The sequence below is a fragment of the Asticcacaulis sp. AC402 genome, from assembly GCF_000495835.1.
Taxonomy (GTDB): domain Bacteria; phylum Pseudomonadota; class Alphaproteobacteria; order Caulobacterales; family Caulobacteraceae; genus Asticcacaulis.
The window spans coordinates 227417-283055 of sequence record NZ_AWGC01000012.1; the positions used below are offsets into that span (position 1 = coordinate 227417).

A 55639-nucleotide genomic window follows, 5' to 3' on the forward strand; every position below is an offset into this window, starting at 1 on the left:
AGGACGGCGCCGGACCCGAAAGCCTGCGCCACGAAATCATGGCCGTCGCGCACACCTTGCAGCGCCAGGAAGATGTCGCCTGGCTCCAAGCCGCGGCTGTCGAAATTGATACCACGGGCTTCGGTGATGTTACCGACTCCGGTCAGGGTACCGCCCGTGGCCCTGGCCAGTTCATCAAAGGTCCACAGCGGGCGAGTCATGCGCGTCACTCCTGAAAAGAAGTTCGCCATTAAGCCCGCGCCTTGTTCGAAGGCAAGCGGCTTTACGCCATGTAGAAGACGGATTTCAGCGGAGTTACGACCGGCGAGTTGTCCGGATTGGTGTCCATGATGTCGGCCATATAGGCCCACCATGTCTTCATCAGCGGCGTACCGGGCAGTTCGTCCATGGTGTGGTTTTCGGTGCGTTTGAGCACGCCAAACAGGGTCAAGCTCTTTTCGTCGAGGAAGATCGAATAGTCGAAAACACCCGCCTGATGCAACAGGTCCGACAGCTCCGGCCAGATCTCATCGTGGCGCTTTTGGTACTCGGCTTCGAAGCCGGGCTTGAGTTGCATGGTGAAGGCGATGGTTTCCATGGGGTTCTCCTGAAAGGGTCTGAATGCGGCTAAGGGGCCCCCTCCGTCTCGACGCGTTTCGGCCCTTAAGGGCCTCACTTGCTCGCCACCTCCCCATCAAGATGGGGAGGAGAAGTAATTGAAAATCTGCTTTTTTCTTCCTTCTCCTCCCTACCGAAGGTGGGGAGGTGGCGAGCAAGCAAGCCAGGCCGCAGGCCATTGGCGAAGCGCGTCGAGACGGAGGGGTCCTCTTACTTAATTGATACAGGCTCTGCGGCCTGTTTCGGTTGCTCGGGGGTACGCATCAAAGGCCAGTCGGTAGCGCTGATTTCGAAACCTTCCGGGTGAGGCGCACAGTCCGGCGCATCGATCGCCAGGCCCAGATCCAGTGTCTTCAACTTACCCGCCGCGAGACAGGCCATCGCCCAGGCACCATAGGCATTGTGGTGTGTCTTGTCCTGGCCGCGGTTGCCAAAGGCCAAAGCCGACCGCTCCGGTCCCAACTTTTCGTAAAACTGCGTCGACAGCGCCGTCAGGTCGATCAACGGCACGCCCAGCGTTTGCCCTGTATCGCGCACAGCGGCATCATAACCTTCATGCGTATTCCTGATCTTGCCGTTTTCAAAGAACCGCCGCGCCACTGGCGTGACCAGAACCGGATTCGCGCCGCGCTGGCGCACCTCCGCGACAAAGGCCGCCAGGTACGCGCCATAGGCGCCGTCGGGGCCGAGATAGGTCCGCGGCCACTGCTTTTTTTCGTCGTTGTGGCCGAACTGGATGATGACGATATCGCCTGCGCGGGTCTCGCTCAGCAGCTTGTCCCAGCGCAGTGAGGTGACGAACGACTTCAGGGTCTCCCCGCCGCGGGCGTGGTTCGCCACAACCACATCGCCACCGACAAAGCGCGGCAGCATCTGGCCCCACGAGGCAAAGTCGGAACCCGCCTGATCCGACACTGTGCTGTCACCGGCCAAAAGCAAACGCCGGACCTGCTCAGGCTCGACCTTCAGCGCCAACAGCGCCTTGTCCGGGCCCGACGCCGAAATCGTCAGCATGTCGTCCCAGTTGCGGCCGCCGGGTTCATCGCCGCGCAGACCAACCCGCGGCGCTCGTGTCGCATCCTGCTCGGCATTGGCCATGATCGCGTTGCGGACATTGACGATAAAGCTGACCTCGCGTGTCTGCCCCGCCGGCACCACGATTGGCCCGGCAACCAGGCGGCGGTCCTCAGCCCAAACAGTCGTCCGCCCGGCACCGACGGTCGCCGTTACCCGATAATCGCCGGGTGTTGCGGCGACGGCAAAGGCGACTTCGTTGCCGGTCTCGATCGAGACATAACCCTGCCCTTTTGCCGCGTCATAGGCTGGGCGTTCGTTCGGCGATAGCGTAAAGCTTTGCGTCATGGGAGCAGCTTGGGCAAGTGCGGTTGACGCCGCAAGGGTGAAAACACACGCCGCCAGCGAAATCCCAAAAGTCTGATTGTTTTTGATCACGGAGGCCTGAATTTGAGCTCGATTATGACGTATAATGATATTTTTTCATTGATCTTCCGGGCTGTCAATGCCAAGTTGCCGGCAAGACCAGCCTCGCAAAAGGCTGGCACGTCCGTTCAGGTGAGGTGTATGCGATCCCGTCCCGTCCGTCCGATGCGCAAAGTTCTTCTGCTGGGCGCGGCCGTTGGCGGTTTGCTGGCTGTACCCGCCTTTGCCCAGGAGACGCCCGCCAATGGCGACGCGGTCATGGACAGCTTCGGACTTACCTCGCAGAACGAGCGTAAGACGCAAGGCGCAGACAACGCGCAAGCGGCCGCGCCTGTCGTCAGCCGGCGCAGCGACACCACCTTTTTGATGTCGGCTTTCGATGCGACATCGCAGGACCGGATGAGCCTCTATTCGTCCTATGACGGCGTTGAATTCACCACGCTTAACATGGACGCCTACAGGCCGCCCAAGGGTTTGCTGCGCGATCCCTCCCTGCTGCACGCTGCCGACGGCTACTACTATATCGTCTACACCACCGCCTGGGACGGTAATCGTATCGGTGTCGCCCGCAGCCGCGACCTGAAGACCTGGGATCATGTCGGCGACGCTGAGATCAATCTCCCCGGCGTCACCAATACCTGGGCCCCGGAATGGTTCCGCGACAAGGACGGCAGCGTCTATGTCGTGGTCTCGCTGTCGAAAGGCGGCACCAAGGGCCCGTTCGGCGCTCACCTGATCAAGGCCGTCGACCTGGCCACGGCCAAGTTCGATGCGCCCGTGCCGATGGACGGTCTGCAGGGCAACTATATCGACACCTTCACCATTGCGTGGGGCAAGACCTATGTCGCCATCACCAAGAACGAGACGACAAAACAGTTGGAGCTGGCCACCGCCGACAAATTGATGGGACCGTGGAAGATCGTCCGGCGCGGCAACTGGGCCGGTTGGGGCGACTGGATCGAAGGCCCCGCCCTGGTGCCTGTCAAGGACAAGGACGGCAAGCCGGGCTGGCGGATTTATTTCGACGACTACCTGACTAAACGCTACTGGTATTCCGATAGCTTCGACTGGATGAAGACGTGGACACCGCGCAAGGAACTGGGCGGCGTTTCCGGCGCTGTGCGCCATTTCACAGTCCTGTCTGAGCCAACCGCTACGGTTGAGGCCGCCACCGCACCTACGATCAAGGGCAAGCAGGTCACCTGGGACAAGCACTCGCTGATGATCGATGGTGAGCGCGTCATGATCTGGGCTGGCGAATTCCACCCCTTCCGCCTGCCCTCGCCGTCCCTGTGGCGCGACGTCCTGCAAAAGATGAAGGCGACCGGCTATAACGGCGTCGCCGTCTATATGGATTGGGGCTACCACTCCTCCATGCCGGGTCAGTACGACTTTTCCGGTATCCGCGACGTCGAGCGCGCCATTGAGATGGCCGAAGAGCTCGACATGTACGTCATCATCCGGCCCGGCCCCTATGTGAATGCCGAACTGACGATGGGCGGCTTTCCGGGCTACCTGGCACGGCAAAAGGCCCTGGCCCGCACCGACGATCCGGAATACCTCAAGGACGTCGATCAGTGGATGACCCAGATCAACGCCATCGTCGAGCGCCATCAAATTACCGACGGCGGCGGTAAGGTAATTTTGTACCAGATCGAAAACGAGCTGGGCCTTACCACCCCGACGCACCAGCGCTACATGCAGCACCTGTATGACAAGGCCAAGGCGGACGGCATCACCGTGCCGATCTTCCACAATGCCCAATCGCGCCTGCCCAACTGGACGCCAAAGACGTCATCGACGCCGTGGTCGGTGCCGGGTCCGGTCGATATCTACGCTTTCGACGGTTATCCCGGCGGGGGCTGCACCAATACCCGCGATATCGGCAAGCCCAACAAGGTGCCCAACTGGGGTATGTATGCCGAGATTCCCGTTGGAGTCACCGCGCCGGACCCCAAGAACCCGGTCAAGATCGGCGCCCTGACCTCACCCAACACACCTGGCTTCGCGGCCGAAATCGGCGGCGGCTGGTTCGACTTCTGGGGCAGTATCGGCACCTATGACTGCACCGCCAAGCGTATCGGTTCGGAATATGTCAAGACCTTCTTCGGCTCCAGCCTGATCAACGGCCTGTCGATCCACTCGATCTACATGGCGTTTGGCGGTACCTCATGGGGCTGGACGCCCGCGAGCGTGGTCTACACGTCTTACGACTACGGTGCCGGCATCGATGAGGCCCGCGGCCTGCGAGACAAGCAATATACCCTGAAGCAGATGGGCCAGTTCGTCGAAGCCGCCAAACCGCTGCTGGCCGCCATGGACAAGGCGCCTGTCCTAGCTTCGTCCTCGCCAAAAGTGAAACTGTACCACAATCGTTCCCCCAAGGGACATGGTGACCTGATCTTCGCCATCCATGAGCCGACGGACGAATTCGGCGACAATCCCTTCAGCTTCGACCTGACCACCCGTGACGGCACCTTCCGCGTGCCGCAGCAGGGCACACTGCGCCTGAAGGGTCAGGACGCCAAGCTGCTGGTCGCCGACTATGCCCTGGAACGCCACCACCTGGTCTATTCGACCTCGCAACTGCAGACCCACCTGCGCCAGGCCCAGGAAAATGGAGGATGGCGCGATATCGCGCTCTTCTACGGCCCGCGCGGCGAGGACGGCGAGACCGTCCTGCGGTTCAAGAAACAGCCCAAGATCACGGTCTTGAGTGGCAATGTCGCCGTCGTCTGGGACGGCAAGACCAAGACCCTGCGCCTCAACTACGTCCATTCAGCGATGAACCGGGTGCGTATCGAAACCAGTCGTACCGAACGTCTGGAACTCTTGCTGGCAGAGGACGAGGTCGCCAAGACCTTCTGGCGCCAGGACACGCCCGAAGGCCCGGTTCTGGAACGCAGCAATGCCCTGATCCGCACAGCCAGGTTCGACAACGGCACCCTGCATTTGACGGGTGATACGGCCGAAGAGAGCACGCTCGAGATCTGGGCGCCGAAACCTGTCGAGGGCCTGACCTTCAATGGCCAGCCCGCCGCATTTGCGATGATGGAAGGGGCCCTGTGGACCACAGGCCTGGCCGGACCTGACTCGGTTACACTGCCCGACCTAACCCGGGCCCAGTGGCTGCGCCGCAAGGACTCGCCCGAAGCCGATCCCAGGTTTGACGACAGTAAGTGGCGCGCCGCCGACCTGAAAGAGTCGGCTGCCACCATGGACACCCAGCCGCCGGCGGGCCAGCCGGTTCTCAGCATGAGCGACTATGGTTTCCACCACGGCGACGTCTGGTATCGCGGCAAGTTCCGCATCAAGGGTCAGTCGCCGGAAACGCTGAACTTTACCTGGAATGGCGGCCCGGCCGGCGTCGCCCAGGTGTGGATCGACGGCCGCTTCATTGGCGAGCGCGACGGCAATGCCGGCGAGGCGCGGCCGAAGACGACGATGAAGTCGCACCTCTACCTCCCCAAGCTGAAAGCGGGCGAACATTCGATTTCGGTAATGGTCCGCAACAATGCGCACAACTGGGATTTGGGTGCCGACGACGAGCACAAAGAGGCCCGCGGCCTTATTTCGGTCGAACTGGGCAAACTTCCGATTTTATGGAAGATCCAGGGCAATAAAGGCGGCGAGTTCATTTCCGACCTAGTGCGCGGGCCGATGAACAATGGCGGGCTCTATGGCGAGCGCGAGGGCTGGTATCTGCCGACGGGTCCCTATCCCGATACCACCGGATGGGAAATCACGTCGGTCGACGACGATCCGCCGGCCCCGGGCACCTACTGGCTGCGCACCAATTTCAATCTCGACCTGCCAAAGGATCACGATACCCAAATCGGCCTGGTCATGGGCGACCCGAGCGTGCAGCGCACTACCAACCGCACGCGCATCCTGATCTTCGTCAACGGCTGGCACGTCGGCAACTTCATTGCCCACGTCGGCCCGCAAAAGACCTTCATTCTGCCGCCCGGCATCCTCAATGGCAATGGCAGCAACACCCTGACGTTCGCGGTCACCACCGACGGCAAGCCACAAAACGCCCCTGAACCCGTGAAACTGGTCGTGCTGCGCAATGTCCGCGGCGGCGTGCCCGTGGAACCCGTCCCTCAACCCAGCAGAAACCAGAGATAGGCGCACTCCATGTCCTTGCTTGCCCACCATGTTGCTTCGCTCGGCGCCACCCGCGCCGACTATGATGACGCCATTCGCCGGCTGATCCACAACCTGGTCAACATCAAGGACGAAACCGGCCAGTTCCTGCTGCATCTGGAAGACGGGCGTGTCATCGACACCAAGGGCTGGGCCGGTTGGGAATGGACCCACGGGGTGGGCCTCTACGGCATCTACAAGCATTGGGAGGTTTCGGGCGACGAATCCGCCTGGGACATCATGGTCGACTGGTTTGAGGCCCGCTTCAAGGAAGGTACGCCGTCGAAGAACATCAACACCATGGCGCCCTTCCTGACCCTGGCCTACCTCTATGAGCGCACGGGCAACACCACCTACCTGCCCTATCTCGACATCTGGGCGGAGTGGCTTATGGACGGCCTGCCGCGCACCGAGGAAAACGGCTTCCAGCACATTGTCTTCAACTCGGTCAATAACCAGCAGATGTGGGACGACACCCTGATGATGTCGGTCCTGCCGCTGGCCAAGATCGGCCTGCTGCTGGACCGACCGCACTATGTCGAGGAAGCCAAGCGGCAATTCATGCTGCACATCAAGTACCTTACCGACCGCAAGTCCGGCCTGTGGTTCCACGGCTGGACGTTCGACGGCCGGCATAACTTCGCCAATGCCCTGTGGGCGCGCGGCAATTCCTGGGTGACGATCGCGATTCCGGAGTTCATTGAACTGCTGGACCTGGACAAGGACGACGGCCTGCGCCTGTTTCTGGTCGAGACCCTGGAGGCCCAGATCAAGGGCCTGGCGCAATATCAGGCGCCATCGGGCCTGTGGCGGACCATTCTGGACGACGAGACCTCCTACGAAGAGGCGTCTGCCACGGCCGGCTTTGCCTTCGGCATCCTGAAGGCGGTCCGCAAGGGCTATATCCACAAGTCGTATGAGGCCATGGGCATCAAGGCGGTCAAGGCCGTGCGCGGCCATATCTCGGACGACGGTGAACTGCAGCAGGTATCGTTCGGGACGCCGGTATTCAACACCATCCAGGACTACAAGGACATCCCGCTGACCAGCATGCCGTATGGCCAGTCGATGGCGTTGCTGGCGCTGGGCGAGTTTACGCATAGGTTTATCTAAAGTTTTTTCCCCCTCCCCGTTTACAGGGAGAGGACGAGAGCCGAGCAAAGCGAAGGCGATCGGGTGAGGGGCTATTCTGACGGTTCCGTAACGGCGGGACGTTCAGCAAAGAGCCCCTCACCCTAACCTCTCCCCGTGAAGAACGGGGAGAGGGGTTTTAACAGCAGGGAGTACAGTTATGCAGGCGCGGAAGACGACATGGGTGCACCATTGGGCCTGGGGCTCCGGCGATATGCTGGGTGCCGGGGCGCAGGCGGTCATTACCGGCTGGCTGGTGTATTTCTTCATCACCTTCTGCGATTTGTCGATCGAGCAGGCGACCCTGATCGTCGGCCTGCCGCGGCTGATCGAAGCCATCACCTGTCCGCTGATCGGTTACGTGTCCGACAATCTGCGCCACACCTGGATCGGGCGGAAGATTGGCCGGCGCAAGATCTTCCTGATGCTGACCATTCCGCTGCTGCCCAGCTTCGCCCTGATCTTCATCACCGGCCAGACCTTCTGGTACTATCTGGTGACCTTCATCTTCTTCGAGTTCCTTTACACCATGTTCCTCATTCCATGGGAAACCCTGGCCGCGGAAATGACCAAGGATTACAAAGAGAAGGCCAAGTTCGCCGGGGCGCGGATGATCGTCGCCCAGTCGTCCGCCATACTGGCGTCCTACCTTCCGACCCTGATTATCGGCCAGTTGGGCAAGGATTCGCCCAACACCTTCCTGATCATGGCCGCCATCTTCGGCATCATCTTCTCGCTGGTCGTGCTGCTGGTGGTGCTGTTCACCTGGGAGCGTCCCTACACCGAAGACGAAAAGCTGATCCAGCCCGAGCCGCTGAATTTGAGTACGGTTCTGCTGATCCCGTTCAAGATGTTCGGTGACCTGTTCTCGACCCTGCGCATCCGCGCCTTCCGCCAGCACCTGTCGGTCTATCTCGGTGGCTACCTGTCTCAGGACATCTTCAACACGGCCTTCCCGATCTTCGTCGCTACGGTGATGATGGGCGCCACCCTGATCATCTCGCAGCTAATGACCACCATGTATGTCGCCCAACTCCTATCGGTGATGATCGCCATTTCCATTGTCATCAAGATCGGACCAACGGTTGCCTACCGCCTGGCCGCAGGGGCGTTCTGCGCCGCGCTGATCCTGTATTACGTCTTCTACCTGGTCCGGCCGGAAGGCTTCGACGCCGGCCTAGCCGCCTTGAACGGCGATCTGTTCAGTGCTTTCACCGGCGGCAACCTGTCGCTCATCTTCTGGCTGTTCGTGCCGATCATCCTGGCCGGCCTGGGGCGTGGCACGCTGAACTTCGTGCCGTGGTCGGTCTACAACTACCTGCCCGACGTTGATGAAGCCGTTACCGCACAACGCCGCGAAGGCATCTTCGCCGGCGTCATGACCTTTACGCGCAAGATCGCCCAGTCGGGCGCCATTGTCGCTACTGGCTGGTTGATCGGTTTGGGCGGCTATGTCAGCCCGCCGAAGGGCACCCCTGCGGGCGCCATTGTGCAGACACCGGAAGCCGTCCAGGCCATCGTCCTTGTCATGGTCGGCGGCCCGATCCTGATGATGGCGCTTGGCGCCTGGATCTCGTGGACCTTCCGCCTGAACGCCAGGACACATGCCATCCTGATGCATGAAGTCGAACGTCTGCGCGCCGGTGAGACTGAGCCCGAGTCGGAGGAGAGCAAAAAGGTGGTCGAGGATTTGACAGGCTTCCGTTTCGATCAGCTTTGGGGCCGCTCGAAAGCGTGAGTACTGGGGCATGATCTGCAACGTCCGCGACTTCGGCGCCTCCGGCGACGGCGTCACCCTGGACACCGACGCCATCAACGCCGCGGTCCAGGCTGCGGCCGCCGGCGGCACCGTACTGTTTCCGCCCGGACGCTACCTCAGCCATTCGATCCGCCTGGTCAACGGGGTGACTTTGTACCTGAGCGCCGGTGCGGTGCTGGAGGCGGCGCCCGGCAAGGGTTACGACCTGCCCGAAGACAATCCGTTCGACCTGTATCAGGACTTCGGCCATTCGCACTGGCGCAACAGTTTGATCTGGGGCGAAGGCCTGAGCGATATCGTCATCGAAGGTGAAGGGTTGATCGACGGCGCCGGATTGACCCGCGAAGGACCGGGCTCGCAGTGGAAAAAGCAGGCCGGCGAATTTCCTCTGTCGATGCGCGGCCTGTCCGCCGAGATCATGGCCGAACTGTCACCCGAGGTCTCCGCGATGCAGGGATTGGGTAATAAGGCAATCGCCCTGAAACGCTGCCGCAATGTCACTCTGAAAGGCATTACCATCGTCCGGGGCGGTCATTTTGCGCTTCTGGCGTCGGGCTGCGACGATCTGTGCTGCCAGGATCTGACCATCGACACCAACCGCGACGGTCTGGATATCGATGGCTGCAAGCGCGTGGTGGTGCGCGGCTGCCGCGTCAATACGCCTAACGATGATGCGATTGTGCTGAAGTCGTCCTTTGCCTTGGGCGAGCGCCGGGCGGTCGAGGATGTGCTGATCGAAGGCTGTGTCGTGTCGGGCTATGATCCGGGGACGATGTTGGACGGTACCTTCGGCCGGACCCAGGAACTCTCGCCGGACCGCGACCGGGTGACCGGGCGGATCAAGATCGGCACGGAGTCGAGTGGTGATTTCCGCCGCATCACCCTTCGCAACTGCCGCTTCGAGCGCTCGCGCGGACTGGCGCTGGAGACGGTCGACGGCGGGGTGATCGAGGATGTCACGGTCGAGGATGTGACACTTCAAGAGGTGACGACGGCGCCCTTGTTTTTGCGTATCGGCGCCCGGTTGCGCGCGCCGGAAGGGGCTAGGCCTGGGGGAATCCGGCGGGTAACGGTACGGCGATTTACGGCAGAGGATGTGCTGGCGGATTATTGCGCCATGATCGTGGGTTTGCCCGGGCATCCGGTCGAGGATGTCGTGCTGCAGGATATCCGTCTGAGCTATCGTGGCGGGGGTGTCGCTCCGGCGGTTGTGCCGGGGGAACTGGCCGATGCCTATCCGGAACCATCCATGTTCGGGGTCACGCCGGCCTGGGGGCTGTGGGCGCGGCACGTGCGTGGGTTGGTGCTAGATGGGGTTGAATTGAGCACCGCCGGTGATGAGAGACCGGAACGGATCCTGGATGACGTAAGCTCAGGATAAGGTATTATGTTACCCCTCCCCGCCCGCGGGGAGAGTACGAGAGCGGAACGAAGTGACCGCGATCGGCGCGGGGCGGCGAGCCTGAGGGGCCTTCCAAAGACGATTGTGCAGCGACGCCTACCAGGCCCCTCACCCTAACCTCTCCCCGTAAACGGGGAGAGGGGATTCTACAGCGTTACTTCTGTACGATCTGGGCCGTCTGCTGCGCTTCATAATTGCCGTAGCCGATCACGACTGTCGAACCGACCAGCAACCCGATTCCCAGCCAGACGAGGGCCTGGGTCTTGAACGAGGTCCCCTTCCACTCCTGCAGGGCGAACCCCCAAAGGGTCGAGAACAGGATGATCGACGCCATGTGCAGGGTCCAGCTCGAAAAGCCGAACGCACCCATCTGGCTTTCGCCCATCGAGTAGAAGAAGAACTGGAAGTACCACAGGGTCCCGCCAAGCGCCGCCAGCAGGTAATTGGGCAGCAGAGGCACCTTTTCACCGGTCGGCGTCTTGCCGATCCAATTGCCGGCCGACTTGTTTTTCAGGATCAGATAGCCCGACCAGATGAAGTTGGTCAGGAAGCCGCCGATCAGCACCACACACAGCACCGGCAAGCCTACCCACAACGGACCGGTTCCGGCCGCCGCCGACAGGGCCTTGATCTGGTCGCCTTCCTGCAGCCCGAAGGCAAAAAAGCTCGACATCACGCCGCACAGGATGGCGATCAGCAGGCCCTTGACCAGGTGGAACTCCTCCAGGCCTTCCTTTTCGCCGGGGATTTCCTTTTCCTTGGCATGGCCAGCGCGTGCGACCACTAAAATCCCGATCAAGACCAGGCCGACGCCGATAAAGGTATAGAGGCTGCCGGGCTTGGCGGCCAGTTCACCCAGTTCGCCGGTGACGATGGGCGGGCCCAGGGTACCGATGGCGGTACACAGGCCCAGCGCCACCGCCATGCCCAGCGACAGGCCGAGATAGCGCATAGTCAGGCCAAAGGTCAGCCCACCGACACCCCAGGCCGCGCCATAGGCGATACAGGCCATGATTTCGTCGCGGGGCGTACGGCCCAGAACACCGAGCAGATCCTGGGTTTGCAGGAAGGCAAAAAACCACGGCGCGAGCACCCACGAAAAGATGCCACCGGTCAGCCAGAAAATCTCCCACGACCACAGTTTGATGCGTTTATAGGGCACGTAAAAGCTGGCCGAGGCGAGGCCGCCCAGCCAGTGAAAAATCACGCCCACCAAGGGGTTTGGAGTCATTAGAGGTTATATCCTGTAAAGGCGTTCCGCATTCGCCGCGAACATCGCGTCCCGTTCTTGTCGGCTGAACTTGGTTGTCAGCTCGTCGTAGGTTTGAAGTTGCCGCGCATAACCGTTGAACAGCTTATCCGTCGGGAAGTCGCTGGCGAACATGACGCGCGCCGGCGTGAAGATATCGATGGTCTCATGGATCAGCGGCGCAATGCTGTCAGCCGTCCAGTTCCGGTCGACAAAACCGAGGCCGGAAATCTTTACCGCCACATGCGGCAGTTCCGCCAGCTTGCGCATACCAAAGCGCCACGCCTCAACCCCGTCGACCGGCATGCCCATATGGTTGATCATCACCTGGATGTCGGGATGGTTCTTCGCCACCTCATAGGCCTGCGCCATCTGGACCGGATAGATCTGCAGGTCGAAGCTTAGGCTGTATTTTGCCAGCAGGGCATAGCCCTTGGCTAACTGCGGATCATCGAACAAATTGTCGGGCCCATAGGTCAGGCGCGGATCGGGATGCCAGTTCAGGATATGGCGGATACCGCGCACCTTGGAACTCTCGACATGCGCAGCTAACAAGCCTTCGACATCAGTATTGTTCAGCGCCGCAAAGGCGACGATGGCATCAGGGCCGGCCGGCAGGTCTTGCAGCCAACGCGTCTCGGCCAGGGCGTCTTCCGGGTGGGCACCGGCATCGATATGGACGATCTTGGTGACATTGAAACCGGCGGCGTCGCCGCGATAGTCCGCGGGCAGATAATCGTGGGCGATGGGCTCGACCGAACCATTGGGGCCATCGTCCGAAAACGGTGGGGTCAGCCACGGATAACGAATGTGGGAAAGGTGCCGAATCTGCCAAAGATGGATGTGGGCGTCGACAAAACGCTCTATGGTCATCTGGACGGTTCCTGATGTTTGTCCCATTTATTATGACAAAACCATACTATGTGGGAACAGTGAGTCAAGGCAATTGAAGGCTGGAAAACAGTTTCATTTGATACTATGCTGCACGCAACGGAGGACATCATGGCGGCCTATCTGAGTGGTTTCGGCAATCATTTCGCCACCGAAGCGGAGTCAGGCGCCCTGCCTGTCGGCCGCAATTCGCCGCAGCATGTGCCCTTCGGGCTCTATGCCGAGCAGTTTTCCGGCACCGCGTTTACGGCACCGCGCAGCGACAACCGCCGCACCTGGTTTTACCGGTTGCGCCCCAGTGCCCAGCACCCGCCGTTTCAGCCGCTGGATGGCGCCGGTCGGTGGCTGAGTGCGCCGTTCGGCGGAAAGGTGACGCCCAACCGCCTGCGCTGGTCGCCGGTCACGGTCGACGGGGAACATGACTTTATCGACGGGCTGGTGACCTATGCCGGCAACGGCGATGTCGCAACCCAGTCGGGTGTGGCATTAAGCCTTTACACCGCCGCTTGCAGCATGGACCGCGTCCTGTTCAATGCCGATGCCGAAATGGTCATCGTACCGCAGGAGGGCGCTTTGCAGGTCATGACCGAATGCGGCGTGCTGGAGGTCGAACCGCTCCAGATCGCCGTCATTCCTCGCGGTCTGAAATTCCGGGTCGCGATCGATGGTCCTTCGCGGGGCTATGTTTGTGAGAACTACGGCGCACCGTTCCGGCTGCCGGATCTTGGGCCGATCGGCGCCAACGGCCTTGCCAATCCGCGCGATTTCGAGACTCCGATGGCAGCCTTCGAAGACCGCGATGGGCCGCACACCCTTGTCCAGAAGTTCATGGGTCATCTTTGGACCACAAGGCTTGACCATTCGCCGCTCGATGTCGTCGCCTGGCATGGCAACCATGCCCCCTATCGCTATGACCTGCGCCGGTTCAATACGATCAATACGGTCAGCTTCGACCACCCCGACCCATCGATCTTCACCGTCCTGACCTCGCCGTCCGAGATTGCCGGCACGGCCAATTGCGACTTCGTCATCTTCCCGCCGCGCTGGATGGTCGCCGAAGACACCTTCCGCCCGCCCTGGTTCCATCGCAACGTCATGAGCGAGTTCATGGGGCTGATCGAAGGCCAGTACGACGCCAAGGCGGATGGTTTTGCGCCGGGTGGTGCCTCGCTTCACAACTGCATGAATGCCCACGGCCCCGACCGCGACAGCTACGCCAAGGCCGTCGCCGCCGAGTTGAAACCGCACCGCATCGCCGACACTATGGCCTTCATGTTCGAAACCCGCTGGGTGCTGACGCCCACGGCCCTTGCCACCGAGATGGCGCAAAAGGACTACGACGCCTGCTGGGGCGGATTTGAGAAAGCCAGGTTGCCATGATCGACGATACGCATAATCCGAACCTGACCAGTTGGGTCGCCGATGCCAACGGCCATGGCGACTTCCCGATCCAGAACCTGCCGTTCGGCCTGTTCAGCCCGGTGGATGAAGCGCCGCGGCCCGGCGTGGCCATCGGTGACCATATCATCGAACTGGAGGCCCTGGCCGAGGCCGCGCTGATCGGCGAGGCCCCTCGCGATCTCGCCGATGTGCTTGGCATGCCGGCACTGCGCAAGACCCTGCGCTGCCAGATGTCAAAACTGCTGAGCGATCCGCAGTATCGTCAGGTGACGCAAGCCTATCTTCATCGGGCGGCGGACTGCACCATGCATCTGCCGATGCGGATCGGCGACTATACCGACTTCTATGTCGGCATCCATCACGCCAGGGCCGTTGGCGCCTTGTTCCGGCCAGACAATCCTCTGTTGCCCAACTACAAACACGTGCCGATCGGCTACCACGGCCGGGCCTCCAGTATCCGGCCGTCCGGCGTGCCCGTGGTACGCCCGCACGGCCAGACCAAGCCGGCTGACAGCGACGTGCCGGTGTATGGTCCGTGCAAGCGGCTGGATTTCGAACTCGAACTGGGGCTGTGGATCGGCGGCGGCAATCATCTTGGCCGAGCCATCCCCCTCGATGAGGCCGAGCAACATATCGCCGGCATATGCCTGCTCAATGACTGGTCGGCGCGCGACATTCAGGCTTGGGAATACCAGCCGCTGGGGCCTTTTTTGGCCAAGAATTTCCACTCCACGGTTTCGCCCTGGGTGGTCACCGCGGAAGCACTGGAACCGTTCCGGGTAGGGGCCTTGCCGCGGCCTGACGGCGATCCGCAACCCCTGCCCTATCTGCGCGGTGAGAGCACGGTCTACAACGTCGAACTCGAGGTCCAGATCCAGACCGCCGCCATGCGCGACCAGGGCCTGGCGCCACACGTGTTGAGCCGCAGTTCGGCGCGCGACGCCATGTACTGGACCCCGGCCCAGATCGTCACCCACCACGCCAGCAATGGCTGCAACCTGACCACCGGCGATCTGCTGGGTACAGGAACGCTTTCCGGACCGCAGCCGGAACAGGCTGGCAGCCTGCTGGAACTGAGCCAAGGCGGCAAGGTGCCTGTGGAACTGGCATCGGGCGAAATGCGGCGCTTCCTGGAGGACGGCGACGAGGTCTGGCTGGTCGGGCGTTGCACCGCCGACGGATATGTGTCCATAGGATTCGGGGCATGCCGCGCCAGGGTGACGGGCTGATGTGCGAATTTGATGATTTTCCACAATCCGGGCGCAAACGCATCATCGTGCCGGCGGCCGTGGGCCAGTTGGGCACTGACCTGCCCGATTTCGAGACAGAAGCCCTGAAGCAGCTCGCGTCCGGCGCGGTCCTGATGATGGGCGACAACCCGGCCCTGCCAAAGCTGCCGGCAGCCCCGACCTTGCAGGATTTCTTCCGCCACCGCCTGCTCCTGCTGGGCGCCACTGGCCGGCACCTGCTGATCTCGGCGCAAAAGGCGCTGGAAGGCGGTATGGACGAAGAGGTGGTGCTGGCGGTCTTGCTCCACGACATCGCCCTGCCCTGCCTGATCCGTTCGGACCACGGCTACTGGAGTGCCCAGATGATCGCCCCCTATGTCAGCGACAAGGTTGCCTGGGCGGTGCAGTATCACCAGGCCCTGCGCTATTTCGCCGACGAGCCCAACGGTTATCCGTACCCTGACAATTACAACCGGTTTTTCGGAGAAGACTATGTGCCTCCGGACTATATTCGCCGCGATGCCGAATTCGCGCGTAGCCACCGCTGGTACATGGCGTCGCGCCAGGTGACGATTTTCGATACCTATCTGTTCGACAAGGGTCCGCTGCCGCAACTGGAGCTGTTCGACGACATCATCGGCCGCCATTTCAAAACGCCCAAAGACGGTTTGGGTTTCGACGGTTCGCCGGTCGCGCACATGTGGCGGACCATGATCTGGCCGAATAACTTTTTGTAAGTCATACGGAAATACGTTTGGCTACAAGAATCGCTTTAAAGCGCAATCCTATAAAGTGTGCAGCACTTTTCGGATAAACTGCGCGACAAAACAAAAACTTAGAGCGAGATGGCGATTCAATCTAAAGTCATCTGGCTCTAGAATTCAGGAGAGCATCTGATCTTCTCCTTCCCACGTCGTCGTGAGGACGGAGCCTGCTGCTCTCTCGGCGATAGTCTTGAAGCGGTTGGAAGGGTGGATGAAGTTTTTAAAAATCGACGGGTTTGTCGCCGCCATGCTGGGGGCCGTGGTGCTGGGGCTGCTGTTCCCGCAGTACGGCGTCAGGGACGGGATCCTGCATCTCGACATCGTCACCCAGATCGGTATCGCCCTTGTCTTCTTCCTGCACGGTGCCAACCTGTCGCCGCACGCCATCAAGGCCGGCGCCGCCAACTGGCGGCTGCATCTGTTTGTCCATGCCGCCACCTTTATCCTGTTCCCCGCCATCGGTATCGCCGTCTTCTTTGGCACGCAAGGCATACTTCCGCCCGATGTCCGGTTGGGCTTTTTCTATCTCTGCGCCCTGCCTTCGACCATCTCCTCCTCCGTCGCCATGACCGCCCTGGGCAAGGGCAATGTGCCGGGCGCGGTGTTCGACGCCACCCTGTCCGGCCTGATCGGCATGGTGATCACGCCGCTGTTGGTTTCGATGGTCGCCCACACGGCCACCGGCGGACAACTCGACGTGCTGTCGGCCATTCGCGATGTCGCGCTCACCCTTCTGCTGCCCTTTGTCGCCGGCCAGGTGTTCCGGCCGCTGCTTAAGGACTTCATCGCCCGCCACAAAAGCTGGATCACCCGGGCCGACCGCACGGTCATCCTGCTGATCGTCTACGCCGCCTTCAGTGAATCGACCCTGGCGAAGATCTGGACCAACTACAATCCGCTCGTCATTGTCGGCATCCTCGCTATGGTTTCGGCCTTGCTGGCTGTGGTTCTGACCGCTACCCGCTTCGCCGCGAGGATTTTCAACTTCCCGCGCGAAGATGAGGTCGCCGCCGTGTTCTGTGGCTCGAAAAAAAGCCTGGCCAATGGCGCGCCAATCGCGGCCGTCTTGTTTGCTGGACACCCAGGGATGGGCATGATCATGCTGCCGATCATGCTGTACCACCAGCTCCAGTTGATCGTGTGCAGCCTCCTGGCCCGGCGCTATGCCGACGCCGCCGAACGCGAAGAACGCTCAAACCAAGGCACATCGTAAATCCGCGCTTTATGAAAACCTTATGCCGGTTCGCATGCTCCTTATTGGATGCTTATCGAGCCGACCCTATGGTCACCAACGGCAAACCGTGGCAGCGGTGGGCCGGGGAGGCATTGGGGACGCGACATTGATAAATCTTTTGAAGAAGGCCGCAACTGACAGGCAGTTACGTACTGACCTGATCATCTCGCTCAGCCTGGCCATGATCGCCGTCTTCTTCGTCATCAGCGGAATGATATCTTTTCTCAACGTCCGCACGCTCAACCGCAATGCCGAACTGGTGGCCGAAACCCATGAAGTGCTGCTAGGCCTCAACAATATCATGAGCCTGCTCAAGGACGCCGAAACCGGCCAGCGGGGCTTTCTCCTGACCGGTGAGGCCGCCTACCTCCAACCGTATGAGGAGGCCCTGCCGGCTGTCGAAAACCAGATGATGGCCTTGGAGCGTGCGATGGAAAGCCAGCCTCATCAGGTACGGCGGCTTCAGGCCATGCAGGGCCATATCGACTCCAAGCTGGCCGAACTTACCCGGACCGTCGATCTCTACCGCCAGGAGGGGCCCGATGCCGCCCTGGTGGTTATCAGGCGCAATCGCGGCAAGGCCGACATGGATGCCATGCGCGGTCTGGTCAGTGACATGCAGGATGAAACGCGAAGCATCCGTCAGGCACGCCTGGTCGAACGTCAGGAGGCCTTCGTCACGGCCTTCGCCAGTGTGCTCATTTCCGCCGTTATCGGTGTCATCCTGTCGGTCGCCATCACCTGGATGATCAGCCGCGCCGCGACCTTGCGGCGCCGGTCGGAGTGGCTGCAAAGCGGCCAGGCCGGGCTCAGCGCTGCCCTGCTCGGTGAGCAAAGGCTGGATCAGTTGGCCAGGAACGCCCTGATCTATCTCGCTAAATACACCGACGCCCATGCCGCCGCCTTCTATGCCGCCGACGGCAGCGCCTACAAGCGCGCTGCCACCTACGGCGTGCCCGTCGACGACGACCTGCCGAAAAACTTCACGCGCGGCCAGGGGCTGCTGGGTGAGGCCGTTGTCGACGGCAAGGCGATGGTCATCAATAACATCGCCGACAGCCATCTGACCGTCGGCGCCGCCCTGGGTCAGTGGCGGCCGAAACATGTCATCATCCTGCCGGCCAAGTCCGACGGTGTCATCGAGGCGGTGATCGAACTGGGCTTCCTGCACGCCTATCCACCGGCCACGGCGGACCTGCTGGAACGCGCCTCCGAGGTCATCAGCGTCGCTGTGCGCTCGGCAAATTACCGCGCTGCCTTGGAGAGCTTCCTCGAGGAAACCCAGCGCCAGTCGCAAGAGTTGCAAACCCAGAGCGAGGAACTGCGTGTCAACAACGAGGAACTGGAAGAACAAAGCCGGGCGCTAAAGGAATCGCACGTCCGCCTGGAACAGCAGCAGGCCGAACTGGAACAGACCAATTACCTGCTACAGGAACAGGCCGCGCAACTGGAGGTCCAGCGCGATGACCTCAGCCGCGCCAAGGACGAGGTCGACGTGAAGGCTATCGAGTTGGAGCAGTCCAGCCGTTACAAGTCCGACTTCCTGGCCAATATGTCGCACGAACTGCGTACGCCGCTCAATTCGTCGCTGATCCTGGCCAAACTGCTCAGCGATAACACAGGGGGTAACCTGACTGAGGAGCAGGTCGAATTCGCCCGCACCATCCAGTCGTCAGGCGATGACTTGCTGGCCCTGATCAACGACATCCTCGACCTGTCTAAGATCGAGGCCGGTCAGATGGAAATCCACCCCGAACCTGTGTCGCTGAAGCGCCTGGCCAGCGATTTGGAAAGGGCTTTCGCGCCCGTCGCCGCGCAGAAAAGCCTGACACTGATCACGCGCCTGGGCGCCGGGGTTCCGGAGACGGTGATCACCGACCGTCAGCGCCTGGAACAAGTTCTGAAGAACCTGCTCAGCAATGCCTGCAAGTTCACGGAGGCCGGCAGTGTCGAACTGGCCATTCTGCAGGATGAGGGCCGCATCGTCTTTACCGTCAAGGACACAGGCATCGGCATTTCGCCAGAACATCAGCATCTGGTGTTCGACGCCTTCCGTCAGGCTGATGGCACAATCAGCCGCAAATACGGCGGCACGGGCCTGGGCCTGTCGATCTCTCGCGAGCTATCGCGCCTGCTGGGTGGTACACTGGCCGTAGCCAGCCAGCTTGGCCTCGGTTCAACCTTCAGCCTGTCGCTGCCTCTGGCAAATGATTGGTCCCGGGACGAGTTGCGCCGCGACACCAAGGTCGCGCCACCGTTGCCGGCCGGCTTACCTGAACCCTTGCCGGAACGCCCGGCCATACCGATGCCGCGCAGCGATGTCGGCGATGACCGTGAAAAACTGAAAGCGGGCGCTCGCAGCATCCTCGTCGTCGAGGACGATCCCTCTTTCGCCCGTATCCTCTACGACCTGGCCCACGATCTCGACTTCCTGTGCCTGGTCGCCCACACTGCCGAAGACGCCATGGCGACAGCGCAGCAGTATACGCCTTCGGCCATCGTGCTCGATGTCGGCCTGCCGGACCATTCCGGACTTTCCGTCCTGGACCGGTTGAAGCGCGACGTCCGCACCCGGCATATCCCCGTCCATGTCGTCTCGGCCGGCGACTATGCCCATACCGCCCTGTCACTGGGCGCTGTCGGCTACATGCTGAAACCGGTCAAGCGCGAAGAACTGATCGATGCCTTCAAACGTCTGGAGGCGCGCCTGGATCAGCCGATGCGTCAAATCCTGATCGTCGAGGATGATGAAGTCCAACGTCACGCCATGTGCAAGCTGCTGGCCTCTCAGGACGTCGAATGCGTCGCCGTCGGCACCGCCGCCGAATGTCTCGAAAAGCTGAAAGACCAAACCTTCGACTGCATGGTGCTGGATCTGTCCCTGCCCGACGCCTCCGGCTATTCTCTGCTGGAAACACTGTCCCAGGAAGAGTCTTATGCCTTCCCGCCCGTCATCGTCTATACCGGCCGCGAGATTTCGTACGATGACGAGCAGAAGCTGCGCCGCTATTCGCGCTCGATCATCATCAAGGGCGCCAAGTCGCCCGAACGCCTGCTGGACGAGGTTACCTTGTTCCTGCACCAGGTGGTGGCGGAACTGTCGCCGGAGCAGCAAAAACTGCTCAAAAAGGCCAAGCACCGCGACGCCATGCTGGAAGGTCGCAGAATCCTGCTGGTCGAGGACGACGTTCGCAACGTCTATGCCGTCACCAACATCTTCGAGCCGCTGGGCGCCATCATCGCCATCGCGCGCAATGGCCGTGAGGCGCTGGATACACTCGACAAAACGCAGGAACTGCCCGACCAGGCCATCGACCTGGTACTGATGGACGTGATGATGCCTGAAATGGATGGGCTGACGGCGATGCGGAAGATTCGGGAAAACAAGGCATGGAAGAAGCTGCCAGTCATCATGCTGACCGCCAAGGCTATGAAGGACGACCAGGAGCGCTGCATCGCGGCAGGAGCCAATGACTACATGGCCAAGCCGCTCGATGTCGACAAGCTCGTGTCGCTGGTGCGGGTATGGATGCCAAAATAAGCCCTGACCCGCATCGGCCCGTCGGCCGCACCGACGACATCGAGATCCGCCTGTTGCTGGAAGCCATCTTCCAAAAGTACCACTACGACTTCCGCGGCTATGCCATGGCTTCGGTGAAACGCCGGCTGAACCAGGCCCGGCAAAAGTTCGGCTGCGCCACCCTTTCTGCCCTGCAGGACCGGGTTCTGCACGAACCCGAACTGATGACCGAACTGCTGTCGTTCCTCACCGTCCAGGTCAGCGAACTGTTCCGCGATCCACAGTATTTCCGCACCCTGCGCGAAAAAGTCATTCCGCACCTCAGAACCTACCCGTCGCTCAAGGTTTGGATCGCCGGCTGCTCCACCGGCGAGGAGCTATATTCCTTCGCTATCCTTTTCCGCGAGGAAGGCCTGGAATCGCGAACCCTGTTTTACGCAACGGACATCAACCCCGAAGCGCTGAAAAAGGCCGAGGCCGGCATCTACGACCTGGACCGCTTGAAGTTGTTTACCGAAAACCACCGTCTGTCAGGGGGTAAATCCTCGCTTTCGGATTATTATCGCACCGCCTATGGCGCTGCCGTGTTCGACAAATCCCTGCGCAAAAACTGCGTCTTTTCTGATCACAGCCTGGCGACCGATGCGGTGTTTGCGGAAACCCACCTGTGCTCTTGCCGCAATGTGCTGATCTATTTCGATTGCGCCCTGCAGGACCGCGCCATCGGCCTGTTCCAGTCCTCCCTGATCCGAAAGGGTTTCCTGGGCTTGGGGGCAAAGGAAACCCTGCGCTTCTCCCGCCGAAGCGAAGCCTTTTCGGAGTTCGCGCGCGGGGAGCGCCTTTACCAGAAACGGGACCTGGCATGAAGAAGAGCGCCATCCAGCCGCAAGGACAGACAGTCATTCAAGTAACCGGGGTACCAAAGGAAGCGATCGTCATTGGGGCTTCCGCCGGCGGGGTCGAGGCCCTTTCGGCCATACTGCCGCATCTGCCCGCGGACTACCCCATTCCGGTCATGGTGGTCATACACCTGCCACCCGACCGCAAGAGCCTGATGGCTGAGCTGTTCGATGCCAAATGCGCCGTCGCGGTGCGCGAGGCTGACGACAAGGTGCCGATCGAACGCAGCACCGTCTATTTCGCACCGGCCGACTATCATCTTCTGGTCGAAACCGACCGGCGTCTCAGCCTGTCCAGCGAGGAGCCCGTGCTGTTTTCACGCCCGGCCATCGACATACTGTTCGAAACTGCAGCCGACGCCTTTGGCCCGGCGGTTACCGGCATCGTCCTCAGCGGCGCCAACAAAGACGGCGCCGCTGGCCTGAAAGCGATTTACGACCGCGGTGACCAGGTCGTTGTTCAAACGCCTGACCAGGCTCGCGCCCCGGACATGCCCCTTGCCGCGTTGGCCGCCGTACCCCAGGCCCGCACCCTGCCGCTGGAAGCCATCGCCGATCATCTGCTGACCCTTCACCGAGCGGAGGCACCATGACCGCCATGCTCAGCCACCTGACTTCGGCCATGCCGGTGACCATTCTCCTGGTCGACGACCGGCCCGAGAACCTGCTGTCGCTCGAGGCCCTGCTGCGCCGCGACGGCCTCGTTCTCCTGAAGGCCAGTTCCGGCAACGAAGCCCTGGAACTTTTGCTGAAGCATGACATCGCCTTAGCATTGCTCGACGTCATGATGCCCGACATGGACGGTTTTGACCTGGCCGAACTGATGCGCGGCAACGAGCGCACCCGTCGAGTGCCAATCATGTTCCTGACGGCAGGATCAAGCGACCGTCAGCGCCGTTTCCGCGGCTACGAGGCCGGCGCCGTTGACTTTCTCCAAAAACCGCTCGAGCCAGATGTTCTTCGCTCCAAAGTTTCTGTCTTCTGCGAACTGTATCTTCAACGCCAGCAGATCGCCGGCCAGCGCGACAACCTCAAAGCGTTCGCAGAAGAAAATCTCCGCCTGCTCAAGGAAAGCCACCGCAACGCCAATGCGCTTCGGGAGGCCGACCAGCGCAAGGACGAATTCCTCGCCACCCTGGCCCACGAACTGCGCAACCCCCTGGCGCCTATCCGCAACGGTCTGCAGATCCTGCGCATGGCGCCGGATGGCGAGCGCGCCGATACCGTGCGCGACATGATGGACCGTCAGCTGACCCATCTGGTACGGTTGATCGACGACCTGCTTGACGTTTCGCGCGTCAGCCGCGGCAAGATCGACCTGCGCATGGAACGCATCGCCATCCAGGACGCCGTCAAGGCGGCGCTGGAAGCCAGCAAGCCGCTGATCGACGCCGGCATGCACGCACTGGCCGTCGAGGTGCCCGAACCTCCCTTGTGGGTCGATGGCGACCTGACCCGGCTGGCCCAGATCGTCTCCAACCTGCTCAATAATGCGGCCAAATACACCCCTGAAGGCGGCCGCATCACATTGAGCGTGGCCCCGGATGGCAATCAGATCGAAATCCGTGTGAAGGACAGCGGCATCGGCATCGCTCCCGACATGTTGCGCAAGGTGTTCGAACTGTTCACCCAGGTCGATCAGCAACTTGATCGCTCTCAGGGTGGATTGGGGATAGGCCTGGCCCTGGTGCAGAAACTGGTCGAAATGCATCGCGGCAAGGCCGTGGCCGAGAGCGAGGGCATAGGCCATGGCAGCACATTTACCGTGCGCCTGCCGCTGGCGACCGAGCCGGACGCGCGCCCGCCGGAGGTTGACGCGGACCGGGGCCTGGCGCGGCCGCTCGATGTGCTGATCGTCGACGATAATTGCGATTCCGCCGACACGACGCGGTGGATGCTGGAGCTGCTGGGCCACCGGCCGAGGGTCGCAAACAACGGTCCGGCGGCGCTGATCGCCGCACGCAACCATCGCCCCGACGTTGTCTTGCTCGATATCGGCATGCCCGGTATGGACGGCTATGAGGTTTGCCGAACCTTGCGCGCCATGCCCGAAATGGACCCGGTCGCCATCGTCGCCCAGACGGGCTGGGGTCAGGAAAGCGACCGGCGCCAGGCCTTCGACGCCGGCTTTGACCAGCACGTCACCAAACCGGTGAGCCTGGATATTCTGACGCGCGTTCTTAGCCAGGTGGGGTCCAGCCGTGACGGTTGACCGGCGAAGCAATTCGCATTTACATTTATTTTACAAAAGACTGAGCCGAACGCCGCTTACCCCTTATAATAAAAAATTCATTGTATTTGGAGATTTCAGGGTCGATTTTAGGGCGCGCAGGGCGCAGTGACGTGACGCTTCAACAACGTATCGAGGGCACTGCCATGGCTGACGGCACAGGCGGCAATCCGGTTATGCGGGTTATGATCGTCGAGGACAACGAGGCCCTGGCCCAGACTACCGGATGGCTGGTCGAGATGCTGGGCTATGACTACAGGCTGGCCTTGTCTCCGAAACAGGCCCAGGATCAAGTCGTGGCCTACAGGCCCGACGTCATCATGATGGATCTGGGACTGCCTGGGATGAACGGCTACAACCTGTGCCGTCTGCTGCGCAAAGAACCTGAACTGGCCGACACGGTGTTTATCGCTCAGACCGGCTGGGGCGAGGCCGAACACCGCCGACTGACCAACGAAGCCGGCTTTCACCACCATCTGGTCAAGCCGCTGTATCTCGAAGCGCTGAAGGACCTTTTGGCCAGCATCGAAAAAACCCTGCACAAGACCCCGGCTGAAAGATAGCAGAAGCGTTGGGCATTTGACAGGTTTACTGTAATCGATTACAAAATTCCGGTATAAAACATAACATTTGATGCAGGGATCACATCATGACTTTCAGGTTCGAACCGTCGCGCCGCGGCGTGCTTCTGGGCGCCATGGCCTTTGGCGGGCTGGCCGCGTGCAGCAAACCTTCCGATACGCCGGCCTCCGCTGGCCTGACCTCGACCTGGGCGCTGGGCATGCAGTTATGGACTGTTAATGCCGAGCTGGAAAAAGACATTCCGGGCACGCTTAAGGCGGTCAAGGAACTCGGCTACGAGTTGATCGAAACCGCTGGCGTGCGCGGGGCTTCGGCGGCGGAATATCGCAAGCAGATCGAGGATGCCGGCCTGAAGATCCGCGCCGCCCACACCAGCATGTCGAAACTGATCGACGCTTTCGACAAGGAACTCGCCGACGCGGTTGGTCTGGGTGCTGAGTGGCTGGTGGCGTCGTCGCCCAAGCCTGGCGCCAATTTCGACCCGAAAAAGGATTGGGTTGTGGCCATGAGCGAGTCAATGGACGCCGACCAGTGGAAGTTCAATGCCGAGCATATCTCGGTTATGGCGCCCAAGGTCAAGGCGGCAGGCCTGAAGTTCGCCTATCACAATCACCCGATGGAATTCAAGGACCTGGGCGGCGGTTTGACAGGCGAGGACATCCTGGTCTCGGCGGCCCCAGCGGATCAACTACGATTGGAACTTGACATCGGCTGGGTGGCCGTGGGCGGGGCCGATCCGGCGGCGACGATCCGCAAGTATGCCGACCGAACCGATCTGCTGCACATCAAGGATATGGTCCAAGATGCGGCCGAACCTTCGGGCTGGCGCTCGGTCGAGGTCGGCGCCGGTGTCGTAGATTGGAAGTCGGTTTTCGAGGCGGCCAAGGAGGTCGGCGTCAAGGCCTGGTTCGTCGAGCAGGAAGCGCCGTATAAGAAGCCGATCCTGACCTCGCTGGCCGAAAGCCGCGATTATTTGCGGAAGCTGTAAGTTTTTGTTTTGCCGCGCAATTTGTCCGAAAAGTGCGTCACTCTTTATCGGATTGCGCTCTGGAAAATCTCTGCCACGCGTCGCCAGCTTCATCTTGTGAAGCTGGCGTTTGCGTCTCTTTCCCCTGCCAGGTTTGGCTCAGTACAGCGTCGCAAACGCCGCTGGACTGAAGGCTTTCAGCTCACCGTGGCGGTTATCGCGCACCTTGGAGACCCATTCCGGGTCATTGAGGATGGCGCGGCCCACGGCCACCAGGTCGAAATCGCCGCGATCCAGCCGCTTTAGCAATTCGTCCAGGGACTGAGGCTCCGACGCCGCGCCACCGAAAGCCGCGATAAACTCGCCGTTGAGCCCCACAGAACCGACCGTGATGGTCGGCACGCCGGTAACCTTCTTGGCCCAGCCGGCAAAATTCAGATCGGAGCCTTCGAATTCCGGCTCCCAGAACCGGCGTTGCGAGCAGTGCAAAACGTCCGCTCCGGCATCGACCAGAGGCTGAAGCCAGGCTTCCATCTCCACCGGGTTGGCGGCCAGCTTGTTGTGCCAGAAACCGCCCTTCCATTGCGAAAGGCGGATGATGACGGGGAAGTTCGGGCCGACCGCGGTGCGGACGGCCTTGAGCACCTCGACCGCAAAGCGCGAACGCTCGGCGATGGTGGCGCCACCCCATTTGTCGGTGCGGCGATTGGTGTGAGCCCAGAAAAATTCATCAATCAGATAGCCGTGCGCGCCGTGCAGTTCGATGGCATCGAAGCCCAGGCGCATGGCATCGCCTGCCGCGCGCCCGAAGGCAGCGATGGTGTCAGCGATATCGGCCTCGGTCATGGCTGCGCCGACGCTTTCCTCGGACAGGCTGATGCCCGAGGGGCTGTCCATAGGCGTCGGCCGCCAGTCGGGATTGCGCCCGAAGATCGCCCCTGTATGCCAGATCTGCGGCGCTATCTTGCCGCCGGCGGCGTGGACGGCTTCAACGACCTTGGCCCAGCCGGTCAGGCCCTCGCCATAGATATTGGGGATATTGGCTTCGTTCTTCGACGCCGGACGTTCGATCACAGTGCCTTCGGTGACGATCAGTCCGACGCCGGATTCAGCGCGGCGGCGGTAGTAGTCGACGACCGCCTGATCCGGCACCCCGCCGGGCGAAAAGTTGCGCGTCATCGGCGCCATGACGATGCGGTTGTCCAGTTCCAGCGACTTCGAATGGAAGGGTGTAAACAGCGAGGTATGCGACATTCCGAAGTCTCCAAACATTATGAGAACGAGGTGGTTACGTTAAAGTTGCACCGCAAGAGCGGGTCGGAATTAAACTTTGGCGTAACAGATGATCCCGTTGGCATACAGCCTGTCGGTTGGCGTGAACCTGGGGTCTGGTTTGAATTTTTTGCTGGTGATGGTGATGCGCGTGATTTTGGCGACATCAAAGGCTTGCGGTGTGGACGGTCCGATGGGTTTGGCTGAATCCCGCACCTGGACGCCGCTAACGCTGACGCGCGAACGGTCCTTCGCGGTGTAATAGACAGCGAAGGGCTCAAAGGTCCGCTCGTTCTTGCCGTCTTCGTAGCGAAGGATCACCTGAACGCCCGCGATAATGGCCTGGCACAAGGCCTGTTCGTGCTCGACATTGCGTGTTGACGATGCCTGGGGAGCTTCAGCCATCTACAGACTCCTATCACTCCTGGGTCGCATAACACGATTCTATCCCGATCCATTGGGAACGCTTGCAAATGTAGTTTGACGACCTTAGCCTCCGCTTATGAAACGCTATTTCGACATCTCAATGAGCGACAAGGGCCTCGTGCTGCATATGGAAGTGCCCGGATTGTCGGTCATGAGCCAAATTCTCATGCGCGCCAAATTCCCACCGGACTACATCTACACCACGACCGAACTGTTAAATCCGCATCTGAACGGACTGATTGACGCCGTTTTTGAGCGCTGGAACCAACTCAGTCCGCGACAGCACGAACCCACTGTGTTTCCGCTATCCGATCCTTTTGCACAGGCTGCCATAAAAGCGGTTGACGATTACATTGCGCGAGGAAACGCACCGCCCGAAGATCGTGAACATTTTCTGCGCCTGGCTTTCAAGCCCTATCGCGTGGAAGGCTTTGAATAAAAAGCGCCGGTCTTTCAACCAGCGCTTGCTTCTTTTTCACCGTAGCAGCGGTTGGGGATGACGAGTCGAAAGGCGTTAGCTCGCGAGAACCGAAGCGGAGCGTACTTTAGTACGTGAGCATCGGATCGCAGTGAGATGACGGCTTGCAGACCGTCAGCGCCTACCGCCCGAACTTCTGGAACTTGATCCGCTTTGGGATCAAGCTGTCGATGCCCAGGCGCCGCTTCTTGTCTTCTTCGTACATTTCGAAGTTGCCCTCGAACCATTCGACATGGCTGTCGCCCTCAAACGCCAGAATGTGCGTCGCCAGGCGATCGAGGAACCAGCGGTCGTGGGAGATGACCACGGCGCAGCCGGCGAAATCTTCCAGCGCCTCTTCCAGCGCCTGCAGGGTTTCGATATCCAGGTCGTTGGTCGGTTCGTCGAGCAGGATGACGTTGCCGCCAGCCGCCAAAGTCTTGGCCAGGTGGACGCGGTTGCGCTCACCGCCGGACAGAAGCCCGACCTTCTTTTGCTGGTCGCCACCCTTGAAGTTGAAGCCACCGACATAGGCGCGCGAATTTATTTCCTTCTTGCCGACCACCATGATGTCGGTGCCGCCGGAAATGGCCTGCCAGACGGTGTGGCTGGGGTCGAGATCGTCGCGCGACTGGTCGACATAGGCAAGCTTCACCGTCTCGCCCAGGCGGATGGCGCCCTGGTCGGGCTTTTCCTGACCGGTGATGAGCTTGAACAGGGTCGACTTGCCGGCGCCGTTGGGGCCGATGACCCCCACAATCCCGTTGGGCGGCAGGCGGAAGGTCAGGCCCTTGAACAAGACCTTGTCGCCATATTCCTTTTCCAAATCAGTGACTTCCAGCACCAGATTGCCCAACCGCGGACCGGGGGGAATCTGGATGGTGGCGAAGCTTTGCGCCTGACGCGAATTTTCCTGTTCGCGCACCATATCCTCATAGGCCGCCAAACGGGCCTTCGACTTGGCCTGGCGAGCCTTGGCGCCGGAACGGACCCAGTCCAGTTCCTTGGTAAGGGCGCGCTGGCGGGCTTCGGATTCGGACTGCTCCTGGACGACGCGCTTCTGCTTCTGCTCGAGCCAGCCGGAATAGTTGCCCTCATACGGTATGCCCTTTCCGCGGTCCAGTTCCAGGGTCCACTTGGTCACCAGGTTGAGGAAGTAGCGGTCGTGGGTCACGAGAATCACGCAGCCCGGGAAATTTTCCAGGTGATGCTGCAGCCAGGCGACCGACTCGGCGTCGAGGTGGTTGGTTGGTTCGTCGAGCAGCAGCATATCGGGCTTGCTGAGCAGCAGTCGGGCCAGGGCGACGCGGCGCTTTTCACCGCCGGAAAGCTTGGTCACGCCAGACTCATTGGGCGGACAGCGCAGGGCGTCCATGGCCATTTCGATCCGCGAATCGATGTCCCACAGGTCGCCGGCGTCGATCTTTTCCTGGAGGGTGTTCATCTCCTCCATCAGTTCGTCGCTGTATTCCTCGCCCATCAGTTCGGCGACCTTGTTGTAGCGATCGAAGATTTTCTTTTCCTCGCACCAAGAAATGACATTTTCCCAGACTGTCAGGCTGTCGTCGAGGTGCGGCTCCTGCTCCAGATAACCCATCTTGGTGCCTTCGGCGGCCTTGGCTTCGCCGTTGAACTCCTTGTCGATGCCAGCCATGATCTTCAGCAGGGTTGACTTACCCGAGCCGTTGACACCGACCACGCCGATCTTGGCGTCGGAATAGAAGCTGAGCCAGATGTTTTCGAAAATCTTCTTGCCGCCGGGGTAGATCTTGGTCAGGCCCTGCATCTGGAAAATAAACTGTTGCGCCATGTGCGAAACGGACCTTTTTGCAATAAATGGAAAGTGCCGCGCGGTTTAGCCGACAGGGCATCAATTCGCAAGGTGAAAGGGGCACACTGATGGACTTCATCCTTCTGATGCATGCGAAGCCGGCCGTGGTCACCGCAGACAGTGACTGGCAGGCTTATTTCGAGCGGTTGGGCGCGGCCGGCGTCATGCGCGGTGGTAGCATGATCGGCGATGGCGCGTGTTTCAGCCAGACCCAGTCGCCGCCGGAACCCACAGCGCACCTCGATGGTTACATTCGTATCGAAACTGTGGATTTCGAAACGGCCCGCAGCTTCCTCGCCGGCAATCCGGTCTATGAGGCCGGCGGCGTGGTGGAAATCCGCGAGCTGCCACGCGATTAGTCAGTCTGACCGCGAGACCGACGGCACCTGCGTAACATTGTCAGATAGAGAGCCAAGATGCCCCTCCTTACCCCCGGCGCTAATGCTGCTGTTACTAACCTTCCAACGGAGGCGACCGTCGTCTACCAGCCATTGGCCGGGATCGATCTCGACGTTTCAGTCTTCTTGCTGACCGCCACCGGTAAGGTCCGCGACGACTCGGATATGTGTTTCTATGGCCAACCCGAGGTCGCCAGGGGCGCCGTGCAGCTGGACCTCGGCCAGCCGGACAAGCCGCGCTTCACCCTGAACCTGGCGGCGCTGGATCCGGCGATCGAAAAGGTCGCCGTGACCGCCACCATCCACGACAACAAGGCCCGTTTCGGCGCCTATAGTGATATCATCGTCCAGGTTGGAGCGGATATCCAGGCCACAATTGCGACCGCCGGGAAGACCGAAACCGCCCTGATCCTTGGCGAATTCTATCGTCGCCACGGCGAATGGAAGTTTCGCTGCCTGGGCCTCGGCTATGACGGCGGACTGGCGCCGCTGGCCACCGGTTTCGGTGTCGTCATCGAAACCGCCCCAACACCCGCGCCAGCGGGGATGTCGCTGGAAAAAACCATCGCCGAGAAGGCGCCGCGACTGGTCAGCCTGGTCAAAAAGGCCGCCGTCAGCCTGGAGAAAAAGCGTCTGTCCGGCGTTCGCGCCCGGGTGGCGCTGGTGCTGGATACCTCAGGTTCGATGGATGGCCAATATCGCAAAGGCCGGGTTCAGGAAATCGTCGACCGCCTGCTGCCGCTGGCGGTCCATTTCGACGACGATCAGTCGCTGGAGTGCTGGGCCTTCGCCCAGAAGCCGGTGCAGTTGTCCAGCATCAACCTGGCCAATTTTTCCGACTTCATCGAGAAGGACAATCTCGGCTGGAAACGGTGGAATATTGGCCCGCGCAGCAACAATGAGCCGGCCGTCATCGACGCGGTGGTCAAATTCTACCGCAAGAGTTCCAGCAAGGTTCCGGTCTATATCTTGTTCATTAGCGACGGTGGGGTCTCTGAGAGCCGCCGCATCGCCGAGCGCATTACCGAGGCGGCGAAGTTGCCGCTGTTCTGGCAATTCGTCGGCATTGCCGGGCGCAGTTACGGTATCCTCGAGCGGCTGGACGACATGGCCGGCCGCGTCGTCGACAACTGCAACTTCTTCGCCATCGACGACCTGCATGCCATCAGCGAGGACGAACTGTACGACCGCCTGATGGAGGAGTTCCCCGCCTGGCTGAAGGACGCCAGGGCAAAAGGCATTATAGACGGGTAGACCTGTCACTGTAGAGTACGGCAATATCACGCGTAAGCGTCTGCACCCGGTCACGCAGGGCGTCTGGCGCCAGGGCTTCCGCTTCTGCCCCGAGGCCCAGCACGATCAGGGCCGCGTCCTCGATGTTTTCGATCGGCAGGTCAAGGGTTACCCAGCCCTCCACGTCTGGCGAACCGGCTTGAGCGACGGAATGAACGGCGTAGGCACCCTGGCGTTCCAGTCGTTTAGCGCCCACCGACGATACACGAAGACGGGCCACATCGGGACGCAGGCCGACTTCGAACCGCGCCACTTCCGCCGTCCAGAAGGCTGCCAGGTCAAAGGCTTCCGGCGTGTCGAAACCGGTCTCCAGCACCTCATGGCCAAGGATGCTGGCGACCTTGAAAATCCGCACCTTGCCAGCGCCGCGCGCCACGACGTACCAGTCGCCGGCTTTCAGCACCAAACCCAGCGGCTCGACGTGCCAGTCGCGCGTTCCGGCCCAACTGTCGTAGCGCATAGCGATCGCCTTGCGGTCCCACACGGCGCGGGCCACCGACAGAAGGGCGGCGGGCGGTTCGCCGCCACGGTACCAGCCGGCGGGATCGAGATGGAACCGCAGCCACGTCCGCCCTGCGATAACGCCTGTTGCGCCAGGCAAGGCGGCAAGGACCTTGTGGCCGGCCATGGCCGCCGCAGCCTCCATCCCCAGGGCGGCTGCCGGACCGGGCATGCCAACCAGGAACAAGGCCTCTGCCTCGCCGGCCGCCATGCCAGTCAACCGCGTGCGGTAGCCATCCATCAGGGCGAAACCTCCGCCGGGACCGCGATCAGCATAGACCGGCACGCCCGAGGCGCTGAGCTCGTCAATGTCGCGATAGATGGTGCGCATCGACACCTCGAATTCGGCAGCGAGAAATTCGGCCGTCAGCCGGCCGCGCAGTTGCAGAAGCATCAGGATGGAAAGGAGACGGCTGGCACGCATTATTTATGTGTAACCGAAATTCCTGACATTCGGTGTCAGGATTAAGAGTCGAAAGTGGTGTATCATTCCTCAGGAGCCCGCCCATGACCGCCGAACTGCACCGCCGCCACGTCCTTCAAACCGCCGCCGCCTTGGCCAGCACCTTGCCGGCGACAGCCGCCGATGCACAGGCCGTTGGCAAGGCGGGCGATTTCGACTTCCTCACCGGCGAATGGCGGATAAAGAACCGCCAATTGAAAAACGCCGACACTGGGGAATGGATCGAGTTCGATGGCGAGGCTACCGTGGTGTCGATCCTGAAAGGCGTGGTCAGCGTCGAGGAACTGCGCATTCCGGCGCGCGATTTTTCCGGCATGGGGCTGCGCGTGCTCGATATCGAACAGAAGGTATGGAAGGACTATTGGGTTAATGCCAAGTCGGGCGCCCTGGGCAGCGAGGGCGTGCCTGGCGTGTTCAGCGACGGCGCTGGTGTTTTCGACTCCGTCGATCCGGCCCGTCCGTCCGAGATCTGGCGTGGCGTATGGGATCAGATTACGCCGACCTCATGCCGCTGGTACCAGGCGGTTTCGAAGGATGGCGGCAAGACCTGGCAGGACAACTGGATCATGGCCTGGACGCGAATCTGAAATGTCTGTGCGGCGTCGCTTACGTAACTTTTTTTGCCACGGATCAACACGGATCGCCGTTCCGCTCTAGCGACGCCGCTTTGCGGCGCCCTCGAATAGGGGGCGTGCCATAGTCTGCAACACTCTTGAGTTCGTGCCTCTTCATGAGGTTCGTGGTCAAATCTTCACCTCGCCCGCGCTAGAGCGGGATGAGTTTTGGTGGAATCAAAACCCCGCTCTAAGTTTTTGTTTTGTCGCGCAATTTTTCCGAAAAGTGCTGCACACTTTATCGGATTGCGCTCTAAAGCGGCGGGTTCAGGATTTGCCGAATGTCAACGCCATGATGTCTTCCAACCCGTCGCGATCGGTCTCGTCAAACGCGTCATACTGCTCCGAATCGACATCGAACACGGCGATCAGCTCACCTGCGGGGTCGAAAACCGGCACGACGATTTCCGAGTTTGACCGTGAGTCACAGGCAATATGGCCTGGAAAGGCATGGACATCCGGTACGATTTGGGTGGTCCTGGTCGCCGCCGCCGTGCCGCAAACGCCGCGTCCGAAAGCAATCCGCAGACACCCGAGCGTTCCGGTGTAGGGTCCGACCACCAGTTCTTCGATCCCCTGTGTCTTCTTAACCTCATCCACACAATAAAAACCAGTCCAGAACCAGTCCGGAAAGGCCTGAGCGCACAGGGAGACAACAGTCGCCATCTTGGCTATGCGATTGCCCTCATCGTCCAAGACGGCCTTGATGTCTCTTATAAGGTATTGATAGGTCTCGCTTTTCGATCTAACCACTACCGGAACTTCGACTCTGTGCAAGGCGCAATTCTCCTGAAAAGCGTAATGTCAAACCCCTGCGTGCGTCCTAGCACGCTCCGCGGGAAAGCGCAGCCATATGTGCGGCTGTTAACACTTTTTTCTGGCCAAGCCGTCGGAATTGACGCATGATGCCTCAGTGGATACCATCCACGGGGTTTGGGATTATGGGCACTTACGGCGCGTTTATGTTTTCGCGGCAATCCGGCAACGCTCATCAAGATTGCACGGCCTTAAGGGGGGCTTGGCTTGACAGTGATCATATTCCTCAGCACAAGTTCGTATTAACCATAGTTAGCCGACACTGTCGGGGCGATTACTGATGTCAGAACATGACCAGATGAGGTCGGGGACGATCCGAGAGGACACGAAACCGGTTTCGGCGAGCCAGAAGGGACGCGCACCGATGCGGATTGCGCTCGTCGCGAGCCTGTGCCTGTCGGTCACACTGACCGGATGCGATGGTTTTTCCTGGGACAACATGTGGCGCAAGAAGGAATCGGTGCAGGGCACCTATGCCTGTCCGCGCCCGGCCGATATGTTCCAGCAGGGCGGTTTCGGTGGCCAGGAAAAGGAAATCCGGTATTACCGTCACCTCGCTTTCAAGAACGATTTCTTTGCCCAGATAGAACTGGCCAACCGGTACGCCGGAATAAATGCCACGGATAAAAATCTCGAAGACTATGTTGAGTCGTCGATGTGGCTGACAATGGCTCTGACCAATCCGCAGGGTTACGTTCCGATGAACCGTGCGATGGATCCACGCGGCGGCACCATGGCTTCGCGCTTTGACAAGTGCCGCGCCTATGAACGGGCCCGCGCCTACAAAATGCTGGACGATCAGTTGTCGATGATGGATTCCGGCGAGCGCGAAAAGGTCCGCGATCGCGTGACCTATGTGCTGTCGACCATGGGCGCGGAAGGCTTCCGCACAATGGGTCGTCTCTACGACAAACAATATGGCCCGATGGGTGAACCGGCGGACAATCCCCAGGCTATCCGCGCCAACATGCGCGGCGCCAATTATGGCCTGTCCAATGCCAGAGGCCTGTTCGAACGCTCGGACGTCGACGCCTATCTCTATAACTACAAGGCCTCCGAAACCGGCGACGTCAGCGCCTATGTGCTGCTGAAGGACTTCGAAAAGTCGGCCCCGGACCGCGCGCGCTACGCCTCCTTCGTCGAAGCCAAGGCCAAGCGCTGGGTTGCCCCCTACGAATTTTATCCGCCGGAGACACCTCCCGGCGGCGTGCCCCACTCGGACGAATCGGTCCGCGACGACAGTGCCGCCTATGCCCTGTCGCGGATGGACGAACTGCCCTTCATCCACGTGGTCCGCGCCCTCGACTATCTCGATATCCTGAACGTCGCCTGCTTCGAGCCCAAGGATGTACCGAAACAGACGATCGACGCCCTTCGCGGCATGACCGGTCAGCCCAGCGGGGCTGTACTGACCAATCGTGACAAGGTTCGCGCCATCCAGTTGGCCGCCGTCAATGGCGATTCGCGTTCGCAACTGGTCCTGGCGGTGATGTACTCCGAAGGTGTCGGCGTCCCCGTAGACTATGCCCGCGCCTTCAACTGGTACAAGCAGGCTGACAAGCAGGGTTCGCCCGAGGCGCGCTATGCCATGTCGACCTATTTCGACCTCGGTCTGCAAGGCGTCGCCGACCAGAACAAGGCCGAATCTGTTGTGATGCAACTCGATGCCGCCCTGTCGGGCTTCCGCCCCTCGGCCGGCAGGTTGCAGGAAGTGCTGAATCAGGTGTCCTACGATCCCGCTGGCGGAAGCCGCGGACGTTAATTCAAAGCGTAATCGCTTTTGTCCGGCAGGGCGGAGCGGTACAAGGAAAGAAGCATGTGGATGCGCAAGAACAGTGAAACCTCGCCTTCGGGCCGCACGAGAGCCGGCCTTGGGCTCGGCGCCGTCGCGGCTCTGGCGTTGGTGCTGGCGCCCGTCTTCGTGCCCCAGGCCAACGCCCGCGACGGCAATTACGAACACAGCAGCGCTGCAAGTGTCAGCGGTTACATGAAGCCTTGCTTTGGCATGCTGCTGGATGCGCAGCTGCGGACCTGTGGTCCGCGCCATTATAAGGGCGGCAGCCGTTACGGTTATCATGGCCGCGGCCAGGCCGATGCCACGGTGGACTGCGACCGCGCCAACCCGCGCTATGTCGAGGAAGTGGTCGGTCGTATTCGCTCCGGCGGGGTCCTGTACCTGAAGGCCAAAAACCGTAGTTGTGTCGCCACGCTGGACATCAAGAAGTCGATCACCATCGTCGGCCAGGGTTACGGGCCACAGCAGATTCCGGTTCTGGTCGCCCCTGCGGGCGAGTCGGCCATCCGCATCTCACCTTCGGCCGACCACGTCATCCTGAAGGACATGTTTATTTCTGCGCCGCGCAGCCAAGGCATGGCTGGCGTCGAGGCGTCCAACACCGAGCTGACGCTGCAGAATACCCTGGTTCGCTATCAGGGCGACAATGCCGCTGTCCACCTGTCGGGCGGCCGGCTGAACATGACTGAGAATACCCACCTGATCGCCAAGACCCGTTCGGTCGCTCTGGCGGTCAACAATGCTTCGCTGTTCGCCGAAAATTCGCAGATTGCCACGACCTCGGGCGGTATCTATGGCGTTCTGAACGGCGACTCGCAGATGCAGGGCGTCAGCGTCCAGCAACTGGCCGATTGGCATGGCTTCGAACGCGGCGAAGGCGCCACCGGTATCGAGATTAAACTCGACAGCGGCGGTTCGATCCTAAGCATGAACGACATGAAGGTCCTGTACTTCTCGAAAGGCGTCAGCATAGAAGGTGCGGGCGAGGCCCTGCTTTCGCATACATTGATCGCCCGCTCGGATCAGGGTATCGTGTTGGGCCTGAACCGCGCCCGCATCATTGAGAATACCATCATCGCCAACGAGATTGGTATCGACATCCAAGATGGGACGGCCTTCGTCGGGCGCAACCAGATCGCAAATATTCGCACGGCCGGTATTCTGGCGTCATCGACAGGTGAAGTCCGCGCCGTTGACAACCAGATCGACCCGAATGGCGAAGGCTGCCCGAGCCTGAAGTGGGGCAGTATCGAACCGTCACAGCGCGTGTGCACACCGTGGTATCGCGGCTCGGAGTTTGATGTTCCGGGCGATGCTGACGACCAGTTCATGTTCGATGAATTCTGGCCGCGTATGACTGTAGCGACCATTGACGGCGCCGCCGCTCCGGGTCCGGTTCCCTATAACCAGCTCGACAAGACCAAGCCGTAGGGCTCGGTTTTGTCTGATGAGAAAGCAAAAGCCCCGGAACCTGGTTTCGGGGCTTTTGGTTTGGCGGGTTGAAAGGACGTTGAACCACAAGCTTCACGAACAGGCTTGAACTTCAGGACGTGCGGGATGTCGTGGGGTTGTCCGCACCTTCGAAAAGAGGTTGACCAGGGATCACACGGATCGCCGCTGCGCGACGGACACGGATGAGCACGGATTTCAGGGCATGCAAAACTTCCCAACGCAATCGACGCCGCAGGAAACCTGATGCGTTTTGATTCCGTGAAAATGCTTCCCACTCCAGACCAAAAAAAGCCCCGGATCGCTCCAGGGCTTTCTCAAAACTCGACCGACAAACCAGTTTACTTCTGGGAGTTCCAGGTTGTCTTGTACTGACGATCCTTCGGCAGGGCTGGTCCCGAAATGGGATCAGCGTCGGTGCAGGCTTCGGGTATCTTGCCACCGACCTTGCCACCCATGCCCAAGGCAGTATTGTCCGAAGCATTCTGAGCGGTAACATCCACCCGGCGCCCGTCCTGATTCATATGGACTTCCGTGCCAGTTTCTGAGTCATACGTCATGATTTGAGGGGCCTTGCTACCTGGCTCAAAAGCGGCAACGCACTGCTGGGCGCGCTCACGTTCCGTGCGGACATCGACGTAGCGAGTCCGTTCACGAGGATTGGACTGACACCCCGTCAGGCCGGCAGCAAGGACGCTCAGCCCGGCCAAGATCAAAATCGACGCTTTCATGCTATCCCCCAGAAGGACGTGGTGCTCAAATGGTTAACAAACATCTTCGCACATTTCAGGCCTTAGTCAAAGCCCGGATTCCACGACGGGCCCAATTTGCACCCGATGGCGTAACCCATCGGCAACGGTTAATCGCGCGCGGCGGGAATCAGGCGCCTAATGCTTCCATTTCTTCGTCCGAAACATCCATATTGGTGTAGACATTCTGGACGTCTTCGTCGTCGTTGAGCGCATCGAGCAGCTTCATCAGGGTTTTCACCGGATCGCCGGTCACCGCCGTCAGGGCCTGGGGCTTCCAGATGATCCCTGTCGACTGCGGATCGCCCAAGGCCTTGGCCAAGGCTTCGGCAACCTCATTGAAATCCTCGAAGGAGGTATAGATGGCGTGCCCGCCGGGGTTCTCATCGCCGTCGCCGGGATCGGTCTCGACGTCGGAGGCGCCGGCTTCGATGGCCGCTTCGAAGATCGTATCGGCATCGCCGACCGTCAGCGGATATTTGATTTCTCCGACGCGGTCGAACATGAAGCTGACCGAACCGGTATCGGCCAGTTGACCACCGACCTTGGTGAAATAGGAACGGACGTTGCCGGCCGAACGGTTACGGTTGTCGGTCAGAACCTCGACAATGATTCCCACGCCACCGGGGCCGCGACCTTCGTAGCGAATTTCCTCCATTGTGTCGGCTTCGCCGGCCGCTCCCTTCTTGATGGCGCGTTCGATATTGTCCTTGGGCATGGATTCGGCCTTGGCCATGGCGACAGCAAGGCGCAGGCGCGAATTCATGTTCGGATCGGGTAAGCCCATCTTGGCGGCGATGGTAATGTCGCGCGACAGCTTGGAGAACAGCTTTGACCGCACAGCGTCAGCGCGGCCCTTGCGGTGCATGATGTTTTTAAATTTGCTATGGCCAGCCATGGAAGTCTCTGGGGAATCTCAACAGGTAGGAGCGAAGGTTGGCTGTGATCTAGCGCGCCCGGAAGCGTTTGTCACGCCCTGGCGAGTGCCACGACCTGCGGCACGACTTCCCTAAGCCGGCCACCCATCCGAATCGGCTCGATTCGGGTCGCTAGTCCGGTGCGCTCGTCGCTTTCGACGTAGACACCGCAGACCGTCGCAGGTCCGGAGGCCGGCTTGTAGCGTTCCTTCTGCATCCGGGTGGTAAAGCGGCGCAGCGGCTCTTCCTTGTCCATACCGATAATGCTGTCGTAGTCGGCGCAGGCGCCGGCGTCGGTCTGATAGGCGGTACCATTCGGCAGTATCTGGAAGTCGGCAGTGGGCACGTGCGTGTGGGTGCCAACAACCAGTGTCGCGCGACCATCGCAGAAATGGCCCATGGCCATTTTTTCGGACGTGGCTTCGCAATGCATATCGACCACAATTGCGTCGGCAGCCAGGCCCAGGGGGCAGGCATCGAGTTGCTTGTCGACAGCGGCGAACGGATCATCCATAGACGCCATATGCACCAGGCCCAGGGCATTCATCACTAGGATTCGCTTGCCTGACTGGGTTTCATACAGGTTGGCGCCACGGCCTGGTGCGTCGGCCAGCGGGGGATAATTCAACGGCCGTATCAAACGCGGTTCGCGCACAATATAGGTCAGCGCTTCTTTCTGGTCCCAGGAATGGTTGCCCAGGGTCAGGCAGTCTGCACCCGCATCGAACAGCTGACGTGCTGAGTTTTCCGACACGCCGAACCCACCCGAAGCGTTCTCGGCGTTGACGATGACGAATTCGAGGTTCAGTTGCCGGCGCAAGCCGGGAAGGTATTCGCTAACGGCATCGCGGCCCGAGCGCCCCACCACGTCACCAAAAAACGCAAAACGCATAAAAGGTCCAAATCTAGTGGGGACTGCCCCACACCGGTAGAAGCGCTAAGGGTTCGTCCCGATGACGCCGGTTTCGGTAAAAATTCCATCAAGGGGCTGATCATGCGCCTCCGACGGCGTTTCGGCAAGCTGTTGACCGGAAAAAGCGACTCCCCAGGCGGCAACGGCGCGCCGCGACCGCAAATCGGCCAGGGCGCGGTCGTAGTAACCGCCGCCGTAACCCAGCCGGATGCCCTTGGTATCGAAGGCTAACAAAGGCAGCAGAAGAAGGTCAGGATCGACGGGTGCGGCGTCATCCCGGGGCTGGCGGATGTCGAACGGGCCATCCAAAAGCTGGTCCCCGATGCGGAAACGGCGGAAAATCATGCGATAACCGCCATCAACGGGCAACAGGGCCGGCAAGGCCAGCAACAATCCCCTGTCCTCGAACATCTGCATCAAAGGGAATGGATTGATCTCACTTTGGATCGGCCAGTAACCGGCAATGACCGGGCCTTGAAGCGGCCATGCTGCGAAGTACGCCTCCGCATGGCCGGCCAATTGCTCGCCGGCCAGGGGATTGGCCGCAGCGAGCGACGCCCGGCGGTGCTTCATTTCGCTGCGCAGCAAAGGCTTAGGATCCACCATGGTGATGTAATCAGGCTCCATCATGATCCGGCTCCGCTCTGGTGACACGCTCAGTACACGGCGATTCTACCGTTTTGGCAAAAACGCTTTGGCGCGGGTCTCCTAACGGCTTACGCCCGACTTTTCCACCCCTTATTCCTGGCACGGCTATTGTAATTCAGCGCAGGGGTGAACGTCGCCCGCCCATCAGGGCCTGCGTTGAGGGGAGGTTGGCGGCGCCACAAAAGAACCGTATCAATGCGATTAAAATCCTCTCAGACCTGACTAGTCAGGTGGGAACCATGTGATTAGGCCCACGGGCCAGATCAGGGACAGTCCCCGTTCTAAGTGATTAAGGTCAGAAGGATATGGTGATTGACACGAGAGCCGCAGCAAGACCCGCCACCCTGACAGATAATCCGTTGACGGCCAAACTTCAAGGGCATGGCAATATCGTGATGGAGCGTGTAAACCTGCGCCATGAGCAACTGCCTGCAAACGCCTGGCGTGGTCAAGCCCGTCATCGACCGCGACCGCTGCGATGGCAAGGCCGATTGTGTCGATGTCTGTCCCTATAATGTCTTCGAACTGGGCATAATGCCGCCAGAACAACGCACGGGCCTTGGCTTCATGACTCACGTCAGGGGCGCCCTCAACGGCTGGAAACAGAGCTTCGCCGTACGCGCCGAGGCCTGCCGGGCTTGTGGCCTGTGTGTCTCGGCCTGCCCGGAAAAAGCGATCCGGCTGCAGCGGGATTAAATCAGGCCGGCCCTTACTTTTTCCTTTAGACACAGGGCTTTTTCGCTATAACGGAACAGGCAGTTTTGCCCGCCTACAATATGAGCGCCGGACACGGTGCCGCCGTCACAACAATAATTGGGAGATCCCTGATGTCTTCGACCCCGTCCACCGTCCGCGGTGCCTTGCCGCGGTTTGCACACAAGCTGGCCGCCACCACCGCCCTGATCGCTGGCATGACCCTGGGCACGGCCCCGGCCGTCCTCGCCCAGGCAGCCCCTGCAGCCGAATCAACGGCCAGCCGCCCCTGGATGGACACCAGGCTGAGCGCTTCCGAACGGACCGCCCTGGTGCTCAAGGAAATGACCCTGCCGGAAAAGCTGACCCTCGTGTTCGGCTACTTTTCGACCGACAACCAGTGGCAAAAAAACGCCGTTAAAAACTATGTCTATCCGGAAAAGGGCCTGCCCTTCTCGGCCGGCTATGTCCCGGGCATCGACCGCTTGGGCGTTCCGGCCCAATGGCAGACCGATGCTGGCATTGGCGTCGCCACCCAGACCTCGCCCACCCCGCGCCAGCGCACCGCCCTGCCCTCGGGCATCGCCACCGCTGCATCGTGGAACCCCAGGAACGCGTTTGCCGGCGGCGCCATGATTGGCAACGAAGCCTGGCTGTCGGGCTTCAACGTCCAACTGGCCGGCGGCATGAATCTGATGCGTGATGCCCGTAACGGCCGCAACTTCGAGTACGGCGGTGAAGATCCGCTGTTGGCCGGCGTCATCACCGGCAATGCCATGAAGGGTATCCAGTCGAACAACGTCATCACGACGATGAAGCACTTCGCCTTCAATGGCCAGGAAACCAATCGCTTTACCATCGACCACAAGATTAGCGACCAGGCCGGCCGCCAATCTGACCTGCTGGCCTTCCAGATCGCCTATGAGATCGGCGATCCCGGCTCGATCATGTGCGCCTACAACCGCGTCAACGGCTTCTACGCCTGCGAAAGCAACTATCTGCTGAACGAAGTGCTGAAGCAGGACTGGGGCTACAAGGGCTATGTCATGTCGGACTGGGGGGCGACCCACTCGACCATTCCGGCCGCGAACCAGGGCCTGGACCAACAATCGGGCTGGGCCTTCGACCGGTCCAACTACTTCGAAGGCGCCCTGCGCGAAGCCGTCAATAATGGCTACGTCAGCCAGGCGCGCATCGACGACATGGCCGGCCGCATCCTGTGGGCCATGTTCGATAACGGCCTGTTCGACAACGTCGTCAAGGGCGACCAGGCCGACAAGATCGACTATACCGCCCACGCCAAGGTCACTCAGACCGGCGCCGAGGAAGGCATCGTCCTGCTGAAAAACACCGGCGTCCTGCCGCTGGCCAAGACCGCCAAGTCGATCGTCGTTATCGGCGCCCATGCCGATGTCGGCGTTCTGTCGGGCGGTGGTTCGTCCCAAGTTTATCCGATCGGCCTGTCGCCGGTGAAGGATGAGTTCGGCAAGGGCTTCCCGGGTCCGAAGACCTGGTATCCGTCATCGCCGCTGAAGGGGATCCAGGCCCGCACCAAGGCCAACGTCACTTATGTCGATTTCAGCGACCAGACCGGCCGTACCGTCGACCCGGCGTCGGGCCGCTTCAGCGATACGGTCGACCAGGGAGTTGTTCAGGCCCAAATCGACGCCGCCGCCAAGGCCGCCGCTACGGCCGATGTCGTCGTCGTCTTCGCCGAACAGTGGATGGGCGAGGCATACGACGCGCCGGACCTGAACCTGCCGCACCGCCAGAACGACCTGATCGCCGCCGTCGCCAAGGCCAACCCAAAGACCGTCGTCGTGCTGCAAACCGGTGGCCCCGTGGTCATGCCGTGGGTCGACAATGTCGCCGCCGTGCTGGAAGCCTGGTATCCGGGCACCTCCGGCGGCGAGGCCATCGCCCGCGTCTTGACCGGCGAGGTCAACCCGTCGGGTCACCTGCCGGCCACCTTCCCGGCGTCGCTGGATCAGACTCCGCGTCCGATCATGGAAGGTGATATGAAGCTCGACAACGACAGCCATCCGCATAGCGACTACAATATCGACGGCGCCGCTGTCGGCTACAAGTGGTTCGACAAGAAGGGCTACAAGCCGTTGTTCGCCTTCGGCCATGGTCTCAGCTATTCGACTTTCCAACTGTCGGGCCTAAGCGCCAAGCCAGCCGGCAAGTCGCTGACCGCCAGCTTCACCATCAAGAACACGGGCAAGATGGCGGGCGCCGAAGTCGGCCAGGTCTATGTTTCGCCGGTGAGTGACGCCGGCTGGGAAGCGCCCAAACGCCTGGCGGGCTTCGAGAAGATCTCGCTAAAGCCCGGTAAGTCAGGCAAGGCGACAGTGACGGTTGATCCGCGTTTGCTGGCGACCTTCGATTCGGCCAGCAAGACCTGGAACGTCAAGGCGGGTGATTACAAGGTCATCCTGGCAACCTCGGCGACCGAACCGGTTTCGGAAGTCGTGGTGACGCTGGAAGCCCAGACCCTGAACGTCAAAGGCCAGTAGCCCAGACAGGGGCCGTTGAAAGACGGCCCCATAATTGTAGCTGCATGAAATATGAGATCACCTCCGACCGGTCGCGGCTGGATTTCGACCGGGTTTATGGCTTCCTAAATGGCCAGTCCTACTGGGCCAACGGCATTCCGCGTGAGCTGTTCGACCGCGCCATGGCCAATTCCCTGTGTTTCGGGGGGATGCTGGGTGGCGAGCAAATCGCCTTCGCCCGGGTGATCTCGGACTATGCCACCTTTGCCAACCTGGTCGATGTCTATGTTGAGCGCGATTTCCGCGGCATGGGCTATGCCTTCGCCCTGTTGGAGGCCGTGTTCGCACATCCGGATCTGCAGGGGCTGCGGCGGTTCATGCTGGCGACAAGCGATGCCCATCACCTATATGCGAGGTTCGGCTTCCACACCCCGGCACGGCCGGAGACGCTGATGGAGCGCTATCATCCCGATGTCTACAGACTCTGATTACTCGGCTGCAGCGGTCGCACGCGCCGGCGTCTGGTCGGCAAAGGCCTTCTCGACGACGAACTGGCCGCGTTTGGCATTGGAGCCTTCTTCGAAGCCCATGCCTTCCAGCAGGGCGGCCAGATCCTTGAGCATGGCCGTACTGCCGCAGACCATGACGCGGTCCCGCGCCGGGTCCAGCTTAGGCAGGCCCAGGCTGTCATAGAAGGCGTCGGAGACCAGGTGATCGGGAATCCGGCCCTGACGTTCGAATGGTTCGCGAGTGACGGTCGGCACATAAACCAACTGCGCCTTGGCCAGTTCGCCGATATATTCATCGTTCTGGATCTGCGAGGTGAAGAAGTCACGATAGGCCAGTTCGGCGATGTTGCGCACGCCGTGGATCAGCACGACCTTCTCGAAACGCTCATAGGCGTCCGGTTCCTGGACGATGCCCATAAAGGCAGCCAGGCCGGTGCCCGTGGCCAGCAGGTACAGATTGCGGCCTGAGTCCAGGTTGTCGAGCAGAAGCGTACCCGTCGGCTTGTGACCGACCAGGATCTCGTCGCCGGGCTTGATGTGCTGAAGTCGCGAGGTCAGCGGACCGTTTTCGACCACGATTGACAGGAATTCCAGGTGCTCGGCATAGGCTGGCGATGCGAGGGAATAGGCACGCAGCAAGGGCCGGCCTTCGACTTCCAGGCCGATCATGACGAACATGCCGCTTTCAAAGCGGAAACCCGTATCCCGCGTTGTGCGGAAGCTGAACAGATTGTCCGTCCAGCGTTGAACATCAAGTACGGTTTCGCGATTGAACTTCGCCATTACAAACTCCGCGCAAGAGCGGTCAAAGCCCCTCATACTGTCGTGCAAATACGGTTGAGGCCCTCCGGCGTCAAGCGACTTCCCCTGAACGGTTCGGGTAGCATAGCTCACTTCAGGTCTGGAGCGGGCAAGCTTGGCCGCACCCGAAAGCACAGCTACTTGATCTCGTAGTCCAGCACCGCCATGCCCCAGCCGGGCAGGGGGGCGTTGGCGTCCACCCTGGCCACATCGGCAATCTCGGCATTGACCTGGTTGGCCAGGTTGGCAGCGAAATAGTCCGCCCCGGTTTCAGAGTCCCATCCCGGTTCATAGGTCACTTCGACCCCCTTCGACTTGACGGGCGACGAGGCGATGAAATCCTCCAGATTGGCGCCCGGCGGCGCGACAATAGCCAGCAGTTGCGACGCGCCATAGGGCGGCTGGGCCTGGATCTGGAAGGGCTGAGTCTGGTCCGGGAAGGTCACGGGGCTGTTGGCAACGATAAAGCCACGCCCGGCATCCGAGGCAAAGGCGTTGGGGAAGACCTGCACCACCTGGAAGCCGGAATTGCGGTCGATCAGGATCAATCGCCCGGCTACCGGCGAGGTCACCTTCAGCCGGATGCGCTGGCCGGCCTTCAGCGAAGTCAGGCCGCAGGCGCCGCCCTCGACGGCTTCGCAGATCTCGACCTTGATGCGGTCCTTCGCCGGAGCCAGTTGGGTCTGCAAGGCCGTGAAACCGGCGGCTTCCCTGGGCGCTTCATTGGCACCGGTCATCGGACGCGCCGCCGCAACGCCCGGCGCCACCGAACGAATCCAGGCTCCATAGGCTGAGACGCGGGTGTAGATGCCGGGTTCGCCGGCAATACCGCATGGCGACGGCCCCCAACTGACGACACCGATCTGGTAGGGCCGGCGCGCCCCGTCATAGGCCATTAGAGGTCCGCCGGAATCGCCGCCGCAGGCGTCACCGATGGCTTGACTGGCCGCGGCCTTGACCCAGCCGGCACAGACCTGTCGCGGGCCGATGACCCCGCCGGTGCCCTTGCGACTTTCCGAACACAAGCCAGCATCGACGATCGGCAGGAAGGCTTCCAGCAGCCGTCCGGCCCGGGCGGCGAACCGCACACCGTCCCGGGACCGAAACATTTCCGTCGTTTCCGTCTCAGTCGTGCCCAGACCCGCCACGGCCGTCAGGCCGCTGTCGGGGTCGGTTTCAGGCGCCAGCGACAAGGCCGACACAGGTCCCATCCAGTCGCGATCGATCTGAATGATGGCGATATCGTTGTCATAGGATGGCTGACCCGCCGTCTGCTGCAACTCTTCCTCGCAGTCGGAATCGGGATGGGCCGTGACCTTGACGGCGCGATAGGGCTTGGCTTCGGGCGTCCGGGTCAGGTCGACGAGGCCAGGAAACAGCAAAAGGCTGGCGACGGGCCTTGCCGCGACGGCGCAGTGTTTGGCCAGGGCCGGGGCATAGGATTCGACACAATGCGCCGCCGTCAGGGCATGGCGCTTGGAGATCATGGTGGCGCCGCAGACGATGGCAACCGAGCCGTCGGGGCGTTTGATCCCCATCGCAGCGTAGCCCGGCCATCGCGCCGGGTCAGCGACCTGACCGCCGACCACCTTGGCCGACGGCGGCGGGGTTGAGACGCGCCCGGCCAGGGCGGTCACTGGCGCGAGGCCCAGGGCGATAACGGCCAGGAGTGCTGCCCCTCTATACACCGGACTTGATCCTCAGTTCGTTAATGCCGACGCGGCCCTTGTCATCCATGATCGTGATGCGGATACGGTGATTGCCCTTCGGCATGATCATGGGATTGACGTTCAGGCCTGTGGCCGTGACCTTGCCCTGAGCCAGAACGCGGTCGGTTAGGTCGCGCCAGCCAACCGCCGTGCGGTATTCGATCCGCAGGGTTTCCGGCCGGATGCGCGCGCCCGAGGCCGGTTTGAAGGTGATATTGGCCAGGGTCAGGTGGCCGGTCTTGGAGTCGTAGGTTCCCGGCAGGACAACCTTGGGCCCCCAGCTGTCGCCGGCGGCGTAAAACGGCAGGCGCCATTCCGGTTCGCCGGAACCGAAGGCCCTCAGTTCCTCCTCGGTGATGAGCCAAGCCGTCGTCGGAGTATCGCGGACCTCGACCTGGACGATCTGGGCGCGGATGCCTGGATCGGCGCGCACCGCCGCGCCCAGATCACTGCGCAGGCGGTCCATGAAACCGGCTTCCGAGGTGTTCTTCGGCATGGTCTTGGGCGTCATCGCGCTTTTGCCGGCGAGGATCAGAACGGCCTCCGTGCCGTAGGGCCGGCTGGCGGTAAGCTTGATCTTGGAATTGGCCCCACCGATCGACAGACGGCGACGTCCGTCACCATCGGGTTTGATCTCGCCGCGCCAGATTTCCTTGGCGGACTGATCGGCCTGAAGGTAAAATATCTGGACGTAGGGTGCCTGGTCCTGAACCTCGGCCTCGATAGCGAAGCGGTCACCGTTGCGCAGGATGGCCGTTGTCGTAACCGGGGCGTCCTCTTCGGTGATCTGGACGCCGCGCGCCGAAGGCGGGGCATCGGGGGCCAGATTGACCACCTGGGCCGCCACACCGCCGCGATTGACAGCGTCCTTCAGGATGCCGCGGATCTCACACGCCGGCCAGGGCGTTTCCTCCATGACCACCGAGACACGATCACCGTAAGGGCTGGTACGGGCACGCAGATACTGGACCTCGTCGACGCAGCCATAGCCGGTCATCCGCCAGCCGCCATCGGCGGGCACGACCTTGACCTCGCCGGTCTTAAAGCCCCTGGCCATCGCGGTCAGTTCCGGCGACAGATCCTTCTGGACCGGCGGTGGCGGCGGCGGTGGAGGTGCGACGGTCTGCAACGGCGGCTTGGGTATCGGCTTCGGTTGTGCTGGCTTGATTTCGACGGGCCGTGGAGTCACCGGTGTCGGCTTGGCCAAAAACGACTGAGGGGGAAGCGCCTGAGAGGGAACGGCCTGAGCGGGGACCGCGGGAGAAGGTGCGGTTATAGTGATCGGCGTCGTGGCCTTGACCGGGGCGTAAACGCCGTCGCGCGGGATCATCGGCGGCAGGGCGCCCTTGAAGACATATGCCTCCGCAATCAGCGTCGTCAGGGCCTCGTAGCTCACCCAGGCATAACCGCGGTCGCCCCAGCCCTGGCCCCAGGAATTCATCAGCCGGAAAGCGCCGCGCTCGCCGTTGGCGGCGACCTTGTCGTCGTCATAACCGACAATGACCATGGCGTGGCCGCCCTTGGCCGCAGCCCCCGTCGAGTTGACCCCCAGCGTAAACACCCCCGCCCCGCTGATCGTCTTCCACTCCGACGTATTGAACCGGACGCCAATGACAATCGGCTTGCCGCGTTCCAGCATCTCCTTGTAGGCATCAGCATTGCGGATACTGCCAGCGGGAATGGCCTCGTAGCCCGGCACCTTCCAGGCGCTGGCCGCGGCCAAATGGTCCGGGCCAGGTGCCGGCATGCAGGTCGTTGGCGAATAGGGGAATTGGGCCAGGCTGATGGCGCCCTTGTTGACGACCACGCCCAGGGCGTCGACCAGCGTGGCCCCGCCGCAGAACACGCCCTTGGGGTCAGGCTTGGAGGTCGAAGCATTAAACACAAAGGCCGGAGAAGCGATCTGGCTTGGACTGGCCGGCTTGTAACCCAGTTCCGTCGCCAGGTAGTAGGATCGCGCGGCATAGGACACGGCCCAGCCGGTGCAGGACCCCTGAAAGCTTTGGTCGCCCGGCGCGGGAAAGTAGGGGCTTAAGTCGACCCTGGACAGCAGGACGGCGCTGCGAGCGCGCACCGAGGCTGGCTGTTTGGCATAGTCATCGGCCGAAAGCGGGATATAGCCCGTGCCGGTGTCTTCGGACGCCAGTGCCAGACCCGGAACTGACACCAGGGCGAGCACCAGTATGTTTATACCTCTGACCACGTGCCCGCCCCTCTTGATTTTACTGTTGTTCTGGAGCGGGTTTTGATGGAATCAGAAACCCGCTCTAAGTTTTTGTTTTATCGCGCAATTCTTCCGAAAACGGGAACGCACATGCCGTTGCGTTCACTTTATCGGATTGCACTCTAGGGTGCCACAAACATCGCGTCAATTCAAGCAATCCGGAATTGCTTACAGTCCTTGTAACTATCGCAGGAGCCCCGGTGTCGCATGGCGCTTTTACGCGGCGACGCCTTGAATCCGCACGGGGCAATCGAAGGAGCTCTGTTATGCAGAAACAGACCAAAGGCCAGAAAGAAAAGGTCGAGAAGGTGTTGCGCGAATTCAAGGCAGGCGACCTGAAAAGCAGCGGCGGCAAGGTCAAGTCGCGCAAACAGGCTGTCGCCATTGCCATGAGCGAGGCTGGCATCCCCAGGAAAGCCCCTAAAGAAGGGCCCCACGACGAGCGACGGAACCTGACTGACTTTTTACAGGTCTTGAGGCCATAGTTTCTCCCTTAAAGGAGACAACCCATGGCCCACACCAAGACTCAGGACACCGCCAAGGCATACTCGAAACCCGCGAGGACGGAGGATGCCGTCGACACCTATGTTTGGAAGCAGGGTCGCCACGCCCCTGCACCCGGAAGCCATCATCCGTCTGCACCCCAGACAAGGTGGACACCGGGAACGCCGTGGTCGCGGTCCTGGCGCATCTTTGCTGCGGGCCTGATCATAGGCATTGCGGCCACGAAAGCGACCGAGCTGCTGTTGCACCCTGGCCGCAAAGCGACAAAAGTCAGGGCGGAATTGTGAAGGCGATCCGTTCCTGAAAGCGTTCGGCATTGGGGATGGCCGCCTGAGCCGAGACGGTTATCGTCATTTGACAGTTCAAACAGCCTGGTATCTCAGTAACCGTCAGGCCCAGCGTACGCTTCTGGGGCGCCCGTGCGGCGGCACTTGAGCTGAAAAAATACGGATACCAAGCGTCATGCTTTATGAGGCTTGGTTTCAGACACCGAGAGCGCAATCCGATAAGGTGGACGCGACCGCACGGGCGCTCCCGTTTTCGGAAAAACTGCGCGATGCTGACAATTACTTACGCCGTCAGGTAGACCGCCTCCTATCTTGCATCTTCGCGTCATCGTCGATGGAAAAATAGTAGATCAGGCTCATCCAGTGTTTTTACGAATTGAATAAGTTCGCCGTCACGCACTCCTGCACGTACCGCCAAGACATAGTAGCAGAGCTTTTTCAACCTGCTTTCTAACTTGACGGTTTCGAAGTTGAGCTCACGGAACGGAAGATCGCCAACAACGATTATCTCTACTGTGTGCGCAAGCTCTACCTTTCCCTCAATTCTCAAACTAACGATCGCGTCTTGAATTAACTGTACATGGATACCACTCAACGCTATCACAGCACAAAGACGCACAGATCTCTCTGGATCTTCAAGGCATTTGATGACCTCGGCAACATGCACACCAGAGTTTGCGCACCAGCGATAGCACTCACAAGCTATATTGCGAATGCTAGGGCGCTTGGAACGTATAAGTGGAATTATATATGGGAACACATGACAGGCAATTTCATCAGATTCTGAAACGATATAGCAAGCCCGCCACTCAGCCGTCTCAAAACCTGATACAAGCATAGGAACTATGTCTTCGATGCTTTTTAGATTGTTGAACAAATCGTTACCCAGTCGTATTTCTTCTTCTACCGATAGGGCTTCAGCATGTCCCTCGGCGTAAATCTGCACAATTCGGATAGCGTCCTCTTTACTCATTTAACATCCTTTAGAGCTCGATTGACCTTATCAAGTTCCTTTTGCTCATGCTTAATACGATCTTTGTGCGTTTTGTAACGACTAGTGTTACAATTTTGACCTTTATTGTCTGCCTTCATGTTTATTAAGATTGTCTCAAGTTTGCACCTTGCACATTCCAAAGAGGCTTTACTCCCCTTAGCTTGAGCGACTGCATTGCTAAGCTCTTGCTTTGTTCCTTTTGTTCTCAGAGAATCCCCGGAGAATTTCACTTGGATGTCACAATTGTGCACCCAAACACCTAACTCGCCAACAAAATATGTATGAAGATCTAAGACTTCGAAATTGTATGCAGCTTGAGTAAAGCACAATCTTAGAGCGGAGTCTTGATTCCATCAAAACTCATCCCGCTCTAACCGAGGCGGCACGTTAAATGGCCCACCACGTCTTGTGGGCCTCGAACGCCCTTGCCTGTCTACACCAGTTCGTGGATCGTCAAGGTCGGGCAAACCTTGCTGGCGATGTCGCACAGGTGCTTGTGATGTGTCAGATAGATGACCTGACCGGCCTTGGCCATTTCGGCAAAGACGCCAAATGTTTCCTCGGCGCGGAAGTCGTCAAACGTCTCCAGGATGTCGTCCGCGATAAAGGGCACCGACCGGCGATCGGCCACGAAGGCCTGATAACCGGCGACTCGCAAGGCCAGATAAAGCTGGAACCGCGTTCCCTTGGACAACTCGGACGCTAGCTTCGACGTACCATCTGCGCAGAGTGCCACCAGAACTTCACTGTCCTTTTCGTATTGGGTCGAAAGGCCGCGATAGGCCTTGCGGCTCACAATGGAGAAGGCTTCGGAAGCCTTGACCAGTAACGAACTGCGATGTTCATCGCGATAGAGGCGCAAGGCCTGCTCTGTCGCCGCCACCCCCAGTTTCAACTTCAGCCAGTTTACAGCACCGTCTTCGATGACAAGTAAAAGCGTGCGCCGCTCCTCCTCCAGCCTGGCCACGGCCGCATCACCGCCAACCTGGTTGATACGATCCTCCGCCTTGCTGCGTTCGGCGAACAGATCCCGGACCCGGCTGTCACCGTCGGCGACTGCCTGGGCCAGGCGTTCCATGTCGACCTGGCACTGAGCCGGGTCAAACCCTGTCAGTTCCGCCTCGGCCTCTTCCATCGTCGCCGCCTCGACGGTTTCGAGGATTTCGATCTCATAGTCCCTGGCTCGTTTTGCGGCCTCGTCGCGGGCCTTGAGCTGAAAAAGCCTGTCTTCAACCTCATCCAGAGTGTCGACGCCAAAATGTTGCGTCATCGCCGCCGCCTGGTGTGAGTGCAACGCCCTGGCTTGCGTGAGAGTCTCAAGTTCGGCCTGCAGGTCCGCAAAGCGCTTTTGGGCGTTCTGCTGCGCCGATTTCAGAGCCTTCTCAGCCTCTACCGCCGCGCAAATCGCCTCATCGGTCTTGATCGGCGTTTCGGCTGGCGGCACGCCGGCTTCCAGAGCCAGAGCGTTGACACTTTCGGCATAGGCTCGCTGGTCGGCTTCCATCGCGCTGATACGGTGATCGAGGTCTGACTTGGCCAGGTGTTGACTGGCCAGCAGATCAAGTTCCTTCAGCAGTTGGCGGACAATCTCGACGGTCAGGTCAGGACTGACCTGACCCAGCCAGCAAGAAGCGCATAGCGCCGTCCAACTCGCCTTCCATGCGACCCTTTCGGCGGTTGCCTTTTCAAGCGCCACCTGACGGCTAAGGGTATTCCGCTTGAAACGATCCAGCTCTTCGGCGGCGCTTGCGAGCCTCGTGTCCGATTCAAGACGGTCGGCCGCTTTTGCCAGCAGCACTTCGATCGGCAGATCATCAAGACCTTCGAGTCCGGCCGCAGCCATAGCCGCTGCCAATCGGATCCGGCATCGCGTCTCATCGGCCGCCGCGTTTGCGAGTCGCGTCTGGCAGCGTTCGATCGAAGCCTGGGTTTTCATGGCTTCATCTCGTCTGGCCAACCATGCCTGCAGCCGATCGATCGGCCAGCCATCTGACAGGTCGGGAGAGATTTTGGCGATCGCAGCGGAAACTGTCGCCTGGAGGTTGGCCAGGGCGAGGCGCGTATTGTCCCTTTTTGTGGTAGCGTCGGCAAGTGCGCTCTGGATTGCGGCCAGCTGCACACTGAGTTCCGTCACGCGGGCAAAGTCGGAGGCCTGCGAAATCCGGCCGGCGGCAATCTCGTCATCACGATGCAGGAGCGCCTCGAACCTGGCCGCCGAAACCGGATCCAGTGAAGCCTTGTGGGTCTCCCAGGCGGTGTCGCGGTCCCGGCGCACTTCCCGCGCCTGCGCTTGCGTCACCACGCCGCTGACGCGATTAAGGGCGTCAAGCTGAGATGCTATTTCGCCGGCCTTGGCCTGATCACGATCGATGTCCCGGTTCAGTTCGGCAAGGCGCGCCGTCGCCATGTCGTGTTCGCTTCGCCAGCAGCTCAGGTCGTAGGGCAAGGGAACGACGAGATCCCGTAACCCTTCCGCACCCCCGTTCCAGGGCCGGACATCTCCCATCTGGACCTTAAGCACATCACCATGGGTGCGAAGATCCTCTTGCGCCAGCCGCTGCAGTGTCGGGAAGTCGGCCGTCCGCACCGCCTCGATCGCCGACGCCAGTTCATGTTTTTGCGCTTCGGTAAGCGGCGTCCGTTGATTTGACAGGGCGCCCTGCCTGGTCTGAGCAGTGCGCAGGTCTTCCTCAGCCGCCTCGTACTCGGTCTGCGCCGCCGCAAGCCTTTCATCCAGGGCGGAAAATTGCGGCATCAGGTCTTCAAGATGGCCGCGGGTGACGGGCGACAGCAGCAGAGTGTCAATTTCAAGGCCCTCATCGCAGTACATGCGTTTTAGCGCCTGAGACATGGCGATTTCGAGGTCGCGCCTGCGGGATCTGCGAACAGGCAAGTCTTTTTCGGATGTCACATAACGTGCCCGCAAGTCCTTGAGGTCATCGATCCTGGCCATCAGGCCAAGCCGCTTTTCGTCAACGACGATGCCGCCAAGGTCTTCGGCTACCCCGTTCAGTTGCGCGGCGACGCGGAGCATGGCGGTCTCGATCTGGACGCCTTTTGTAACAAGCTCACGGATATCCCGGCTCCAGCGGGAGGGGGCCTCCGGAATTTCGTGTAGAGGCGCGATCTCCGCCTTGAGGTTGTGCCAGGCCAGCCGCTTCGGGTGAGCACGTGCCAACCTGCGCAGCCGCTCCAAATCCGCCCGCTGTCGCGCCAGTTCAGCGGCGGTCGCCTGATAGTGCGCATCCGCCCGATCCCGGGTCTCGACGAGTCGGACGAATTCCGACGCAACCGTGTCAAGCTGATCGCGCTGATGCCTAAGCGCATCCAGTTCCTTCTTCAGGCGCGCCAAATCATGGGTACTGCCTCGGGGTTTGAAAAATTGATCACAGGATTGCCGTACCTCGCCCAAGTGCCGGCTCAGCGAAGACAGCCCGCTGCTGGCCGAAAACAGCAGCTCACCAAGCTCACCCTTGCTGGCGAGGATTTCCTCGCCCCCCGCCTCCAGCGATTTGTCGTCAAGCGAAAACATGGTCTGAAAGGCCTGGCGGTCCAGGCCGCCAAGCTCAGCCAGGATGGCACCATCCGCGACAGGATTTTCGTGTTCATCCAACAGGCTGTTGTGATCTTTCTTGACCCGGATGAAACGCGACTCCGCGCCATTCAACTCGATGGCGCCACTCAGCCGCATGGTGGCGTAAGGGTGCTTGAAGTCATACTTCGAGCGCTTCTCGATGCCGTAGAGCAGATCAAGCAAGCCAGCATAGGTCGTCGACTTGCCCGCCTCATTCGGCCCGTAGATGATATGCAGATCCGGACCCGCCAGGGGTTTGGCGCCGAACGACAGCGAAAAGTCGGTGAAGCGACCATAGCGCACAAGATCGAGACGATTGACCCGCATCAACCGGCCCCCGAGGCTTGATTGTCCTGGAGCCTGGCCAGAACGTCATCGGCGCCTTGGCAGAGCAGATTATCCAAAAAAGCACTCTGCTCAAGCTCGTCGCCACCGAATTGGCCCCGTATCTCGACCGGCAGACTCTTGAGCAAGTCCTCGGCAATCTCGTGCATCTGTGCCTGAAACCCGGGGCTTGAGCGCAACTTCATGTCGATCAGCGCACGCAACTCGACGATCGTGTTGCCGGACGCCGCCTCCGCCAGGGCGCCCGTTTCAGCGCGGCCATTCTCAGCGCTTCCAGTCTCTGTAGCGATCTCGACCTTCTCGATCCAGGTGTTTCCGACCTGTTCTCCCTGCGCGTTCATCTCGGTTTGCAACAGGTCCGCATCCCGCCGCATACGCCACGACAGCGGCGTTTTGCCGGTCAATCGGAGTCTGACAATAAGGTGTTCCGTCAAGACCTCGCGCCGCAAGGCTCTCAGGGCGGTGGACGCTGTCGTCACCAAGTCGCGCCAGTCGTCAACGCCCGATACATCGACCAGGAGACGCTCGAATTGCGCAATACTCACATTGCGCTCTTCGACGGTGATGTCTCCGTTGTCTTGTACCGTAACCAGGGACACCGACTTGGGTCCGGCTTCGTTGATGTCGCGGCCCTGGGGATTGCCCGGCATGACCGTTGTGCAGGTGTCGACCCAGGCAGAACGTTTATGGATATGCCCCAGGGCCCAGTACTGAAAACCACTGCCTTCGAGGTCCTGAACACTGCACGGTGCATAAGGGTCATGGCCGACCGCCCCGCCCAGACTGGTATGCATGACGCCGATATTGACGGCGCCCGAAACGGGCGTTTTGTATTTTGAAAGCAGGCTTTCCGGCGCTTTCGGATTAGCGAAACTCAGGCCGTGAACGACGATGTCGGGGAGCGCACCCTTTCGGTCGAGCGCCATGGCCTCCGCCCGGCCACCAAAGACAACGACCGACTCAGGCAGTACCAGCTCTTTTGTGATCCTCGACAGGGCGTCGTGATTGCCGCGCAGAATAAAGACCCTGATACCCGCGCTGTCGAGGCGGGCCATTTGGCCGGCAAAGAACTGCGCCGTCTTCATGGAGGTCTGGTCACCATCGTAAAGATCGCCGGCCAGGATCAGGGCATCGATACCCTCGTCGACGCAAAGATCGACGATCCTGACAAAGGCCTGACGCGTGGCGTTCGATACCATCTCACCGACCGATGGATTTCGCAGCGCCAGTGACCGAAGCGGCGAGTCCAGATGGATGTCAGCTGTATGTACGAAACGAAACACCCTGATGCCCCCGTCAAATGCGGATGGCCCCCTGTCTTTCGACTCAGTCGGCGATCGCACATCCACCTATAGAGCGGAAGCCGGCAGGAGAAAAGGTGGTCAGCGGATTTCGCAGATTGCGGCGACTTATGGCTTTTGATCCCCAAAGATTATGTCATCCATGGACAAAAATCCTTACACGCACGGGTTTGCAAGCCGCCAGAGCGTCTTCCGGCGTGGGGCGCATTTCAGA

45 protein-coding genes (1 of these 45 only partly in view) are annotated in these 55639 nt (G+C 60.6%); 25 read left to right on the forward strand and 20 right to left on the reverse strand.

Annotation, left to right across the window (positions count from 1 at the left end; genetic code table 11):
- The 3 genes from murF to ABAC402_RS27385 form a co-directional block, all read right to left on the reverse strand.
- A protein-coding gene (gene murF, locus ABAC402_RS27375; RefSeq protein ID WP_031235372.1) for a UDP-N-acetylmuramoyl-tripeptide--D-alanyl-D-alanine ligase crosses the window boundary here: on the reverse strand, positions 1-200 show its 5' portion. It extends 1186 nt beyond the left edge of the window; 200 of the gene's 1386 nt are visible here — the first part of the coding sequence; its start codon is at positions 198-200; its stop codon lies beyond the left edge, outside the window.
- 62 nt (positions 201-262) lie between these two features.
- Positions 263-577 carry an L-rhamnose mutarotase gene (gene rhaM / locus ABAC402_RS27380; RefSeq protein WP_023448905.1) on the reverse strand — a complete coding sequence of 105 codons (315 nt, stop codon included), beginning with the start codon at positions 575-577 and terminating at the stop codon, positions 263-265.
- A gap of 230 nt (positions 578-807) precedes the next feature.
- Positions 808-1959, reverse strand: coding sequence for a rhamnogalacturonan acetylesterase (locus ABAC402_RS27385; RefSeq protein WP_235079924.1), 1152 nt, complete (start codon positions 1957-1959; stop codon positions 808-810).
- 219 nt (positions 1960-2178) lie between these two features.
- On the opposite strand from ABAC402_RS27385, the gene ABAC402_RS27390 reads away from it, so the two are divergent.
- The 4 genes from ABAC402_RS27390 to ABAC402_RS27405 all read left to right on the forward strand — a co-directional run bounded on the left by ABAC402_RS27390 (position 2179) and on the right by ABAC402_RS27405 (position 10457).
- The gene (locus ABAC402_RS27390; protein ID WP_031235374.1) at positions 2179-6168 is read left to right on the forward strand and encodes a beta-galactosidase; all 3990 of its coding nucleotides are present in this window, start codon (positions 2179-2181) and stop codon (positions 6166-6168) included.
- A 9-nt stretch (positions 6169-6177) separates the two neighbouring features.
- Complete coding sequence (locus ABAC402_RS27395) at positions 6178-7299, forward strand: glycoside hydrolase family 105 protein (protein WP_023448908.1); 1122 nt, start codon at positions 6178-6180, stop codon at positions 7297-7299.
- A 178-nt stretch (positions 7300-7477) separates the two neighbouring features.
- A complete protein-coding gene (locus ABAC402_RS27400) occupies positions 7478-9055 on the forward strand; it encodes an MFS transporter (RefSeq protein ID WP_023448909.1) in 1578 nt (525 codons plus the stop codon).
- Positions 9056-9065: 10 nt separating this feature from the next.
- Positions 9066-10457: a glycoside hydrolase family 28 protein gene (locus ABAC402_RS27405; RefSeq protein WP_023448910.1), complete on the forward strand. Its 1392-nt coding sequence runs from the start codon at positions 9066-9068 to the stop codon at positions 10455-10457.
- Positions 10458-10632: 175 nt separating this feature from the next.
- Here ABAC402_RS27405 and rhaT read toward each other — a convergent pair whose 3' ends face one another.
- Complete coding sequence (gene rhaT / locus ABAC402_RS27410) at positions 10633-11709, reverse strand: L-rhamnose/proton symporter RhaT (RefSeq protein WP_031235375.1); 1077 nt, start codon at positions 11707-11709, stop codon at positions 10633-10635.
- Positions 11710-11715: 6 nt separating this feature from the next.
- On the reverse strand, positions 11716-12600 hold the full coding sequence (locus ABAC402_RS27415; protein WP_023448912.1) for an amidohydrolase: 885 nt from the start codon (positions 12598-12600) through the stop codon (positions 11716-11718).
- 129 nt (positions 12601-12729) lie between these two features.
- Here ABAC402_RS27415 and hmgA point away from each other — a divergent pair, with 129 nt between their 5' ends.
- The 10 genes from hmgA (at position 12730) to ABAC402_RS27465 (ending at position 25465) form a co-directional block, all read left to right on the forward strand.
- Positions 12730-13998 carry a homogentisate 1,2-dioxygenase gene (gene hmgA, locus ABAC402_RS27420; RefSeq protein ID WP_031235376.1) on the forward strand — a complete coding sequence of 423 codons (1269 nt, stop codon included), beginning with the start codon at positions 12730-12732 and terminating at the stop codon, positions 13996-13998.
- Entirely contained in the window at positions 13995-15248 is a 1254-nt protein-coding gene (gene fahA, locus ABAC402_RS27425; protein ID WP_023448914.1) for a fumarylacetoacetase, read from the forward strand. Before hmgA ends, fahA begins: the two co-directional genes overlap by 4 nt.
- Positions 15224-15985: a hypothetical protein gene (locus tag ABAC402_RS27430; protein WP_023448915.1), complete on the forward strand. Its 762-nt coding sequence runs from the start codon at positions 15224-15226 to the stop codon at positions 15983-15985. The genes fahA and ABAC402_RS27430 overlap by 25 nt, the downstream gene beginning before the upstream one ends.
- A 238-nt stretch (positions 15986-16223) precedes the next feature.
- A complete protein-coding gene (locus ABAC402_RS27435) occupies positions 16224-17225 on the forward strand; it encodes a bile acid:sodium symporter family protein (protein WP_023448916.1) in 1002 nt (333 codons plus the stop codon).
- Positions 17226-17427: 202 nt separating this feature from the next.
- Positions 17428-20787, forward strand: a complete 3360-nt coding sequence (locus ABAC402_RS27440; protein WP_235079928.1) for a response regulator — start codon at positions 17428-17430, stop codon at positions 20785-20787.
- Complete coding sequence (locus ABAC402_RS27445; RefSeq protein ID WP_023448918.1) at positions 20772-21632, forward strand: protein-glutamate O-methyltransferase CheR; 861 nt, start codon at positions 20772-20774, stop codon at positions 21630-21632. The genes ABAC402_RS27440 and ABAC402_RS27445 overlap by 16 nt, the downstream gene beginning before the upstream one ends.
- Complete coding sequence (locus tag ABAC402_RS27450; protein ID WP_023448919.1) at positions 21629-22258, forward strand: chemotaxis protein CheB; 630 nt, start codon at positions 21629-21631, stop codon at positions 22256-22258. Before ABAC402_RS27445 ends, ABAC402_RS27450 begins: the two co-directional genes overlap by 4 nt.
- Entirely contained in the window at positions 22255-23877 is a 1623-nt protein-coding gene (locus ABAC402_RS27455) for a response regulator (protein ID WP_023448920.1), read from the forward strand. Before ABAC402_RS27450 ends, ABAC402_RS27455 begins: the two co-directional genes overlap by 4 nt.
- 131 nt (positions 23878-24008) lie before the next feature.
- Positions 24009-24458, forward strand: coding sequence for a response regulator (locus tag ABAC402_RS27460; RefSeq protein ID WP_235079925.1), 450 nt, complete (start codon positions 24009-24011; stop codon positions 24456-24458).
- Between the two features lie 86 nt (positions 24459-24544).
- On the forward strand, positions 24545-25465 hold the full coding sequence (locus ABAC402_RS27465; RefSeq protein WP_023448922.1) for a sugar phosphate isomerase/epimerase: 921 nt from the start codon (positions 24545-24547) through the stop codon (positions 25463-25465).
- Positions 25466-25603: 138 nt separating this feature from the next.
- Here ABAC402_RS27465 and ABAC402_RS27470 read toward each other — a convergent pair whose 3' ends face one another.
- Together ABAC402_RS27470 and ABAC402_RS27475 are read right to left on the reverse strand one after the other, a co-directional pair.
- Positions 25604-26698, reverse strand: coding sequence for an NADH:flavin oxidoreductase (locus ABAC402_RS27470; protein WP_023448923.1), 1095 nt, complete (start codon positions 26696-26698; stop codon positions 25604-25606).
- 69 nt (positions 26699-26767) lie between these two features.
- Positions 26768-27121 carry a hypothetical protein gene (locus tag ABAC402_RS27475; protein ID WP_023448924.1) on the reverse strand — a complete coding sequence of 118 codons (354 nt, stop codon included), beginning with the start codon at positions 27119-27121 and terminating at the stop codon, positions 26768-26770.
- 97 nt (positions 27122-27218) lie between these two features.
- Between ABAC402_RS27475 and ABAC402_RS27480 the strand changes: the two genes are divergently transcribed.
- Positions 27219-27581 (forward strand): hypothetical protein, encoded by a 363-nt coding sequence (locus ABAC402_RS27480; protein WP_023448925.1) that lies wholly within the window; start codon positions 27219-27221, stop codon positions 27579-27581.
- Positions 27582-27741: 160 nt separating this feature from the next.
- On the opposite strand, the gene ettA is transcribed toward ABAC402_RS27480, so the two are convergent.
- Entirely contained in the window at positions 27742-29409 is a 1668-nt protein-coding gene (gene ettA, locus ABAC402_RS27485) for an energy-dependent translational throttle protein EttA (RefSeq protein WP_023448926.1), read from the reverse strand.
- 89 nt (positions 29410-29498) lie between these two features.
- Between ettA and ABAC402_RS27490 the strand changes: the two genes are divergently transcribed.
- Positions 29499-29789, forward strand: a complete 291-nt coding sequence (locus tag ABAC402_RS27490) for a YciI family protein (RefSeq protein WP_052025276.1) — start codon at positions 29499-29501, stop codon at positions 29787-29789.
- Positions 29790-29846: 57 nt separating this feature from the next.
- Complete coding sequence (locus ABAC402_RS27495; protein ID WP_031235384.1) at positions 29847-31082, forward strand: VWA domain-containing protein; 1236 nt, start codon at positions 29847-29849, stop codon at positions 31080-31082.
- On the opposite strand, the gene ABAC402_RS27500 is transcribed toward ABAC402_RS27495, so the two are convergent.
- Positions 31069-32046 carry a YafY family protein gene (locus ABAC402_RS27500; protein ID WP_023448929.1) on the reverse strand — a complete coding sequence of 326 codons (978 nt, stop codon included), beginning with the start codon at positions 32044-32046 and terminating at the stop codon, positions 31069-31071. The genes ABAC402_RS27495 and ABAC402_RS27500 overlap by 14 nt on opposite strands.
- Positions 32047-32129: 83 nt before the next feature.
- Between ABAC402_RS27500 and ABAC402_RS27505 the strand changes: the two genes are divergently transcribed.
- The gene (locus tag ABAC402_RS27505; RefSeq protein WP_023448930.1) at positions 32130-32672 is read left to right on the forward strand and encodes a hypothetical protein; all 543 of its coding nucleotides are present in this window, start codon (positions 32130-32132) and stop codon (positions 32670-32672) included.
- Positions 32673-32966: 294 nt separating this feature from the next.
- On the opposite strand, the gene ABAC402_RS27510 is transcribed toward ABAC402_RS27505, so the two are convergent.
- Positions 32967-33476: a GAF domain-containing protein gene (locus ABAC402_RS27510; RefSeq protein WP_052025277.1), complete on the reverse strand. Its 510-nt coding sequence runs from the start codon at positions 33474-33476 to the stop codon at positions 32967-32969.
- A gap of 403 nt (positions 33477-33879) precedes the next feature.
- On the opposite strand from ABAC402_RS27510, the gene ABAC402_RS27515 reads away from it, so the two are divergent.
- Both ABAC402_RS27515 and ABAC402_RS27520 read left to right on the forward strand, forming a co-directional pair.
- On the forward strand, positions 33880-35277 hold the full coding sequence (locus ABAC402_RS27515) for a tetratricopeptide repeat protein (protein WP_023448932.1): 1398 nt from the start codon (positions 33880-33882) through the stop codon (positions 35275-35277).
- A gap of 60 nt (positions 35278-35337) precedes the next feature.
- Positions 35338-36741: a hypothetical protein gene (locus ABAC402_RS27520; protein WP_040409870.1), complete on the forward strand. Its 1404-nt coding sequence runs from the start codon at positions 35338-35340 to the stop codon at positions 36739-36741.
- A 359-nt stretch (positions 36742-37100) separates the two neighbouring features.
- Here the strand turns inward: ABAC402_RS27520 and ABAC402_RS27525 are convergent, their stop codons facing one another.
- The 4 genes from ABAC402_RS27525 to ABAC402_RS27540 all read right to left on the reverse strand — a co-directional run bounded on the left by ABAC402_RS27525 (position 37101) and on the right by ABAC402_RS27540 (position 39968).
- Complete coding sequence (locus ABAC402_RS27525; RefSeq protein ID WP_023448934.1) at positions 37101-37490, reverse strand: hypothetical protein; 390 nt, start codon at positions 37488-37490, stop codon at positions 37101-37103.
- 148 nt (positions 37491-37638) lie between these two features.
- Positions 37639-38406 carry a YebC/PmpR family DNA-binding transcriptional regulator gene (locus ABAC402_RS27530; protein ID WP_023448935.1) on the reverse strand — a complete coding sequence of 256 codons (768 nt, stop codon included), beginning with the start codon at positions 38404-38406 and terminating at the stop codon, positions 37639-37641.
- 71 nt (positions 38407-38477) lie between these two features.
- Positions 38478-39317 carry a TIGR00282 family metallophosphoesterase gene (locus tag ABAC402_RS27535; RefSeq protein ID WP_023448936.1) on the reverse strand — a complete coding sequence of 280 codons (840 nt, stop codon included), beginning with the start codon at positions 39315-39317 and terminating at the stop codon, positions 38478-38480.
- Between the two features lie 45 nt (positions 39318-39362).
- Positions 39363-39968 carry a 5-formyltetrahydrofolate cyclo-ligase gene (locus ABAC402_RS27540; RefSeq protein ID WP_023448937.1) on the reverse strand — a complete coding sequence of 202 codons (606 nt, stop codon included), beginning with the start codon at positions 39966-39968 and terminating at the stop codon, positions 39363-39365.
- 435 nt (positions 39969-40403) lie between these two features.
- On the opposite strand from ABAC402_RS27540, the gene ABAC402_RS27545 reads away from it, so the two are divergent.
- The 3 genes from ABAC402_RS27545 to ABAC402_RS27555 all read left to right on the forward strand — a co-directional run bounded on the left by ABAC402_RS27545 (position 40404) and on the right by ABAC402_RS27555 (position 43665).
- Entirely contained in the window at positions 40404-40682 is a 279-nt protein-coding gene (locus ABAC402_RS27545) for a ferredoxin family protein (RefSeq protein ID WP_023448938.1), read from the forward strand.
- Between the two features lie 131 nt (positions 40683-40813).
- Positions 40814-43198: a beta-glucosidase gene (locus ABAC402_RS27550; RefSeq protein WP_023448939.1), complete on the forward strand. Its 2385-nt coding sequence runs from the start codon at positions 40814-40816 to the stop codon at positions 43196-43198.
- A 44-nt stretch (positions 43199-43242) separates the two neighbouring features.
- The gene (locus ABAC402_RS27555; protein WP_023448940.1) at positions 43243-43665 is read left to right on the forward strand and encodes a GNAT family N-acetyltransferase; all 423 of its coding nucleotides are present in this window, start codon (positions 43243-43245) and stop codon (positions 43663-43665) included.
- Here the strand turns inward: ABAC402_RS27555 and ABAC402_RS27560 are convergent, their stop codons facing one another.
- From ABAC402_RS27560 to ABAC402_RS27570, 3 genes are all read right to left on the reverse strand, one after another.
- Entirely contained in the window at positions 43666-44469 is an 804-nt protein-coding gene (locus ABAC402_RS27560; RefSeq protein WP_023448941.1) for a ferredoxin--NADP reductase, read from the reverse strand. It abuts the gene before it with no gap.
- 155 nt (positions 44470-44624) lie between these two features.
- The gene (locus tag ABAC402_RS27565; RefSeq protein WP_023448942.1) at positions 44625-46175 is read right to left on the reverse strand and encodes a trypsin-like serine protease; all 1551 of its coding nucleotides are present in this window, start codon (positions 46173-46175) and stop codon (positions 44625-44627) included.
- On the reverse strand, positions 46168-48399 hold the full coding sequence (locus tag ABAC402_RS27570; RefSeq protein WP_023448943.1) for a C1 family peptidase: 2232 nt from the start codon (positions 48397-48399) through the stop codon (positions 46168-46170). The genes ABAC402_RS27565 and ABAC402_RS27570 overlap by 8 nt, the downstream gene beginning before the upstream one ends.
- A 287-nt stretch (positions 48400-48686) precedes the next feature.
- Here ABAC402_RS27570 and ABAC402_RS27575 point away from each other — a divergent pair, with 287 nt between their 5' ends.
- The gene (locus ABAC402_RS27575; RefSeq protein WP_023448944.1) at positions 48687-48905 is read left to right on the forward strand and encodes a DUF6496 domain-containing protein; all 219 of its coding nucleotides are present in this window, start codon (positions 48687-48689) and stop codon (positions 48903-48905) included.
- A 24-nt stretch (positions 48906-48929) separates the two neighbouring features.
- Entirely contained in the window at positions 48930-49211 is a 282-nt protein-coding gene (locus tag ABAC402_RS27580; protein WP_023448945.1) for a hypothetical protein, read from the forward strand.
- A gap of 325 nt (positions 49212-49536) precedes the next feature.
- On the opposite strand, the gene ABAC402_RS27585 is transcribed toward ABAC402_RS27580, so the two are convergent.
- The 3 genes from ABAC402_RS27585 to ABAC402_RS27595 all read right to left on the reverse strand — a co-directional run bounded on the left by ABAC402_RS27585 (position 49537) and on the right by ABAC402_RS27595 (position 55407).
- Positions 49537-50184, reverse strand: coding sequence for a hypothetical protein (locus ABAC402_RS27585; protein ID WP_023448946.1), 648 nt, complete (start codon positions 50182-50184; stop codon positions 49537-49539).
- A 454-nt stretch (positions 50185-50638) separates the two neighbouring features.
- A complete protein-coding gene (locus tag ABAC402_RS27590; RefSeq protein WP_023448947.1) occupies positions 50639-54106 on the reverse strand; it encodes an AAA family ATPase in 3468 nt (1155 codons plus the stop codon).
- Positions 54106-55407: an exonuclease SbcCD subunit D gene (locus ABAC402_RS27595; RefSeq protein ID WP_031235389.1), complete on the reverse strand. Its 1302-nt coding sequence runs from the start codon at positions 55405-55407 to the stop codon at positions 54106-54108. The genes ABAC402_RS27590 and ABAC402_RS27595 overlap by 1 nt, the downstream gene beginning before the upstream one ends.
- Positions 55408-55639: the final 232 nt, after the last annotated feature.

Excerpts from the sequence above, each read along its gene's own strand:
- fahA (WP_023448914.1), top strand. The coding sequence starts at position 13,995 with ATGATCGACGATACGCATAATCCGAACCTGACCAGTTGGGTCGCCGAT.
- ABAC402_RS27500 (WP_023448929.1), bottom strand. The coding sequence starts at position 32,046 with ATGCGTGCCAGCCGTCTCCTTTCCATCCTGATGCTTCTGCAACTGCGC.
- ABAC402_RS27505 (WP_023448930.1), top strand. The coding sequence starts at position 32,130 with ATGACCGCCGAACTGCACCGCCGCCACGTCCTTCAAACCGCCGCCGCC.
- ABAC402_RS27395 (WP_023448908.1), top strand. The coding sequence starts at position 6,178 with ATGTCCTTGCTTGCCCACCATGTTGCTTCGCTCGGCGCCACCCGCGCC.
- rhaT (WP_031235375.1), bottom strand. The coding sequence starts at position 11,709 with ATGACTCCAAACCCCTTGGTGGGCGTGATTTTTCACTGGCTGGGCGGC.
- ABAC402_RS27480 (WP_023448925.1), top strand. The coding sequence starts at position 27,219 with ATGAAACGCTATTTCGACATCTCAATGAGCGACAAGGGCCTCGTGCTG.
- ABAC402_RS27550 (WP_023448939.1), top strand. The coding sequence starts at position 40,814 with ATGTCTTCGACCCCGTCCACCGTCCGCGGTGCCTTGCCGCGGTTTGCA.
- ABAC402_RS27495 (WP_031235384.1), top strand. The coding sequence starts at position 29,847 with ATGCCCCTCCTTACCCCCGGCGCTAATGCTGCTGTTACTAACCTTCCA.
- ABAC402_RS27405 (WP_023448910.1), top strand. The coding sequence starts at position 9,066 with ATGATCTGCAACGTCCGCGACTTCGGCGCCTCCGGCGACGGCGTCACC.
- ABAC402_RS27520 (WP_040409870.1), top strand. The coding sequence starts at position 35,338 with ATGCGCAAGAACAGTGAAACCTCGCCTTCGGGCCGCACGAGAGCCGGC.
- ABAC402_RS27545 (WP_023448938.1), top strand. The coding sequence starts at position 40,404 with ATGAGCAACTGCCTGCAAACGCCTGGCGTGGTCAAGCCCGTCATCGAC.
- ABAC402_RS27575 (WP_023448944.1), top strand. The coding sequence starts at position 48,687 with ATGCAGAAACAGACCAAAGGCCAGAAAGAAAAGGTCGAGAAGGTGTTG.
- ettA (WP_023448926.1), bottom strand. The coding sequence starts at position 29,409 with ATGGCGCAACAGTTTATTTTCCAGATGCAGGGCCTGACCAAGATCTAC.
- ABAC402_RS27490 (WP_052025276.1), top strand. The coding sequence starts at position 29,499 with ATGGACTTCATCCTTCTGATGCATGCGAAGCCGGCCGTGGTCACCGCA.
- ABAC402_RS27585 (WP_023448946.1), bottom strand. The coding sequence starts at position 50,184 with ATGAGTAAAGAGGACGCTATCCGAATTGTGCAGATTTACGCCGAGGGA.
- ABAC402_RS27445 (WP_023448918.1), top strand. The coding sequence starts at position 20,772 with ATGGATGCCAAAATAAGCCCTGACCCGCATCGGCCCGTCGGCCGCACC.
- ABAC402_RS27535 (WP_023448936.1), bottom strand. The coding sequence starts at position 39,317 with ATGCGTTTTGCGTTTTTTGGTGACGTGGTGGGGCGCTCGGGCCGCGAT.
- ABAC402_RS27390 (WP_031235374.1), top strand. The coding sequence starts at position 2,179 with ATGCGATCCCGTCCCGTCCGTCCGATGCGCAAAGTTCTTCTGCTGGGC.
- rhaM (WP_023448905.1), bottom strand. The coding sequence starts at position 577 with ATGGAAACCATCGCCTTCACCATGCAACTCAAGCCCGGCTTCGAAGCC.
- ABAC402_RS27555 (WP_023448940.1), top strand. The coding sequence starts at position 43,243 with ATGAAATATGAGATCACCTCCGACCGGTCGCGGCTGGATTTCGACCGG.
- ABAC402_RS27415 (WP_023448912.1), bottom strand. The coding sequence starts at position 12,600 with ATGACCATAGAGCGTTTTGTCGACGCCCACATCCATCTTTGGCAGATT.
- ABAC402_RS27515 (WP_023448932.1), top strand. The coding sequence starts at position 33,880 with ATGCGGATTGCGCTCGTCGCGAGCCTGTGCCTGTCGGTCACACTGACC.
- ABAC402_RS27400 (WP_023448909.1), top strand. The coding sequence starts at position 7,478 with ATGCAGGCGCGGAAGACGACATGGGTGCACCATTGGGCCTGGGGCTCC.
- ABAC402_RS27540 (WP_023448937.1), bottom strand. The coding sequence starts at position 39,968 with ATGATGGAGCCTGATTACATCACCATGGTGGATCCTAAGCCTTTGCTG.
- ABAC402_RS27455 (WP_023448920.1), top strand. The coding sequence starts at position 22,255 with ATGACCGCCATGCTCAGCCACCTGACTTCGGCCATGCCGGTGACCATT.
- ABAC402_RS27435 (WP_023448916.1), top strand. The coding sequence starts at position 16,224 with ATGAAGTTTTTAAAAATCGACGGGTTTGTCGCCGCCATGCTGGGGGCC.
- ABAC402_RS27470 (WP_023448923.1), bottom strand. The coding sequence starts at position 26,698 with ATGTCGCATACCTCGCTGTTTACACCCTTCCATTCGAAGTCGCTGGAA.
- hmgA (WP_031235376.1), top strand. The coding sequence starts at position 12,730 with ATGGCGGCCTATCTGAGTGGTTTCGGCAATCATTTCGCCACCGAAGCG.
- ABAC402_RS27580 (WP_023448945.1), top strand. The coding sequence starts at position 48,930 with ATGGCCCACACCAAGACTCAGGACACCGCCAAGGCATACTCGAAACCC.
- ABAC402_RS27560 (WP_023448941.1), bottom strand. The coding sequence starts at position 44,469 with ATGGCGAAGTTCAATCGCGAAACCGTACTTGATGTTCAACGCTGGACG.
- ABAC402_RS27430 (WP_023448915.1), top strand. The coding sequence starts at position 15,224 with ATGCCGCGCCAGGGTGACGGGCTGATGTGCGAATTTGATGATTTTCCA.
- ABAC402_RS27525 (WP_023448934.1), bottom strand. The coding sequence starts at position 37,490 with ATGAAAGCGTCGATTTTGATCTTGGCCGGGCTGAGCGTCCTTGCTGCC.
- ABAC402_RS27475 (WP_023448924.1), bottom strand. The coding sequence starts at position 27,121 with ATGGCTGAAGCTCCCCAGGCATCGTCAACACGCAATGTCGAGCACGAA.
- ABAC402_RS27440 (WP_235079928.1), top strand. The coding sequence starts at position 17,428 with ATGATCGCCGTCTTCTTCGTCATCAGCGGAATGATATCTTTTCTCAAC.
- ABAC402_RS27465 (WP_023448922.1), top strand. The coding sequence starts at position 24,545 with ATGACTTTCAGGTTCGAACCGTCGCGCCGCGGCGTGCTTCTGGGCGCC.
- ABAC402_RS27530 (WP_023448935.1), bottom strand. The coding sequence starts at position 38,406 with ATGGCTGGCCATAGCAAATTTAAAAACATCATGCACCGCAAGGGCCGC.
- ABAC402_RS27450 (WP_023448919.1), top strand. The coding sequence starts at position 21,629 with ATGAAGAAGAGCGCCATCCAGCCGCAAGGACAGACAGTCATTCAAGTA.
- ABAC402_RS27590 (WP_023448947.1), bottom strand. The coding sequence starts at position 54,106 with ATGCGGGTCAATCGTCTCGATCTTGTGCGCTATGGTCGCTTCACCGAC.
- ABAC402_RS27385 (WP_235079924.1), bottom strand. The coding sequence starts at position 1,959 with ATGACGCAAAGCTTTACGCTATCGCCGAACGAACGCCCAGCCTATGAC.